The following is a 57,671-nucleotide window of genomic DNA, read 5'->3' as shown; positions in this document are numbered from 1 at the left end:
CAGATTTTAAGTTTATAGCGGGGTACTGTCAATCCTTTAAAGCAATAAAGACTGAAAATGATCTTTTTCCTTTTCCCAGTTCTCATTAAGCCAGTCCACGACCTGGAGCTTTCCGTCCTCTGTAAAAGGAAAGGTGGCAGAGCTTTTTAAGGAATCATCTGTGACTGCAAAGTTATAGGGACCCGGCCAGTAAGTGGCACGGAAAATGTCATGATCGGACTCTTCCTCATGGTCCTTCTGGATCAGGTAGCGCATGCCTTTGTAGCTGCCGGTAAATTTTTCTTTTTTATAGAAATTAAGGTTTAATATGTCCTCCGGTGTGATCATGGTGATGTCTCCTTTATAAATAAAAATGAATGGGATTACAAAGTATCTCTATTATAACAGCTGCAGACAGAGATGGAAAGCAGCATAACGGTGAAATGCATATAATATAGAAGAAACAGGAAAAGGTGAAATCTATAACGGAATATAAATATTCCCAATAATTAAAATAATGAAAAAAAATTCATACATTTAGGAAGGTTCTTGAATGATAATGCAAAAGAATGGAAATTAGTGGAAAAAGCGTTATATTTATACATGTCTGAAAATGAGAAAAAGTATTGACAAAAAACGGCTCGCATGTATAATAAAAAAAGTGTTGTTCGTCGGGAACAAACAGTTGTATATTTTTAAAGTGCAACGGGCAAAGAGGTCTGTTGGCACTTTTTTTGCTTATACAAAAATATTTTAGCGCGATAACGTGCTACAACGATAATGTTATAAAGACGCCGTGGCGTTTTTATATAGAACAATTTTCTATAAGGAGGAACTATTATGAAAAAGAAACTGATTTCTCTTTTTCTGATCGGTGCCATGACTACCGGAATGGTAGCAGGATGCGGTTCAGGAAACAGCAATGCTGATGCGGGAAACAACGCTTCTTCTGACAACGCTGCTGTAGAAGGTACAGAGGCAGCTGCAGACGGAACAGAGAGTACTTTTAACGGTACTTACAGCAACAAACAGGTAATCTTAGGCGAGAGTTCTGAGACAAGTGGAGATATTACTCCATTCTGGGCAAACGGTGCTTCTGATTACGATGCATTCAAATTAGTTACAGGTATGGCTCCGATCGACAAAGACCAGACAGGTAAATGGATCGAGAACCCGGCTGTTCTTGACAATCTGGAAGTAACAGATAACGAGGACGGAAGCAGAACTTACACTGTTAAGATCAAGGACGGCTTAAAGTTCAGTGATGGTTCTGATATCAATGCAGATGATTACTTATTAACATACATGTTAAGATGCAATGAGATGGTTACGGATCTCGAAGCAAGCAACTTAACAGACAGTACTGTTCAGTATGTAAAAGGATATGATGCATATTTAAATGGTGAGAGCGATACATTCGAAGGACTTCATCTGATCGATGACAAGACTTTTTCTGTAACGATCGATGCACAGTTTATGCCATATTACTATGGACAGGCTTTGATCTCCAACGAGCCGGAGTCTATGGACTTATGGTTACCGGAAGATGTTACTTTAGAGGATACAGAGAATGGTGTGAAATTCTCTGACAACTTTACTTCTGAGTACATCGGAGACAAAGTACAGGCTGCAAGATATGACTACAATATCTGCTCCGGTCCTTACATGTTCACATCTTATGATGAGAACTCTTATGCATACACACTGACAAAGAACCCGAATTTCCCGGGTAACTTCGAGGGACAGACAGCAAATATCGAGACTGTTATCGTAAAATATACACCACAGGATACTATGATGGATCAGTTAAAGACCGGTGCTGTTGATATCTTATATCAGGTAGCAGACGGCGATCAGATCGAACAGGGTCTTGACATGGTAGAAGAGGGTAACTTCAATTACTTAAGCTATGGCCGCGCAGGTTATGGAATGATTTCTCTCAAATGTAATCAGGGACCGACCCAGTTCAAAGAAGTACGTCATGCAATGGCTTACTTACTTGACCGTGTAACATTTGCACAGACATTCACAGGCGGACATGGTACTGTTGTAAGCGGACCTTATGGTACGCAGCAGTGGATGGCTGAGGAATATGCAGAAGAATTAGACGGATTAAACTCTTACACATACAGCCTTGACTCTGCAGTCAAAGAGTTAGAGGACGGCGGCTGGGTATACAACGAAGATGGTTCTGATTACTCAGGTTCCGGAATCCGTTATAAGAAATTAGACGATGGTACTTACATGCCGTTAGTCATCGAGTGGTTCTCTTCTGAGAATAACTCTGTATCTGACCTGCTTGTAACTTCCTTACAGCAGAACCCGGATGTAGAAGCAGCAGGTATGAAGATCAACCAGACTGTTGGTACTTTCACAGACTTACTGACCTATTACTATGATAACTCAACGGAGAACCCATATCAGATGTTCAACTTAGCAAGTGGTTTCGGTAACCCTTATGATGTTGCATTCCAGTATGAGCCGGGCTCTTCTAACAACACCAACGCATTAGAGGGCGAAGAAGGACAGAAACTGTATGATCTTGCACTTGCCATGAATCATACAGAAGAAGGTGATGATGAGGCATATGCAAAAGCATGGTTCGATTTCATCGCTGACTGGAATGATGAGCTTCCTGAGATTCCGCTGTACTCCAATGATTACCATGATTTCTTCACATCAAAGCTTCATGACTTTGAAGAAGATGGATACAACTGGGATGCAACAAACGCAATTCTGTATGCAAACATGGAGTAATTGATTCTGATTAGAATATTTCATTTCAATGTAATATTTTATTCCATGTGAAATTTTACCGGTATGTGGCGTGGGGCATAAGTCCCGCGCCCATGCGGTATATATTCCGGCAAATTCTTTGATCGTTTCTTTTGGAATGGGATCAAAGGGGCATGTCAGGATTTTGTTCCTAAGGAAACGAAGAAGAAAAATCAAATGAAGGTTGGTTAAATTATGTTAAAGTACGTTGGGAAAAGAATTTTATATATGATAGGGGTATTCTTTGTAGTATCCATTATCCTTTTTGTACTGTTTAATAACGTACCTGGTGACCGTGCTCTTAATCAGGTGCAGAACTTAAGAGGTAAAGTCTCCGATGAGACATTCCAGCTCCGCTATCAGGAAGCGAGAGAAAAATTAGGATTAGACGATCCGATTCCGGTCCGCTATGTAAAATGGATGGGAAACTTGTTAAAAGGTGATCTTGGATATTCTTCCTTCTACAAAAAAGATGTGAAAGACTGTCTCTCTACACCACTGTTAAACACGATACAGATCAATATCGTATCCACGATACTCGCATTGGCGATCACGATACCGCTCGGTATTCACTGTGCGGTCAGAAAATTTTCTAAATTTGACAATACGGTACAGGTACTGACGATTGTCGGCTACAGTATGCCTCAATATATAGTTGCACTGGTATTTATTTTTGTTTTTGCCGTAAAACTCGGCTGGTTCCCGATCAGTGGCATGAATACGCCGAACTTCCAGGGAACAGGAGTGGCATTCGTGCTTGACCGTCTCCACTATCTGGCACTTCCGGTCATCGTTATGACGGTTGCAGCGTTAGGAAGTATGACACGTTATGTCCGTGCGGCAATGATCGACGCACTTCGTATGGATTATATCCGTACTGCAAGAGCAAAAGGTTTGAAGGAAAAGGTTGTTATTTATTCCCACGCATGGAGAAATGCACTTCTTCCGGTCATCACACTGATCATCAGCTGGTTCATGAGTATTTTCATGGGTTCGATCGTTATTGAGCAGATTTTCCAGTTGAATGGTATCGGTAAAATGTATTATGTCGGACTGATGAATCAGGATTATGATATGGCATTGGCAGTCAACATGCTCTACTGTATCATCACACTGCTCAGCAACCTGATCACAGACTTAAGCTACGGTCTGGTAGATCCGCGTGTACGCATTGATAAGTAGGAGGAACGAAAAACATGAAGATGCTCAAACACCTTTTTGGAAAAAGGGATAAAGAACTCGATGTATTACAGGAAGAAGCGCTTCAGAGTCCGCTCCGTACGGTTGTGAGGAATTTTACCTCAAACAGACTTGCGTTTGGCGGCCTGATCGTATTTTTGGTTATTTTCCTGATCGTACTGATCGGACCGGTCTTTAACCCGATCGACTTAAGTGAAAAAGAAGAGACACAGATCAATGTCGCTCCGGGACTGAATATGATGAAAGTGCCGGATGGTTTAAAAGGAAATGTAAAAGAGATTTCCACGGGTGCAACATTCAGCGTGGGCGTTGACAATAACGGAAAAGTCTATGTCTGGGGTTACACCAAGATCAGTAACAAGATCGATATTGCAAAGAAGATGCCAAAGCAGAAAGAAATGGGAAAAGTGGTATCTGTATCTGCAGGATTTGACCATGTCATGGCACTCAATGAAGATGGGGAGCTTTTCATCTGGGGTAGTGACCGTATGGGACAGTGTCAGGTTCCGATGGAAGTAAAGCATGAGAAGATCAAACAGATCGCAGCCGGTTATCAGATTTCTTATGTTTTAACCGAAGGCGGCGAAGTCATCGCATGGGGAAATGAAAACTTAAATGATGTGCGCCTGACCAGAAGAAACGGTAACAGCCACATTGCAAAGATCTCTGTTGCCAATACAACTTTAATGGCACTCACAGATGATGGTGAGATCCGGCATTTAGGAAGTCAGAAATCCGATATTTCCAATATCCCGGAAGATCTTGGAAAAGCAAAAGATATTGTGACAACATCCGATGCCTGTGTTGCACTGATGGAGGATGGTTCTCTCCGTATCTGGGGAAAAGCCAACAAGAGTGAGAAAGAGATTCCGGAAATGGATGGAGAGATCGTTTCCATGTTTGCCGGAAGATATCATATTACAACACTGACAGATAAAGGAACTGTTTACTCCTGGGGAAGCAATGCAAAACACCAGACAGACGTTCCAAAGAAAGCAAAAGATGTTACTGCCATCTACGGCGGTACTTATCAGAACTATGCAGTGACAAAATCCGGGGATATTGTGACCTGGGGATTAAAAGGTTATCTGTTCGGAAGCGATGAACTTGGACGTGACGTATTCACGCGTATCTTAAACGGTGGACGTATGACCATGACGATCGGTGCGATCTCTGTTATCATTTCCACGATCATCGGTATCATCGTCGGTGGTGTGTCCGGTTTCTTCGGAGGCTGGGTAGATATCGTGTTACAGCGTATCACAGAGATCGTTGCATGTCTTCCGTTCCTGCCGATGGCGATGATCTTAACATCTATTATCGGAAACAGTATGACAGAGAGCGCAAGGATTGCCCTGATCATGGTGATCCTCGGTATATTAAGCTGGCCGAGCCTTGCAAGACTTGTCCGTGCACAGGTGCTTGCCGAGCGTGAGCAGGAGTTTGTAACCGCTGCAAATGCGATGGGTGTAAAACGTTCCGTGATCGTATTTAAGCATATTATCCCGAATGTTATTTCGGTTATCATTGTATCCGCAACGCTTGATTTTGCATATTGTATGCTGACAGAGTCTACGTTATCCTTCTTAGGATTCGGTGTGAAACTGCCGCGTCCTACCTGGGGAAATATGTTGAACGGCTGCGTAAGTTCCGTTGTTATCCAGAACTACTGGTGGAGATGGGTATTCCCTGCCATCATGTTAGGTATCTGCGTAATCTGTATCAATATGGTCGGCGACGGTCTGCGTGATGCCATCGACCCGAAATCAAATGAGCGTTAAAGGAGGAGACACAAAATGGCTTTATTAGAGATTCATGACCTGCATACCTTCTTTAAAACGAAAAAGGGTATTGTCAAGGCAGTAAACGGTGTTTCTTATTCGGTAGAACCGGGAAAGACACTTGGTGTTGTAGGTGAGAGCGGAAGCGGCAAGAGTGTTTCCGCCATGAGTATTTTAAAATTATTAGATGGCAACGGTTATATTGACAGCGGTGAGATTATTTTTGACGGTAAAAATCTTGCAGACGTATCTGTAAAAGATATGTGTAAGATCCGTGGAAATGAGATCTCTGTTATCTTCCAGGAGCCGATGACCAGCTTAAACCCGATTTTTACCGTGGAGCGTCAGCTCTCCGAGCCTTTTATCATTCATCAGGGAATGAATAAAAAAGAGGCAGCCGAGAAAGTGGTTGAGATGTTAAAGGATGTCCGTATCCCGAACCCGGAGGCAGTTGCAAAACAGTATCCGCATCAGCTTTCCGGTGGTATGCGTCAGCGTGTCATGATCGCCATGGCACTTGCCTGCCGACCGAAACTGTTGATCGCCGATGAGCCGACGACTGCACTTGATGTAACGATCCAGGCGCAGATCTTAAAATTAATGAATGATCTGAAAAAAGAGAAAGGAACATCCATTCTCTTTATCACACATGATCTTGGTGTTATCAACGAGATGGCAGACGATGTCGCTGTTATGTACTGTGGTCAGGTTGTGGAAAAAGCTCCGGTGCGCAGCATTTTTGGGGATAACTCCTACCTGCATCCGTATACGGAAGGACTGCTTTACTCTATCCCGCGTCTTGATACACCGACCGGAATCCGCTTAGAGGCGATTCCGGGTGCCGTACCGCATCCGCTGGACCTTCCGAAGGGATGTAAATTTGCACCGCGCTGTAAATATGCAACGGACAAGTGCCGTGAGATGGAACCGGAACTGAATGAGGTAGAACCGGGACATATGGTACGCTGCTTTTATCCGAAGAAAGGGGAAAGAAACTAATGAGTGACGAGAACAAGGTATTACTGCGCGTTTCGAATTTAAAACAGTATTTCCCGATCGGAAAAAAGAAGATGGGAAAACCACAGTCATTTGTAAAGGCAAATGATGGAATCAGTTTAAATATTTACGAAGGCGAGACATTTGGTCTGGTAGGTGAGAGTGGATGTGGAAAATCCACATTCGGACGTACGCTGTTACAGCTTTACCGTCAGACCGGCGGACGCACCGTATATTACGGACGTACCGTTGAAGATTTTGATTTAAAATATGTTGAGGAGATCTTTAAGAATCTTCCGGATAAAAAGAAAAAATGCGAGGAACTTTTAGGTAAAGTAAAAAAATTAGAGGCTGACTATGCAAAAATGCCGGAGGGCACTGAGGAAGAAAAGATCGCTAAGAAGGTAGCCGGACAGCACCTTGCCGAGATGGAGAGCGAGGCAGATAACGATCTTTTGGATATCACAGCTCTGATTGGTGGACTTTATACGTTAGATGAGACTGCACTTGCAGAGGCAGGCCGTCATTATCTCGCAGAGTATCTTGCCATGAAAGAGATCCGAAAGATCAATGCACAGGCAGATGAGTTTGAGAAGAACGGAAAATCTGCGAAAGCCGGGGAAGTAAAGAAAAAGATTCCGGAGCTTCAGAAAAAAGTACAGGCTGAGTTAGCAGAGATCGATAAGATCCGTGACAACTGCAAAAAGGATGAAGATTTTGAAAAATATGAGGTACAGAAGGACGACGGCATCAATCTTGCAAACTTAACCGATGCAGAGATGCGTTATTTACGCCGTGATCTTCAGCTTATTTTCCAGGATCCATATTCATCCTTAAACCCACGTATGACCGTAGGGCAGATCATCGGCGAGGGACTGATGGCGCACAATATCTTCAAAAAAGGTGATCCGAAGATGCAGGATTATATCATGGAGATCATGGAGAAGTGTGGACTTGCGTCCTATTTTATTCATCGTTATCCGCATCAGTTCTCCGGTGGACAGAGACAGCGAATCGGTATTGCGCGTTCTCTTGCAGTACATCCGAAGTTTGTTGTCTGTGATGAGGCGGTATCTGCACTGGATGTTTCCATTCAGTCACAGATCATTAACCTTCTGTTAGACTTAAAAGAGCAGAATAATTTAACCTATCTGTTCATTTCCCATGACCTTTCTGTTATCAAATACATCAGTGACAGAATCGGTGTAATGTATCTGGGAAATATGATGGAGCTTTCCGATACGGAGCATCTGTTTGCACATCCGTACCATCCATATACAGAGGCATTACTTTCTGCGATCCCTACAACGGATGTGGATGGCAGGAAAGAGACGATCATTCTTGAGGGAGATATCCCAAGCCCGATCAACCCGCCGAAGGGATGTAAGTTCCATACGAGATGTCGTTACTGCACAGAGATCTGCAAGAATGTGACTCCGCAGTTCGAAGAGGTAGAACCGGGACATTTCGTGGCATGTCATCATAAATTAGGTGTGCCGGAAGAAAAATAGTTATTGTCTGCACTATAGATGTGAACAGCAGCAAAAAATAAAAATAGATACAAATTGACAGATGATAAGAGCTGGCTTAAACTGGAAACGTAGTGTTTTTAGTGAGAGTGAGCTCTTATTTTATAAGTAAGAAATGGAGAGTTTTATGTTATTTCAGAGAAAAATAGATGGAGCAATGAAAAAACTGCATGAGGGCAGTGATGCTGCCGAGGAAGAACGCAGAAAAGAAGCGGGGGAGCCGTATGAGGAGATGGAACGTCCGGAACTGGAAAAGGGGGATATGCCTGCAATGATCATCGCAGCATTTATCACATTCATACCGGTTGCCATTTTAGTGCTTGGAATTATTCTTGTGGCAGGATATTTCCTGTTACACTGACTGGCAGGAGACCACCGGCGCAGACAAAGATTACTGTGTTAAAACCAGGCGGGAGTTTGAAGGGGGAGAGAAAATTGATATTTGGGGATAGTGAGCAGAAAAAGAAACAAAAGGAACAGCGCAGCAGGGAAAAGGAATGGAAGGGGAAACTGACTGGTGCCGGGATGGAAAAGGGAGCTGCCGGTGAACTGGCAAAAATAATAACTGAGGCACAGAGGTCAGGAGAAAGTCTTCAGGAAGGCTATAAAACATCAAGGGAACATTTAGAACGTGCACAGCGTAAGATAGAACTTTTACTGGATGAAATGACGGAGGAACCGGAACGGGATGTAAAAAAAAGCCTGGATTCTTTGATCGTGGATTTAGATCATGTTTATCACATATGTTCGATCCGGGAGGACGATCCGGATTACGGTTCAACGGTAAAGTGTTTAAAGACGGCATCATCGGAGCTTGGAATGCCGGATGCAAAGATCAGCACACTTATGCTGCGCAGCGAGCTGGAAAACATACAGGCAGTGTTAAAGGATGCTGCGGCATGGGAAGCACCGGATTTTTTTGCACTTGCATTTTATTTGATTCGTGAAGAGAAAGATACACTTGCTGATATGGAAAATGGACAGCGCAATCAGTTCCTTTCGGATTATCTGAAAGAAAATTTTACGGACCGCTATGCAGACAGCATCGAAGCAGCAGGGTTAAAAGAGGATATGGATGCTTTTATTCGTATGATTCATGCTATATATAACTAAAAGTTATGAAACATGTCACTTTGTATAATTATGATTAAAATCCATCAAGAATTTAGGTGAATCTGAATATTGTGCAAAGTGTATATTTTTGCTATTATTGCAACAACAAGTTTCAGAGCTTTCGCAAATGTATGAAATATCATGACAATATAAGGTGCGGAAGATGAATGGAGGAAAAAGTGTGAAAAATTACATTTTTCACACACAAGATTTGTGTTTGAACACAAACTTGTGATGCCCTGAAAAATGGGTAGGAATGGAGGCTATTATGAAAAAAGCGGTAAGTATGTTTTTAACAGCAGCACTGGCAGTAAGTTGTCTGGCAGGCTGTGGCAGTTCAGCAGGAAACACATCAACAGGCAATGCATCTGCAGGAGCAGACAGCAGCGCATCAGACGACAGTGCAGCAGACGGTTCTGTATTTAAGATCGGAAGCATCGGACCGACAACCGGTGATGCAGCAATTTACGGAAACGCAGTTATGAACGCAGCACAGATGGCAGTGGATGAGATCAATGCAGCTGGCGGTGCAAACGGATATCAGCTTGCATTCAAAGCAGAGGATGATCAGAACGATGCAGAGAAATCCGTCAATGCATATAACTCATTAAAAGACTGGGGTATGCAGATCTTAATGGGAACTGTTACAACAACACCTTGTGTAGCAGTTGCAGACAAGACAGCAGAAGATGGTATGTTTGAGATTACACCATCCGCATCATCCACAGATGTTATCACAAACGATAATGTATTCCAGGCATGCTTTACAGATCCGAACCAGGGTACAGCTTCTGCACAGTACATTGCAGACAACAATTTAGGAACAAAAGTTGCAGTCATCTATGACAGTTCGAGCGTATATTCTTCCGGTATCGAAGCTACTTTCGTGGAAGAGGCACAGAATAAAGGACTTGAGGTTGTAGCTGAGGAAGCGTTTACAGCAGATTCCAAGACAGATTTTTCCACACAGCTTCAGAAAGCGCAGTCTGCAGGCGCTGACTTAGTATTCTTACCGATTTACTATACAGAGGCATCTATCATTTTAACCCAGGCAAACGGTATGGGTTATGAGCCGGCTTTCTTCGGTGTTGATGGTATGGACGGAATCCTTGGCGTTGAGAACTTTGATACATCTTTAGCGGAAGGTGTTATGTTATTAACTCCATTCGCTGCAGATGCAGATGATGAGAAAACAAAAGCATTTGTTTCCACATACAAAGAGAAATATGGCGATGTTCCAAACCAGTTCGCAGCAGATGCTTACGATGCAATCTATGTTATCAAAGCAGCTATCGAGCAGGCAGGTGCAACACCGGATATGAGTGCTTCTGATCTGGGCACTGCATTAACCGGAGCAATGACATCTATCTCTGTAGATGGATTGACAGGTGAGGGAATGACATGGCAGGCAACCGGAGAGGTCAGCAAGGCTCCGAAGGCAGTAGTGATCAAAGATGGTGCTTACGCAGCAATGTAAATGAAATAAAAAATAAATAGTTATTTTATAAGGAAAGAAAGGGGTTGTTTGCAGACGAAGCTGTCGCAGTCAGCCCCTTTTATACTTATGACAGAATATTTTTAAACGTCACATTGTGGCGTTTTTTGAAACAAAAAGATTGTATACAAGTATTTCAAATGGTATAATAAAAAAATCAATGTATTAACGTTATAAAGTAAGAATGGAGGATTGTTATGAATTTCTTATCTTACCTGATCAATGGTATCAGTCTTGGAAGCGTCTATGCGATCATTGCACTGGGATATACCATGGTATACGGTATCGCAAAGATGTTAAACTTTGCACATGGAGATGTTATCATGATCGGCTGTTATGTGGTATTCCTTGCCATGAACGGTCAGGGATGGCCGCCACTTGTGGCAGTTGTTCTGTCTGTTATTGTTTGTACGGTTCTTGGTATCGTCATCGAAAAAATTGCTTACAAACCACTCAGACGTGCTACCCCGCTTGCCGTATTGATTACAGCGATCGGTGTCAGCTACTTTTTACAGAATGCCGCACTGTTATTATTCGGTGCAGACACAAAGTCCTTTACAAATGTTGTAACACTGCCGTCCTTAAAACTTGCAGGTGGAAGTCTTACAATCTCAGGAACCACGATCGTGACGGTTCTTGCCTGTGTCATCATCATGGCTGGTCTGATGATTTTTATCAAAAAAACAAAAGCCGGACAGGCTATGCTTGCTGTTTCTGAGGATAAAGATGCAGCACAGCTGATGGGTGTGAATGTCAATGCAACAATTTCACTGACCTTTGCAATTGGCTCCGGGCTTGCGGCAATCGCAGGTGTGCTGTTCTGCTCCGCATATCCTACACTGACTCCTTATACAGGTTCCATGCCTGGTATCAAAGCATTTACCGCAGCGGTATTCGGAGGAATCGGTTCCATTCCGGGAGCACTGATTGGTGGTATTCTGCTTGGTATCATTGAGATCTTAGGACGTGCTTATATTTCGTCCCAGTTGTCAGATGCAATCGTGTTTGCAGTACTGATCATTGTACTGCTTGTAAAACCGACCGGTATTCTTGGAAAACAGATCCACGAAAAAGTATAAGGTCAGATTGGAGTAATGATATGTCAAAATTAAATGTAAAATCAATGAAAAAAAGTACATTAGACCATCTGATTACCTTTGCGATGGTAATTGTGGCCTATCTCATCGTCCAGATACTGATTGCAGCCGGAGTGTTGTCCTCCCTGATGCAGGGACTTTTAGTGCCGATGTGCACTTATTCCATTGTTGCGATCGGATTAAATCTGTGCGTGGGTTATTTAGGGGAACTCAGTATCGGACATGCAGGATTTATGTGTGTCGGTGCTTTTTCAAGTGCATTTGCAACAAAACTTTTACAGAATGTGATCCCAAACCAGATTCTGCTGTTTATCATCGTTTTAATTATCGGAACCGCTGTAGCAGCATTTTTCGGATTCCTGATCGGTATCCCGGTACTGCGCTTAAGAGGTGACTATCTTGCAATCGTAACGCTTGCATTTGGTGAGATCATCAAAAACGTGATCAACGTACTTTATATCGCAAAAGATACCGATGGTTTTCATTTTGCGATTTCAAATGGAAATGCAATCAAACTTTCCGATGAGGGAGAGTGGCTGATCAATGGTGCAAAAGGAATTGCAAAGATTCCGCACTTATCCAGCTTTACCGCCGGCGTGATTATGATTCTGATCTGTCTTTTCATTGTATATCATCTGGTAAATTCCAGAAGCGGACGTGCCATCATGGCGATCCGTGATAACCGTATTGCAGCTGAATCGGTTGGTATTAACATTACAAAATTTAAATTGATGGCATTTACGATCTCTGCAGCGATCGCGGGAGCAGGCGGTGTTTTATATGCGCACAATCTGTCTACTGTTACAGCGACACCTGCAAACTTTGGTTACAATATGTCGATCATGATCCTTGTATTTGTTGTATTAGGTGGTATGGGAAGCTTCCGCGGTTCGATCATTGCGGCTGTGATCCTGACATTGCTGCCGGAGGTGCTGCGTGGACTCTCCGATTATCGTATGCTGATTTATTCCATCGTACTGATCGCAATGATGCTCTTTAACTGGGCACCGAAATGTATTGAGTTCAGACAGCGTGTAGCTGCAAAACTGAAAAAGAACACAAAGAAAGGAGTACAGTAACATGAGTTTATTGGAAGTAAAAAATCTTGGTATCTCCTTTGGCGGTCTGCGTGCAGTAGACGGATTTCATATTTCGATTGAAAAAGGACAGTTATACGGACTGATCGGGCCAAACGGTGCCGGAAAAACGACCGTATTTAATATGCTCACCGGTGTATATACACCGAATGACGGATCAATCACGTTAGATGGAGTGGATATCACAGGGAAAAAGACGATCGATATCAACAAAGCAGGGATTGCCCGTACATTCCAGAATATCCGTCTGTTTAAAGACCAGTCCGTACTTGATAATGTAAAAATCGGTCTGCACAATCAGATCACTTATTCCACACTGACCGGAATTTTGCGTCTGCCGAAGTACCATAAGGCAGAAAAAGAGATGAATGAGAAGGCAATGGAACTTTTAAAAGTCTTTGACCTTGAGAAGGAAGCAGATTTTCTTGCATCCAACCTTCCTTATGGTAAACAGAGAAAACTTGAGATCGCGAGAGCACTTGCGACAAATCCAAAGCTTCTGCTCTTAGATGAGCCGGCTGCCGGTATGAACCCGAACGAGACAAAAGAGCTGATGGAGACAATTCATTTTGTGAGAGATGAGTTTGACATGACAGTGCTTCTGATCGAGCATGATATGAAACTGGTATCCGGTATCTGTGAGAAACTTACCGTGTTAAACTTCGGGCAGGTTTTAGCAGAGGGTAAAACGACAGAAGTCCTGAATGATCCACAGGTTATCAAGGCATACTTAGGAGAATAGGAAAGGAGGTTTTAAGTTATGGCAATGCTTGAAGTAAAGAATCTGGAAGTATACTATGGCGTGATCCAGGCAATCAAGGGAATCTCCTTTGAGGTCAATGAGGGAGAAGTCATTGCGCTGATCGGTGCAAACGGCGCCGGAAAGACGACAACGCTGCAGACGATCACCGGTATGTTGAGTCCTGCGGCGGGCGAGATTATTTTTGAGGGATGTGATATCTCAAAGATCCCGGGACACAAGATCGTTTCCATGGGAATGGCGCATGTGCCGGAGGGACGTCGTGTATTTGCAGAGTTGTCCGTATATGAAAACTTAAAACTGGGTGCATATACCAGAAAAGATAAACAGGAGATCGCAGAGTCATTAGCAAAAGTATATGAGAGTTTCCCACGACTGGAAGAGCGTAAAAACCAGCTTGCAGGAACCTTAAGCGGTGGTGAGCAGCAGATGCTTGCCATGGGGCGTGCGCTGATGTCGAAGCCGAAGATCATTCTGATGGATGAGCCGTCTATGGGACTTTCTCCGATTCTCGTGGAAGAGATTTTCCACATTATCCGTGAAATCTCTGCGGGTGGAACAACCGTACTTTTAGTAGAGCAGAATGCGAAGAAAGCGTTATCCATCGCTGACCGTGCATATGTACTGGAGACCGGCAATATCGTTCTCTCCGGTGATGCAAAGGAAATGATGAATAACGAATCGATCAAGAAAGCATATCTTGGAGAATAGGGGGATGCAGCAATGAAAAAAACAGTGATTACAATCGCAAGAAGCTACGGCAGCGGTGGACGTACGCTGGGTAAGCTGCTCGCAGAAGAACTTGGAATTAATTGCTACGACAGAGAGATTTTAAGAATGGCATCCGATGACAGCGGCATCAATGAGGCGCTTTTCGGACAGACCGATGAAAAATTAAAGAAATCACCTTTGTTTCGTATTGCACGCAAAAATCCGTATAAGGGCGGTGTGATTCCGCCGGAGAGCGCAGATTTTGTATCGGATGACAACCTGTTTAATTATCAGGCAAAAGTGATCCGTGAACTGGCGGAGGAAGAGTCCTGTATCATTATCGGAAGATGTGCGGATTATGTGTTAAAGGATGATCCGAATGTGCTCCGTCTGTTTTTCTTTGCACCGAAGGAAGATTGTATCGTCCGTGTAATGGAGCATGACGGAATCACCGGGCGGGATGCGGAGAATAAGATCGAAAAGATCGATAAGCACCGTGCGGATTATTATAAATATTATACCGGGAAGGACTGGTATGATGCGAGAAACTATGATTTCTGTCTGGATACGACTTCCATGGGATATGAAAAGCTGGTGGAGGTTGTGAAGAACTTTATTGAGGTGTACCAGAGTTAAGGTGCGGGAATGAAAAAGCAGGGCATGGGTGGCTCTGCTTTTTTTGTGGGAGTGGGGTGGCTGGGTTTGCCGGCTGGTGCGGTGTGCCGACCGCCTGCGTACCTGCATGAAAAAGAATACTATACAGCTTTCCTTTGGGTTGCTATAATAAAAAGAAAGGTTTGCCAACGCGAAACTCTCAAGAACGTAGCGTCGTTGTGCGGCGTGCCTTCGTTAAACAGGTGCCCGCCACACAACGACCACCACAACCTAAAAAAGAGTTTCGCCCTAGGCTCTATTACTTTATTATAACAACCCAAAAGAAAGGGGCACACACAAATGAGCGAGTTAACCAAAGAAATGCCAAAGAAACTGGGATTCGGCTGCATGCGTCTCCCGGTAACCGACGGCAGCACAGAAAATATCAACGACGCAGCGTTCTGCGAGATGATCGATTCCTACATCGAACAGGGATTTAAGTACTTTGACACCGCATATCCATATCACAATGGCAGATCCGAGGAAGCAGTCGGACGCTGTCTGGTACAACGGTATGCGAGGGATCGTTTTTTCCTTGCGAGCAAGATGCCGGTATGGCTGGTCAAAGAGTACGCTGACTACGGAAAGTATTTCGAGGAACAGTTAAAAAAATGCCAGGTAGAGTATTTTGACTTTTATCTTTTACATGCCATGAATAAAGACCGGGTCAAAGAGGCAGAGAACTTAGGCGGATTTCAGTTTGTACAGAGCATGAAAGCGGAGGGAAAGATCCGGCATATCGGATTTTCTTTCCACGATAAGGCAGATGTGTTGGATGAGATTCTGACAAATCATCCGGAGATGGAGTTTGTGCAGCTTCAGATCAATTATTATGACTGGGAGTCTGAGAACGTGCAGTCACGCAAATGTTATGAGGTGGCAGAAAAGCATGGAGTACCTGTGATCGTGATGGAGCCTGTCAAGGGCGGTACGTTAGCAAATATGGTCGGAGAGCCGGCGAGGATCTTAAGTGCGCTGGATGAAAATGCTTCCTATGCATCTTATGCGGTCCGGTATGCTGCATCACTGCCCAATGTAATTTTGGTGTTAAGCGGAATGTCGGATCTAAAGCAGTTACAGGACAATACGGCTTATATGAAAGATTTTCAGCCGCTCACGGATAAAGAGCAGCAGGCAATTGGAAAGGTGGTGGAAGAACTCGAAAAACTTCCAACGATTCCTTGTACCAACTGCCGTTACTGTGTGGAGGGATGTCCGAAAAAGATCCGTATCCCGGATATTTTTGGAGTCTACAACATGGGCGTACAGTTTGGAGTGACGGATGTGACGCGGGGGTCTTACCGCTGTCAGATCGACGGAAGCGGTAAAGCCGGAGACTGCATCAAATGCGGAAAATGCGAGGCACAGTGCCCGCAGCATCTTGAAATCCGAAAACTGTTAGAAGAGGCAGCAGACATTTATGAAAAAGAAATGCACTTATAATTTCTTCAAAATCTTTTCCATGTCCCGCTTATGCCCGATGATCATCAGATGTTCTTCTCTACGGAACACATACTCTGCATTCGGCATCAGTTCCATGCCGTTTTCAGCTTTGATGCCGATGATATTTGCATTATATTTGACGCGGACATTGATCTCCCTGATCGAATGACCGATCCATTCCGGCAGAGGGGCAATTTCGTAAATGGAAAAATTATTTCCGAGTTCCACATAGTCAAAGACCTGATTTGCAGAAAAACGGACTGCAACTTTTTCTGCAATATCACGGTCTGGATAAATAACTTCGTCCGCGCCGTTGCGCAGCAGGAACTTTGCGTGGATATCACGGTTGGCCTTGCTGACAACATATTTTGCTCCAAGATCTTTTAACAGGCTTGTGATCTCAAGACTGCTCTGAAAATTTTCACCAATACAGACAAAACAGTAATCAAAGTTTCCGACACCAAGACTTTTTAATACTTTTTCGTTGGTGCAGTCGCCAATCTTGGCGCTGACCACAAGGGGAAGAAGGTCTTCTAAGCTTGCTTCGTCTTTGTCAACGATCATAATCTCATTGTCAAGTCTGGCAAGATCCTGACATAAATGGGTGCCGAAACGTCCGAGTCCGATAATTAAAATTGATTTCATAAGTAAATTCCTTTCTCAGCCGATGTTGATGTGTTCTACCGGCTGCATGATATGTGTCAGTTTTTTGTGATCGGTAAAGGAAAGTGCAAAGGAAAGGCTTCCCAAACGACCGATATACATCAGAAAAATAATGATAAGCCGCGAGATAAAATTAAGCTGTCCGGTCAGTCCGGTTGTCATTCCGGCAGTACAGATTGCGGATATGACTTCAAAAAGCGTATCTCCGAGCGGAAAACCCTGCATGCCGCAGATTGCGAGGGTTGCGGCAAGTCCGGCAAACAGGTAGGTACACAGCAGGGCTGTAGCTTTTGTGATCGTGTCGTCTTCGATCCTGCGGCCAAAAATATTTGTTCCGGTCGTTCTTAAGAGCGTGGAGCGCAGATGCAGGAGCAGAACGAAAATGGTTGCCATTTTGACGCCGCCCGCCGTGGAACCGGAACCGCCTCCGATGAACATCAGGATAATGGTAAGCAGTTTGCCACCCTCTGTGAGAGAGCCAATATCAAGTGTATTAAAACCGGCAGTTCTTGGTGTAATCACACTGAAAAAAGAACTGCAGATGATGCCTGTCGTGCTCATATCGGCGTAAAGATTATTTCGTTCCAGCAAATAAAACAGTAAAGCTCCGCCAAATACCAGAACTGCCGAAAAACTCAAGACCATTTTTGTCTGCAGGGCATATTTTTTAAAGTGCCATTTGTGGTCAATGATATCACTCCAGACGATAAATCCGATGCCGCCGATCAGAATTAATGCAGACAGCGTAAAGCTTACGATTGGATCGTCATAATAGGCAGTAAAAGAGGAATATGGTTTGTATTTTCCCATGATGTCGAAACCCGCATTGCAAAACGCAGATATGGAATGAAAGATGCTGTAATAAAGTCCGTTAAAAAAACCCATTTCAGGATAAAAGCGGGTAAATAACAGCAGTGCACCGATTCCTTCAAATAGTACGGTTCCCTTTAATACACGTTTGATCAGCCGTACTACGCCGCCGATATCTAATACATTGAAACTTTCCTTGATCCAGCCGCGTTCTTTGAGACCGATTTTCCTGCGCAGCACCAGGGAAACAGCAGTTCCGATGGTAATAAAGCCAAGACCGCCGATCTGGATTAAAAGTAATAATACAAGCTGTCCAAAGAAGGACCAGTGTGTATAGGTATCGACCAGAATAAGACCGGTGACGCAGGTGGCACTTGTTGCTGTAAAAAGTGCTGTGATAAAAGGGGTAAATTCGCCGGTGCGGGAAGAGCAGGGAAGCATCAAAAGACATGTTCCGCCTAAGATAAGCAGAAGAAAACCAAGTGCGATCAACTGCATGTCAGAGAGCCGCTTTAATTTTTTTGGTAACATATATCCTCCAAAGAGTAAAATTTTGTTGAGAAACGTATATTAAAATATTATAATACGAATAGTGAACTTTGTATATATAACATTTTTACAAAGTTAAAGAGGAGAGGAGCATGAAGAGTTATGGATGATTTGTTTGGTCTGATTGTGATAATTATTGGCATTGCAGCAGGGATTTACAGTGATAAAAAGAAAAAAGAAGGAAAACAAAAGAAAGCGGCTGTGCCGAATCAGCCCGGCGGAGGAAGAAAAAATGTACCACAGACACAGGTTTCTTATGGTGGTCATGCAGGAAGACCGGATGTTCTGGCGGATGCGGCAAATGCGATGCAGAGGGATTTATCAGTAAGACAGCAGGAATTAAAACAGAGGCTGCAGCAGAAGTATGGCACGGTTGCATCGAATACGGCAAAGCCCACGCAGGCAGCGCGCCCTGTTTCAAATCCCGGAAAAGGTGCTATTTTAAACCGTGCAGATTCGAACGTCAATGAAAACCAGACGGACGAACTGCGGGAACAGTTTTATGAAAAAACAGGGGAGCCGCCGAAAAAAGTACACGGGGAGTGTGAGGACGAATGTTCCCTGATGGATCAGGTCAATGATCTGATGATCATGGGATATCAGGCAAACCTGAGTTTTGAGCGCGATTTTGTGGCAGAGGGAGTGGAGATGTTAAACCGTTTTGAACTGCCGGACGAAATTGCGGGATTGACAGAAGTACATACGGCATAAGTTGAAAGAAAGGACAGCAACAGTATGGCAGAAAGAATACCGGTAAGTGGCGAGATCTACCGCCATTTTAAAAATAAATTATATCAGATCGTAGCAATTGCGACACATTCTGAAACAGGAGAAAAACTGGTGATCTACCAGGCGTTATATGGAGATTTTGGCGTGTATGCAAGACCACTTACCATGTTTACCAGTGAAGTGGATCACGAAAAATATCCGGAGGTGACGCAGAAATACCGGTTTGAGCTGGTGGAGCGGGAGAAGAAAGAGGATGTGCAGGCAGCACAGACTGGCAGTGAGCGGTCTGCAGACATGACACAAAGATATAGTGTTGGACATAGTACAGGGCGGACGATTCTACAGAATCAGAACGGAAGAAATGCAGATACCAGCGTACGGGAGAATGAGCGCGTGTCAGGAGATATCAGTGTACAGAGCAACAAAGCTGTGTCAGGAGATGTCGGAGCGCAGGAAAGTAAAGGTGCTTCATCTGATACAGAAGAGCAGGTAGAACCGAAACTTATGGAGTTTTTGGATGCGGTTTCCTTTGAGGAAAAGTATAATATCCTGACATCTATGCGCGATATCATTACAGATAAAATGATCAACAATATGGCAGTTGTTTTAGACGTTGTGATCCCGGAAGGAGATCTCGATGACCGTTATGAGCAGCTCAAACAGTGTATCCGTACCAGACAGCGTTTTGAGAGCACACGTCTCAGATAATCTGTGTGGAAAATAAGACTGTGAGTTTGTTTTTCACACGGCTATTTGTTGAAGATTAGTGTACAAAAATGGAGATTACATGGTTTCAGAAGAATTAAAATCAAAATTACAACAGATCACGCAGCAGGAGATTTACAAGGTGATCGTCAGCAAACCCTCTGACAAAGCTGCAAAATACCGCAAGATCGAGATTGAAAAAAAATCGTCCGGTTACCAGGCAGCCGCTTATACGCAGAAACAGGTTTTTCATGAAAAGATAGAACCGGATGGACTTTTAGATTATCTGTCAGGGCGTGTCGGCAGTGAATTTTTACAGTTAAATGCCTGGGATGGAACCAGTGAATATATGCTTTTGATCTCAAAAAAAGGAAAAGTGACTTACCGCTGCAAAAAGCAGGCAGAGGGTGCAGCAAAAGTGCAGGAATCCCATAACCGTAAAAAGAAATATCTGTTGGAAGAGGGAACCGTGATCCCACCGCTGGTTGATATGGGAGTTTTTACGGCAGACGGAAAAGTAGTCCGCACTATGTACGATAAGTTCCGGCAGATCAACCGTTTCCTTGAAATCATCGAGGACGGAGTGCGGGATTATCCGTATGATCACTTAAATATCATTGATTTCGGCTGCGGAAAGTCTTACCTGACTTTTATCCTGTATTATTATTTTGCGGAGATCAAAAAGATGAACGTGCAGATCGTAGGACTTGATCTGAAAGAGGACGTGATCAAAAACTGCAATCTTGCGGCGGAGAAATATGGCTATCACAATCTGCATTTTGAACTGGGGGACATCAACGGCTATCAGACACCGTTTCCGGTAGACATGGTAGTGACACTGCATGCCTGTGATACGGCGACGGATTATGCGCTTTATAATGCGGTTCAGTGGGATGCAAAGATGATTTTTTCCGTACCGTGCTGTCAGCATGAGTTGAACGGACAGATAAAGACGGAGCAGTTTTCATTACTGACGCGCTATGGCATTATAAAAGAGCGTTTTTCCGCGCTTGCGACAGATGCGATACGTGCGAATCTGCTGGAGGTGTGTGGATACAAAACTCAGCTTTTAGAGTTTGTTGATTTTGCGCATACGCCAAAGAATATCCTGATCCGTGCAGTACAGAAGAAGATCGTGCCGCGTGCGGTAAAACAAAATTACCTCACAGAGGTGGAACATATGATGGAGGAGTTTCATTTTACACCGACACTGTATGGACTGCTGAAAGACAGCGGGAAAATTTAAAAATCAAAATGGGTGTGGCTGTTTTGCCACACCCATTTTAGGTTACGGAAGTTTACTTAACTGACTGTTGTGGTATTTGCCGGAGAATGTGACATCCTCTCCGAACCATTCCGGCGGAGTGAAATTATTTGCCTCTTCCTCTGTTTCAAATTCCACTTCGGCAAGCTGCAGTGGTGCAAGATCTCCCTCAAACACATCTAATTCGATCGTATATTTAGGGGCAAGCGGGATCAGATAGCGGCGTTTCTGAATCAGCCTTCCGTCGATTTTTTCTTTCAGGTGAAGAAATGCTTCTTCATTTAAAGGGAGATTGTATTCCTCACGCACCATCATGCCTTTTCCCTTGCAGGTCAGAATGTAATCGTCATTGGAGCGGCGGATGCGCACGACCGGGTTAGTGTTTAAGTAGCCCTGTTCGATCACTTTACAGGCATATTGTTCTAAGTGGTCAGGTAAGGTTTTTACCAGATATTTACGTTCAATTTCCATGGTGTAGAAACTCCTTTTGGTTTAAAAAATTTTTAATTGGTGCGTGAAAACAGCACTACTGCATCTATTATAGCAGTTGCAGGGGCAGGAAAAAAGAAGTATTGGAAGACATGTAAGTCATTGACCACAAAAAATCAGTTTGCTATACTTTATCTGTACAAAAATGGAAAACAAAAGCTTTAGAAAGGCAGGAAATATTTATGAGTAAAATTGGAATTTTCATGGCAGATGGCTGTGAGGAAATTGAGGGACTTACCGTAGTTGATGTTGTGCGTCGTGCAAAAATGGAGATCGTTATGCTCTCAATTACCGGAAAAAAAGAAGTGACAAGCTCTCACGGGGTTACTTTTTTAGCAGATGCGCTTGCAGAAGAAACCGGATATGAAGACCTGGATGGAATCGTGCTTCCGGGCGGTATGCCGGGAACCATGCATTTACTGGAAAATGAGACCGTCAATGCCGTGATCCGCAAGTTTGCAGAGGAAGGAAAAATGGTTGCTGCGATCTGTGCAGCTCCGAGTGTGTTAGGCGCAGCAGGCCTGTTAGAAGGGAAACACGCAACCTGTCATCCGGGCTTCGAGGAAAAATTAACCGGTGCGACGACCAGCGAGGATGAGGTTGTAGTGGACGGCAATATCATCACAAGCCGCGGTATGGGAACAGCGATTCCGTTTGCGTTTGAGATCGTGCGTTACTTTACCGATGATGAGACAGTAGAGCATGTCCGTCAGGGACTTGTGTACCGTGCGAATGAAAAATAGTAAAGTGTATGTTGTATAAGAAAAACGGCTTCACATCACACCATGGATGTGGAGCCGTTTTTGGTCTTGCGGCAAGTTGTTTTTTACTTGCGGGAAGTTGTTTTTTACTTCCGGCAAGTTGTTTTTTTACTTGCCTGACATCTGCTCTTCCTGTTTCATGATCATTTTTTTGACCATCTCACCGCCGATGCTTCCTGCCTGTGCAGAAGTAAGGTCACCATTGTAACCCTCTTTTAACGGTACACCGATCTCGCTTGCTACTTCCTGTTTAAAACGGTTCATAGCCTCTTTTGCCTGTGGTACAGCCATTTTGCTGGTGTTAGAACCAGAATTGTTAGATCCACTCATGGATTTCACCTCCGTAAATTAATCTGTTGTTTGTTATTAGGATTTACAAGTAAGAATTACTGTATGTCCTAATCCTATTATTTACAGGGGGAGAAAAAATATGTTGGTAAATTCTGGAAATTGGAAACTTACAAAAAAATCCCGCTTCATTGACAGGCAATCCCGTGTGCTCTATAATAGAAACGTTATGATACGTTAAAGAGAAGGGAACGGAGAAATTTATGGATACAAGGAAACCGGATATTTTTGACCGGCTGATGCATCTGCCGGTTTTAAATATCTTTGAACCGTTTTATAAAAAACATAAGGAAATGCTTTTATATCTGTTTTTCGGTGGATTGACATTTGTGATAAGTGTTATCACATATGCCTTTTTTAATGTTTCACTGGGAATGAACGAGCTTGTCGCAAACATTTTTTCATGGATTTTAGCGGTTTTATTTGCTTTTTTTACAAACCGTATCTGGGTATTTGACGGGAAGACAAATGGTGCGAAAGAATTTTTTGTACAGATGATGAATTTTTTCGGTGGAAGAGTTGCAACGTTAGTTGTTGAGGAAGTGATTCTTTTCGTGTTTATCACAAAACTGGGATTTGGAAGCATGGTGGTAAAAATTGCAGCCCAGATCATTGTGATCGTATTGAATTATGTGATCAGTAAATTATGGGTTTTCCGGAAATAAAAAGTTGTATCGGGCAGGGGGTTGATAGAGCCTGAGGGCATAATTGAACAGAATTAAAGGGAGAAAGTAAATGAAGGCAGTCTTATATATGGTAATTCCGTGTTATAATGAGGAAGAAGTTTTACCGGTAACTTCCGGTCTGTTTTTAGAGGAATTACAGTTGCTGATCGAAAAAGAAAAGATAAGTGAAGAGAGCCGCATCCTTTTTGTCAATGACGGGAGTAAGGACCGAACATGGGAGATTATAGAAGGACTTGCCAGGGAGAATCCACACTTTATTGGAATCTGTCAGAGCCGCAACAGAGGACATCAGAATGCAGTCCTTGCAGGACTGATGGAGGCAAAAGATGTCAGTGACATTACGATATCGATCGATTGTGACGGGCAGGATGATATCGCAACGATGGAAGCGATGGTGGATGCTTACTATGACGGGGCGGAAGTGGTCTATGGTGTCAGAAGCAGCCGTGATACGGATACCTTCTTTAAGCGATTTACGGCACAGGCTTTTTATAAGGTCTTAATGCGGATGGGGGTGGAAACCGTTTATAATCATGCAGATTACCGGCTGATATCGGCGAGGGTATTAAAGGAATTTGCAGGTTTTAAAGAGGTAAATTTATTTCTGCGCGGGATGATCCCGCTGGTTGGATTCAAGAGTACGAGTGTTTTTTATGAGAGGCATGAGAGGATCGCAGGGGAATCGCATTATCCGCTCGCAAAGATGGTCAATCTGGCGATTGACGGGATCACGAGCTTAAGTGTAAAACCGCTCCGTCTTATTTCAGGTCTTGGAATTGGCGTGTCTGTGTTAAGTTTTGTTGGAGTTTTATGGGCCGTTATTACACAGATCTGCGGCAGAACGGTGACCGGATGGGCAAGTACCGTCTGTGTGATCTGTTTTATGGGAGGTGTACAGCTTGTCTGTCTTGGCGTGCTGGGCGAATATATTGGAAAAATTTACATGGAAGTCAAGGCAAGGCCGCGCTATATCATCAGCGAGCGTACCTGGACGAAACAAAATGAGGATGAAGAAAAAGGAGAATAGAGAAACAAATGAAGATTTCATTGATTGTTCCATGCTATAACGAGCAGGAAGCATTACCGATCTTTTATCGGGAAACCAAAAAAGTTATGGAGTCCATGGACTGTGATTATGAAATGATTTTTGTCAATGACGGGTCAAAGGATGGAACACTGGAGCTTTTGAAAGAGTTTGCAAAAGAAGATACACATGTGACCTATATCGGATTTTCCAGAAATTTTGGAAAGGAAGCGGCTATGTATGCCGGTTTTTGCAATGTGACCGGGGATTATGCGGCAGTCATGGATGCGGATATGCAGGATCCTCCGTCATTATTACCACAAATGCTTGATATATTAGAGAATCAGGGGTATGACAGCGTGGCAACGCGCCGTGCTACAAGAAAAGGAGAACCGGTGATAAGAAGCTGGTTTGCAAGAATGTTTTACCGTCTGATCAATAAGATTTCGGATGCGGATATTGTGGATGGTGCGAGAGATTTCCGACTGATGAAACGCAGCATGGTTGATGCGATCGTCGAGATGGGAGAGTACAACCGTTTTTCAAAAGGAATTTTTGGGTGGATCGGTTTTAAGACATACTGGCTTCCATATGAGAACGTTAACCGTGTGGCAGGGGAAACAAAGTGGAGTTTCTGGAAACTGTTTCGCTATGCGATTGATGGTGTGATTAACTTTTCACAGGCACCGCTTTCCGTGGCATCCTGGTTTGGAATGTTTATGACATTTGTTTCGTTTATCGCAGTTGTGTTTATCATTATCCGTAAACTGATCTTTGGTGATCCGGTCGATGGCTGGGCATCAACCGTATGTATTATTACGCTGATCGGCGGCATACAGTTATTCTGTATGGGAATTATGGGACAGTATATTGCAAAAACATATCTGGAAGTCAAAAAAAGACCACACTATATCGTTTCGGACACAAACCGTGAGGATATGGAAAAAGTGAAATAGTGTCAAAGATAAGCAGGAGGTTAGGTATGAAGAAAAAGGTATTGGCAGTGTTTATGGCAGTCTTTGTCACTGTGGGGACTGTGCTTGCACCGGCGGAGACCGGTTCTGTTTATGCGGCACAGATTACAGAAGAGCAGACGGAGGAGATTACGCCGGAAACGGAAACAGAACTTCAGAAAGAAGTGCAGAGTGAGGAAACTGAAACCGAAACTGGGACGGAGCAGGCTGACGCAGAGGACAAAGATACAGAAAATGCGAGTCAGACGGAGCAGAAAGCCGGTGTGACACAGAGTGAAGCAACGGAAATTGAAGTGTCAGAAACGGCGGAGACTGAGGAAGTGGAGACTAAGACGGCCGGGGAAACAGAAACACTGGAAACGCAGACGGTGGAGGAGACAGAAATACTGGAAACCGAAGAGGTCGAAGAAACTGAGGAGGCGGAAACCAGGGCGGCTGCACTTACAGGAATGCCGACAGGTCTTATGCCGTTTGAAGCAGTTGGTGAAATCACACTGGATGGCGAAACTGCGGAAGAGGAAGAAGCAGAAAATATTTTAAAATCATCTGCTTATTATAACAGTACCTGGGAAAAATATGGAAGTTATTATTTTTATAATCAGTTAAGCAGTAAGGAAAAGGCATACTGGGATGCTTTGAATAAAGTTTGTTTAAAGTATATGACAACACAGGCAGATGCAGCAAAATACAATATCAGTGGGACAACTTACTATTATATTGATATAGTAGGCAGCAGTTCGCTGTCATTATCGCAGATGGAGGAGGTATATCAGATCTTCCGTTATTCAAATCCACAGTACTATTTCTTAAAGAGTGCATACTTAAAAAATGGAACTTATGGTATTGCAGGCTGTGTTTATCCTGCATTTGCAAATGGTTCCGCACGTGCAGCTACAACAAAAAAAGTGCAGAGTCAGGTTTCATCCTGGCAGAAGAAGATCGATGCCTGCTCAACAGATGAGAAAAAGGTAAAAATGATCCATGATCTGATCATTGATAAAGTGGAATATAACCAGACCTTATATGATAATAATTTTAAAGATGAGGATACGGCATATTCCCAGTCTGCCTACAGTGTATTTTGCACAGATCTGACGGTATGTGCGGGATATTCACAGGCATTTGAGATGATGTGCAATGGCTCAGGAATCGATGCCGTAGCAGTAACAAGTTACTATCACGAGTGGAATAAAGTGCGTCTTAACGATTCCTGGTACAATGTAGACTGTACATGGGATGATGCGGACGGAACCATTTACTATGGTTATTTTGAAAGAAGCGATAATTATTATGATACAGTAAATTATAGTTCCTATGTTTTCCATGCGGAAGAAGATATCTGGGAGGGTTACCTGCCGGCATGTACGATCGATTCCGGGGCGACATCCACAGCACCGGGAACGATTGCCACAATCACTCAGACAGTAGCAAAGCCAGTTATTTCAGCGTCGGTAAGCGGTACCTCCTATAAAGTAAAAATAACATCGAAAACATCTGGAGCAGTTATTTATTATACCACAGACGGAAGTGAGCCAAATGCGGCATATTCAAAGGGCACACGTTATACGGGAGCATTTACAGTTTCCCCTGGTAAGACGGTGAAGGCAGTTGCAGTCTGCAATAAATATGCGGACAGCAGTGTTTCATCGAAGAAACTCGCAAAGCTGACAACTTATAAGATCACATTCAAGAGCAATGGCGGCAAGGGAAGCATGAGCAAGCAGAGTATGGCAAAGGGTGTTTCCACCGCGATCTCAAAAAATAAGTTTTCCAGGAAATATTATACGTTTACAGGCTGGAATACCAAGGCAAACGGAAAAGGTAAGTCTTATAAAAACAAAGCAAAGATCAAGCTCACGAAGAACATTACACTGTATGCACAGTGGAAACTTACGAAATATAAGATTACCTATAAATTAAATGGTGGAAAAAATGCCAAAAAGAATCCGACTGCATATACATACAAGACTTCGACGATCAAACTGAAAAATCCGACAAGAAAAGGATATGTATTTAAGGGATGGTATTTAGATAAGAAATTTAAAAAGAAAGTTACTGTCATCAATAAAGGAAGCAGCGGAAATAAGACACTGTATGCAAAGTGGAAAAAGAAGTAATTTATGAATTACAGCTTTTTACCTTAAGGTTTTCTTAAAACGTGAAAATAAGATAGTAAAAAAGTCTTAAAAAGTGGTATAATAACAGAAACGGTGCAAAAGAGCACAAAATAATTACGTTGAGAGGTATTTAGTTTGAAGAAAAGAGCGATTTTAATGCTGACTGCGCTTGCAATGGCGGCATCTATGGCAGCATGCGGCGACAAAAAAACAGACGAGACGGCGGCTGATTCGACAGAAGTTGCCATGACAGAGGCTGGAACAGAGTCAACAGAGGCTGAAACCGAGAGTGAGGAAGTACTTCCGGAGGGAATGTACCGCAGTGAGCTGACAAACGAGCTGATTGATGAGAGTCTTAAAAATCAGAGACCGATCGCAGTTATGGTGGACAATGAGTCTATTGCACTGCCACATTACGGTTTATCACAGGCAGACGTTGTCTATGAGATGATGAACAGCACATTAAACGGCAGAATCACCAGATTTATGGTACTTGTCAAAGACTGGGAAAACATCAAACAGTTAGGAAGCATCCGAAGTGTGCGTCCGACGAATATCCTGATTGCATCCGAGTGGAATGCAGTCATCTGTCATGATGGCGGTCCATTCTATATTGATGAATATATGGCAGATCCGAGTGTGGATAATTTTAGTGGTACATTCTCACGTGTGGATAACGGCAAATCAAGAGAATATACCGAATATATCTTACCGGGAGATTTAGACAAGAACTTCGAAAACAGTGGTGTTTCAAAAGAATATACTTCTTATTATGAGGGACCGCATTACCAGTTTGCAAGTGAGAGTAATCCGGTAGATCTTTCTTCTGCATCCGATGCAATCGATGCCAATACCGTGGATCTTCCGTTCCCACACAATGGTTCTTATTTAGAGTACAATGCGGATGACCAGCTTTACTACTACTCAGAGTATGGTAAAGCACATGTAGATCCGGGTAACGACAACAAACAGCTCTGCTTTAAGAATCTTCTGATCCAGAGCTGCGGATATACCCAGTATGATGAACACGGTTATCTGATTTTCGACTGTGTCAGCCAGGGCGGTGGATATTATGTGACCAATGGAAAAGCGATTCCGGTTACCTGGAAGAAAGAGAAGATGACTTCTCCGACACGCTACTATGATGCAGCAGGCAATGAGATCAAGATTAATACCGGCAAAACTTATGTAGGATTTGTCCCGGTGGATGACTGGCTTGATCTTGTAATTGAATAATAAAGTGATAACGTAAAAAGATCTGTGCTTCAGAAATGGAGTGCGGATCTTTTTTTGTATTGTTATTTAGGCTTTTAAAATCGCGCGTTTTGCGGTAAAATGAAAAATATATGTGGTCAAAAACAAACCTCACGAGTCAGCAGGAAAATAATAGAATGAAAAACGGAGAATATGCAGTGGAAGAAAAGAAAGTTGCAACAGACAGGGAATATACGGTATGGGAGATCCTGCAGGGAAATCTTAAGGTATGGTGGCTGATGCTTTTTGGTGCATTGGCGGGAGCACTGCTTTTGGGGGGCTACAAATATTACTCGAACCGTTCTTTTGTTTCCGAGAAAAATTATGAGGATGATTACCGCGTTATGGCCTCTCTGATGGTGGAAGAATACAGCGGGGAGAGTGCCGCAGAGCGTGTCGGTACGGTGATCACGGTGGCAGAAAGCCGCAGCACTTATGAGAAGATGAAGCAGCTAAGCGGTTATGATATGGAATATCTGGCATATCAGGATATGTTTGACTTAGAGCAGAATACTTCCTCGGATGTGATGACAGTGCATGTCAAATATCCGAGAACTTATGGGACATTCTCACTGGAAAATGAAGAAGATGCTTTGGAATTTGCAGGTTATCTGTTGGAGGCAGTCAAAGATACCGTACGGGACAGCATTGGTAAAAACGGAGTGCATGTGTTAGATGAGCCGTATGTGGCAGATGCCCAAAAAAGGTATCTCGCCTATGCCCCGACGATACAGGAGTTTAAGCGGGAGATTGCCAAGGCAGCTGTGGCGGGAGCATTTTTTGGTGTTATTGTAGAAGTAGCGGTTTATGCGGGCGTACAGGTGTCCGGCAAAAAAGAACGGAATTTTGAGGGATAACATATGAACACGGTACGAACATTTTTAAAAAATGCTGACGTTAAAAAAATCGGCGTTGTCTCTTTTTATGCATATTTTGCAATCAATATTCTGATGAAGGCATTTTCCTATGATCACGGGGACAATATCTATAAATGGTTTTTCTATACAGCGATCCTGTTCTGGGGGATTAAAATGGTTTTTACGACCTACACCATGTGGGAAGTATTCTGGATCACAGTTATGATGGGAATCGGAGTGATGCTTTCTGTGATCACAAGACAGAATATGTGGCTGCTGTCGATCATGACGGTAGTGGCGATGAAGAACTGCCGTTTTTCGGTGATTGCACAGATCGCAGTCTGGATCCGCTGTGTGGCGGCGGTGATACTGTCAGGTGGTTCCCTGATCGGAATTTTTGATATCGGTGAAAAGACAAAACTCGATTCCGGCTATGTGGAACAGCATGTATATGGGTTTGCCATGGGAGAGCCTAATACCGCATTTCTGACGGTATTTTTGGCGTTACTTTTAGTATTATACTATAATTATGAGAAATTAAATGTCCTGTGGTGCGGAGTGACATCATTGATCGCACTTGTTTTTTACAAGATGACATTTTGCAGGACGGGAGTGCTTGTATTCTTTTTCTGCTGGGTGCTGATCTTATTTGATAAAGTTGTAAAAAGTAAAAAAATAAAATCGGTTCTGGTGTGCTCTGTACCGGTCGGTGCAGCATTTTCACTGTTTACGACACTGTTTTATAATGGAAAACATGCGCTGCTTTATAAGATTAATCATCTGGTGTCGGGAAGAGTATACATCATGAATACCTATTATAAAGATCAGGGGCTATCGCTGTTTCCGCGGACACAGGAGATTTTCTATACAAGTTATCATGGACTGGTCGATAACAGTTACATGCATGTGACTTTTTATGCAGGCATCCTTGTAGCAGTGCTTTTCTTTGTAATTATCTTAAAAACCATGTTAAGATTGTACCGGATGGAGTGTTACAAAGAGCTTGTGATGATTGGTACTCTGGCGTTGTACGGTGTGTTAGAGCAGTTTGTATTAAACGGATTTATGAATATATTTTTACTTCTGTGCGGAATATTATTGTATCCGGGCATAGTGGAGGAAAAACATGAAAAATAATATTTATGTGTTAAATCAGAGGCAGGATGAAACATTTGATGCTGCGGGGAAAGCCATGCGTGACGTATTTTCCGTGCTTGCGGACAAAAAGGCGAAGATCATCTGGAGCGTACCAAAACATTGCAGTAAATATTTAAAACTGCTGGATCTGCCTTATCTGGTTTTGTTTTTGCTGTTTTGCGTGAAAAAAAGCGACAGCGTATTTTATTCGATCCCGGAGAATCATTTAAAAATCCGTCTGCTGAAAAGGTTGCAGCTCCTGAAAAAGTACCGGATCATCTGTTTTATCAATGATCTGAACGCATTCCGCTATGACGGACAGAACGATGGAGATCCCGGTGAGGTAAGGGCACTTGCCGCGGCAGATAAAATCCTTGCACCGAATGTCAATACTGTTTCCATGTTAAAGAAAAACGGTATTTCTTCAGACATGATACCGGTCGGAATCTGGGATTACCGGATGAATGAGACACAGATCGCTAAAATCCGTGAAATATCGCATGCACACAAAAAAGAAAATGAAGTAAAAATTGCATTTGCCGGCAATTTAAACAAATCAGAATTTTTATCTGTCATGGAGATACCTTCTGATGTCAGAATGGAATTATGGGGAAAACTTGATCAGGAGCGTGAAAAAACGCTGGCAGATGGGTGTTATTATCACGGAATATTGTCTTCCGATGAGATACCGTTCGCAGTTGCAGAGATGGATTATGGATTAGTCTGGGATGGCAGCGGAAAAGATGAGATCGAAGGCGGCCTGGGTGAATACCTTCGATATAATAACTCACACAAATGTGCATTATACCTTGCGTCCGGCATTCCGGTCATTGTATGGAGCCGGTCGGGAATGGCAAATTTTGTCAGGGAACATGCCTGCGGTATTACGATTGACCGCCTTGGCGATCTGGATCAGGCAATTCATACGGCAGATTATGAAAAACTCAAAGAAGCAGCCCTTGCGGTTGCACCGAAACTGTGGGAAGGCTATTATCTGAGCCAGGCGATAGATTCGGCCTGCGGATAAGTTTCGTATTCACACACAAAGGAGAAAAAAGTTATGAAAAAGAAATACTACCTCGAGGTCATCCGTATTCTCGCAATTTTGATGGTTATGTACAATCATTCTGCAGCATTTATGTCATTTTCCAATCAAAGTGGCGTAGAATATGCAATATCGTTTCTGTTTTCCATGGTATGCAAAGGTGCGGTGCCTTTGTTTTTCATGGTATCCGGAGCACTGTTGCTTGGAAAAAATGAAAGTGGGAAAGATCTGTTTCAAAAAAGAATTCTGCGCATGATTCTTGTAATTGTGATATTCTCGTTCCTGTATTATATGAAACTGGTTTTAAAAGGAGAACGTCCTTTTGCACCGTTTTCGTTTCTGCTGTCACTGCCGACGGATCTGGTATATCTGCCGTACTGGTTTTTATACAGTTATCTCGGTGTGCTTACGATTTTGCCGATCCTGCGCCCACTGGCACAGAATATGTCGAAAAATACCTTCTGGTATCTGATCATTTTACAGATATTGCTGGACTGCCTGAAACCGACAGCATGGGTATTATGGGGATACGGACTCTGCGGTTATTATAATTTTAGCGGACTGTTCCAGTATGTCATTTTTTATCCACTGATCGGATATGGACTGGATCAGTATTTCAGTGAAACGAAGTTTCTGACGCCGAAGAATATCGGCCGGAATCTTGCTGTGTTTGTGGCAGCGGTTCTTACACAGATGATGGTATATAAAGACTATCTTTCAGTGGGAAATTATCAGGAAGTATACCTTGGAACATGGCTGTCTGTCCCGGTCATAGTTATATTCTTAAATACGAAACTTCTCTTTCAGGAAGAACGGCTATCAGAGCGGACAAAAAAGATTCTCGTCAGTGTCGGAGGCTGCGTATTTGGCTGTTATCTTCTTGGTGGATTTATTGGAACCGGAGGAAGGCTGGATGTCATTGCTGGCACGTTAACCCCGGTAACCGGGATGCTGCCGGCATATATCATTGAGATTATAATTGCATTCTTAATTGAAGTAGCAGTTACGTTAGTTTTGAAGAAATTACCGGTATTCCGGAAATTGTTGTAGGGAAAATAGGGATTGGATGTTTGGAACAAAAGGTGTATCGGGGTTAGTGAAAGGCAAATTGCACAAAACAGCCCGGGGTTCCGCGAATCCGGCGCCGCCAAAGCACTCGGACACACCTTTTTTCGTCCCTCAGTCATCAACCGCAGCTATGCAAAAAAGCACGTTTTTCCACTAACCGGAAACCCGTGCTTTTCGTTACTTTTAATAAAAAATCAACCAATAAAATACGTGAGTAGTCTTCGGACAACACCTCTTACCGCATTCACACCCCACATCACCACGGCATTGACCACATTCACGAGCCAAGGCTCCAGTCGTCCAATCGTCGCTTTCCGCACCTCGTTCAACAGACACGCAATGATCATAATTGCAAGCGCATAACCGATCGCAAGGAATACTAAAAACCACGATCCGGCATACGGTTTAAAATCGATCCATTTTAACAGAAATGTCTGAACCGTTCCATCTAACACATAGACCGCGAGCACATTTCCGGCAGCACGGTTGATGAAACGGCTGTGAAAATTTAATTCACGAAACAGCAGTAAAACCATGACAGAACCAAATATAATGAAAATCGAACAGTCGCGGCAGAACGTTGTATAGAGCTTTCCACGGACAAAGGTCAGCGAACTGTCAGCGAGGAAAATAAAACCGATACTGAGGAAAAGTCCAAGGAACAGGCGTCCGGTGTTATGGCTGCGGTTATGATAAAGCGCAAGGTAGCGTCCGAGCAGATAGATCATAACCATGTGGACTAATCCTTTTCCACCGTCCTGCATAATTTCAAAGAATCCGAAGGTTGGGATTACGGAGAAAAGAAGCAGTAAGACGGCGAGCAGTTTTTCAAAGTTTTCCTTTGACAGCTTTTCCGGGATCTGGTTTAAAAATGGTGTTAAAAAGCAGAGGAAAAAGTAACAGCTGATAAACCAGTAATATCTTGAAATTACCGGAATACAGGATTTGATCAGTGCTTTTATACCCAGATTTCCAACTGCGATCGTACCAAATATTGTGAAAAAGATGATCATAAGGTCGAGCCGGATCAGTTTTTTGAAGTCAAAACGGATGCCGAAATAACCGGAGAGCAGGATAAAGCAGGTAACTCCCATATTAAAGACGGAGTTAACCAGTACATGGATCTCTGTGTTAAAAAATGATACGGAAGTGTCGATTCCGCCGAAAGTGTGCATCATCAGAATTCCGAAAATGCATAATAAACGTAATAATTCAAAATTAGAAGAACGATCTTTTGACATAACAAACCTCATTTCCCGTCAGATCAGACATTTTTACTGCGTTTGATCTTTAGTTTCTGCTGCCATTTTGTATTGCCATGTTTGATGTCTGCAAGTCTTCCGCGGCATTTCAACATGTATGTTACAAACTTCGCGTGTGCAGAATAGGACTGGTTTTCATAGACACCTTCCATAAAGATTTTTGTAATGTCGACAAAGTGAAGATTTAAAAACCAGGTTTTTTCATGACCGTCGATCGTATAGCAGTAAGGCCTGCCATCTTCCCAGTGCAGATTCTTTACGCTTAAGCGTTTGATATACTCATACTGGTGTTCTAAGTAACCGGAAGATTCACCCACGGAATTATCAAATACACCGTGGTCCGCATCGTCCTTTAACAGGTTTAAATATTCCCCTTCCGGAAGGGAAGAAACCCACAGATGTAATAGTGCCATCTCGCCGACACCGCCGTACATGCCGAATTTGCGGTGGACATCCCACTTTTTCATCAGGAAATCTTTGTGATTTGCATACATATCGATGCAGAAATCCGTAAATTCGCGAAGTCCCTGTGTGGTAAAATAGGAAAATCCTGCACAGGTTTTCCATTTCAGCCCGTTTCCTTTTTCAAGCATTGCAAAATCCTGTAAAAGGGGGGTTTCAGCAGCCACTTTGCAGTGACGGAACGGCTCATATTCACTGACATTTAAGTAAAGCAGAACGTCACTGTCGATAATGACACACTCCTCAAAGGAGTTGCGCTCTAAGTATTCCAGTATCAGGAAGAAGCGCTTAAAGATGCCCTCTGCCCATGCGGTCGGATATGTGGAAAGATTCTCAAAGACAGCATGAAATTTTGTCCATTTTTCGGTAATGAAGTCATTGGCATTGTGCCAGTCGTCACACCACGCTTTGTTATATTCATCGCCTAGCAAAACAACTTTTTCATTATATTTTTTTGCCTGTGCGATACAGTATTTTAAGTATTCCTGGTTCTTCTTCCCCGCAGCCTGAGCCTTTTCTCCGGTTTCGTGATGAACCATAACAGGAATGATCTTGCTCATAATAGTTTCCCCCTTAGCTATTCTTTTTTCCAGTAGGTGCCGCCTTCCACGTCACCACTTCCTTTTGGAACTTCGCTTGCCATCGGATAATGCCAGTAATCGTTATACATGGCGACGATATCCGGTTCTTCTTCATCCCAGCGTCTTCCTTTTAAACCAAACAATATCTGCAGACAACCACCGAGATGGATCGCCTGTTTGCCCATTTTTTTGATGTGGGCGGCCAGCGGATAGCCGTAGGCACCACAGCCAAGCAGGGCGATGTCAAAGTCAATTTTTTCACATTCTCCGCACATATAGTCAAGTGCGTCAAACCATGTGGAAAAACGCGGATCTACAGCGCTGCCAGCAGTCTGTACAGCTTTTAAGGTCTTTAATTCGAACTCCGGCAGGATATCCGTGCCTGGGAAGAGTTTGTCAAAATGTTTATACTGATCCTGGATCGACTCTTCAAACGGATGAATGACAAGTACCTTTTTCCCGGCAAGTGCAGCAGACCATGGGTTTTTGCTGCGCCATGGCTCTAAAGAGATCAGCCGGCAGGTTGCGCTTAGATCGTTACAGTATCTGCGGATGTAATAATCCTCACAGGCATTCTGCCATAAACCTAAAATATCGGTCTGCCGGCAGGCGTCCTTCATGATATCGTTAAAACGTGGCAGAAGGGATGTATCATTGGGGAAAAAACCGGCGCAGGTAAAAAGCTGTTCGCAGGCTTTCTCTTTTTTGTTTTCCATATGAAATTCGGCAACACGCATATTGAAAAGTTCAACGGCACCAAAGCGGCCCATCATAAATGGTCTGCCGGACTTGATGAGTTCTGCCGTGTATGTGTTTAAGGCATCCGTATCATAAAAAGGTTTACCGACATAATGACGGTAAAGAAAATCCGGGTCACCTGTTGCCTGCCGCAGTTTGTTACGCAGACAGTATTTTAACTGATAATAAGAGGCTCCGAGGATTGTACCCATCTTAAGAACACTCCTTTCTGGTCACAGTACATAGATATAAACATCATAAACAATGCTTCCTGTGGTGTCAAGGAAAATGGAATGGCGCCGGGAATCTACTGTTTGACACGTCCTATACATTTTTGATACAATAAAGATTATATGAAGTTAGGAAAATAATAAATAGAAAAAGGAGAAGATATGAATACGATCAGATGGAAAATGCCGGATCAGTATCTGACTGAGTGGTACCGGAATCTTTCGGGAGCGGTAAAGACAGCTTTTTATGCTGCTTTTGCAGCAGGGCTTGCAGCTCATTTGTATCAGTTCACCAATAAATTATACAATTATGATGAGCTTGCGAATACACCAGGAGGTATCGGATTAAGTACAGAACAGGGAAGATGGCTGTTAAACTGGATGGGGCGTTTTATGCGTTCTGTATTTGGAGGTTCTTATTCACTGCCTTTTTTTAATGGAATCTTTGCACTGCTGTTCCTTGCCTTATCAGCGGGAATGGTCGTATCTGTATTTCAGGTAAGAAACAAACTGACTGCGGGGCTGATCGGAGGACTTATGACAGTATTTCCGGCAGTTGTGTCCATGTACTTTTTTATGTTTCTGGCACTTTATTATGCAATAGGCATTTTTTTCAGTGTGTTTGCTGCGTGGCTCACTGTGAAATATCCGAAAAATATCATTGCAAATATAGCAGCAGTGGTAATGATTGCATGTTCCCTTGGTGTATATCAGGCATACTTCCCGGATACTGTGTGCATTCTTCTTATGGTGGTGATTTTAAAAGCAGCATTTGGCGGTGTGAAGGAGAAAAAGGAATGGAAAGAGTTTTTCCTTATGATTGCCAGATTCTTACTGGTGATGGCAGCTGGCGTTGCGGTTTATTTTCTGATCAATAAAGCGGTACTTGCAGTCACACATATACAGCTTACCAGTTATCAGGGTGGCGATACAATGGGAAAGATCACGATCGCACAGCTTATTAGTGCATTAAAATCTTGTTACACCTCATTTTTTGATCTGGGATTTTCCGATGTTATGGGAATCAGCTATAACCGTACCGTAAGACGTCTGATCAAAGTTGTATGGATCTTATTTGCAGCAGGTATTGGTGCTTATCTGGTTTTAAAGAAAAAAGAATATTTAAATAAGGTAATTGTTTTGTGTGGTATAGTGGTGTTTCCGGTAGCGATGTTTTTGATCTATGTGATGGCACCGAATTCCTACTGCTATACGCTGATGGCATATTCAGTTGTATTTTTCTTTGTATTTTTCCTGTTGTGGCTGGATGCATGTTTCCGGAATCTTAAACTGCATGCTCCGGTAAAGAGCATAACAAACTGGGTGTCTGCATTGCTTACGGCGGCATTGGTAATCGTGTTTGTCTGGTACGCAAATGGCAATTACATGGCACTTGAATATACGAAATATCATGATTTTTCCTATGTGCAGACGCTGGTCACCAAGATCCGGAGTGTGGAGGATTATTCGCAGGACAAGCCGGTGATCGTGGTGGGAACACAGATTAATGACAGTACGAATGGTATGGGAAGTCTGATCGGTGATACTTTTACCGTTGGAGGAAAAGCAGATACGAACCTTGGATATAACTCTTTGCTGTATCTGATGTCTGATTATCTTGGATTTTCGCCATATTATGGAACTTATGAGGAGATCCAGAACTGGATGCAGAGAGAGGTTGTCAGGGAAATGCCATCCTATCCGGCGGATGGATCTATTCAGGTGATTGACGATACGATTATTGTAAAACTGTCTGATTATGAAATAAATTAAGGAACGATTGGATGAAAAAGTATTTATATCTCATGAGAGTACATCATTATATCAAAAACATACTGATTTTTATGCCACTGATTTTCAGTGGAAATCTGACAGACCGGCGTAAGTTTACGGCAACACTGCTTGGAATGATCGCATTTTCACTGGTCACATCTGCGGTCTATATCATCAATGATATCAGGGATGCGGAAAAAGACAGGATGCATCCGACAAAGAAAAATCGCCCGATCGCATCCGGCGCAGTCACACCGTTTCACGCAGTAGTGCTGATGGTGTTCATTCTGATCGCAGCAGAGGTACTGCTTGTGGTGTCAGATGCGACAGCGGGCAGTTATGCGCTGGTAATTTTATATCTGTTTATCAATGTGGCATATAGTATGGGACTTAAGGATGTACCGCTTTTAGATGTGACAATTCTTGCTTCCGGATTTTTGCTGCGCGTGCTTTTCGGTGCGGTCCTGACAGGGACGGAAGTGTCTGAATGGCTGTATCTGACTGTACTTTCCGGTGCGTTTTATTTTAGTCTTGGAAAAAGACGCAACGAGCTGCAGAAGAAAAAGGACGGGGATACCCGCAAGGTGCTTAAATATTATACGAGAGATTTCCTGGACAAAAATATGTATATGTGCCTGGCACTGCTCAATACATTTTATGCATTATGGTGTAAGGATATTACCAATGCCGGCATGGAATATGCAATGTGGACGGTGCCGATCGTGATTTTGATCTGTATGAAGTACAGTCTGACGGTGGAGGGGAATTCGGAGGGAGATCCTGTGGAGGTCCTTTTACATGACAGGGTACTGATGGCACTCTGTGTGGTTTATGGTATTGTAATGATAGGTATGCTGTATCTTGGAGCATAGTGTGAAAATAATGCAGGAATGGAGATTTTATGAAACGGACATATAAATTTTTCTGGATCATTCTGATCGCACTGATTCCGCTGCTCCCGTCGTCGGGATGGAATTTTAGTATTGATGTCAGTGATGTCGGATTTAACATGAATCAGTACCGGTTTTGTTTTACAGATATGGACAGTACTTATCTGCCGCTGTTTTTGACAAACATTTTGGGCGGATGCCTGTTAAAAGTGTTTGGGATACTGCATATACCGGCTTACATTGGCATGGAGACTGCATGGGCGGCAGTCTGCTTCTACCTGTGTTTCTTATCTTACAGGCTCTATGTGAGATACCGGGAAGATGCGCTGATCCTTCCGGCACTTGCGTTTGCCATGGTGCTTGCAAAATGTAATTTTCATTTCTTTATTTATAATACGGCAGTGGCATTTATGGCACTGACGGGATTGTATTTCCTGATCCGGGCTGTCAATGACAAAAAGTCCGGGATGCTCTTTTTTGCATCGGCATTTTTCATGCTGGCGGCTTTCTGCAAAATATCTTCCATCCTGCAATTTGCTGTGTTTATCGTTCTTTTTTATGATTTTTACCGGAAAAAAGATGTGGCATATTTTGTACGCCAGGTGTTATGGTGCGTGGTGGGTGTTTTGAGTAGTTTTGCGTCAGGGCTTTTTCTCATGTATAAAACATGCGGGATCGGCACTTATTTTCAGATGGTTGCAGATATGTTCTTCTATGCAGGAAATTCAAATGACGGACATACAATCGGTAACATGGTTGTGATCAATTTCAAAGGAACCGTGCGTGGAATCTTATTGCTTGCCGTGCTGTATGTCATTTATCTTGTGGCAAAAAAAGTGAAAAGCCTTGCACCGCTTATCGGATATGGTATGATTGCAGTGGCTGTTCTTTTGTTGGCAGGTGCGGTTTTCGGGGCAGATCAGATCGCAGGATTATCGGTGCTGTATCGCGTGCTTGGAGATTACCTGAACGCAGTAGCTGTGATAAAGGCGATGCTCTATGTATGTATCGTTCTGATTTTAAAAGACAAAGAGGCTTCGGAAGAATTTAAAACCCTTGCATTTGCATCCGGGATGCTTGCAGTGCTGATGCCGATTGGATCGAATGTGGGTATCACACATCTGTGCAATGAAGCTTTTTTTGTACTGCCATATATTGCAATCTGTATCGGAGACAGAATGAAAAAGGCGAAGAGACAGACTGAAGAAACAGTGGAGACAGAGCACAAGCTGCCGGATGTAAGAAATACGGGAAGACTTCTTACCGTCATCTGTGCGATATGGTGTGTGGGTCTGACTGCATCACAGAGTTTTTATATGACAAAGGCGTATTTAAAAGATCAAGAGCCAAAACAGCAGTTCACACTCGATGAACTGCGCGGCATCAGGTATGATACGGATATTGTACAGCCGATGGAAGAAGTGGTAAACTTTATAAAGTCATATGGCAGCGAAAGTGATAAGATGGTTACCTGTGGTGCAATTCCAATCTTACATTATCTGACCGGAAGAGCTCCTTATATTACCGGATGCGGTGGCTGGATTGAGACGGACTACATTACAGCAGAAGAGATAGAGCAGCAGCTTGAGGAGTCTGTTTCGTCAGGCAGCGAACAGGAAGCAATGCCACTTGTGGTTTTTAATAAAACTGCATTGGATGAACAGTCTGAAAAAACAAATGTGGTCTTAATATTTGTAAAAGAAAATTTTTATCAACAGGTATTTGCAAACGGGGAATATGAAGTATATGCAAAAGATAAAAAAAGTAATTGAGCTGTTTGAATGGTTTTGTCAGAATATAATCTGGCTGGTGATGCTTTGCTGTGTCGGTTTTGTAGCAGTTTTGAATCTGCTGTATCGGTCGAAAGTGGCATATGTGTGGACGGAGGATGTGAGCATAGAGCGCACCAGTATCACAGCACTGGTGCTCGCAGTTCTGATTTTTGTGGTATTTTTGATCGCAGGATCTAAAATTCAAAAGATTGATGAAAAAATACTCTTTATTGTATTTACTGTAATTTATATAATTGCAGGGATATACTGGATTGCGAATGTTTCAACGGAATTGCGCATGGATGCGTACAGTGCACATAACGGTTCTGTGCTTATGAGACAGCATGATTTTTCATTTTTAAATCCGGGACAGGATATCTATCTGAATGAACATCAGTTAAGTTTTGTGACCTATGAATATCTGATTGGTTTTATCAGCACGGATGTGCGCTTTTTATATGCGGTCAATCTCCTGCAGATCATAGGGATCAATTTTGTGATCTGGAAGCTGACAGACCGGTGTTTTGGACAAAATCACAAGACAAATCTGTATGTGATACTTTTTTCATTTTTATTTTTGCCACAGTTTTTCTTCCTGGCATTTGCATATGGAATTATTCCGGGATTGTTTTTCATACTTCTGGCATTTTTGTTTCTGGATAAATCTTTGGAGAGCGGCAACTGGAAGCATATGATATTGTGTGTCATTTTTGTAATGCTTGCAGTTATTTTGAAAGGAAATAATATTATAGGATCGATAACGATCGCAATATTGTGTTTTCTTCGGATCTTAAAAGAAAAAAAATGGAGGCTGATCTTACTTGCAGTTCTGGTGATGGTTGTGTCAGTGCTTCCTGGAAAGGCATTCCATGCGTGGTATAACAAAGAAACAGGTGGCGTACTCTGTGGTGGAAAACCAAAGATTTTATGGATTGCAATGGGAACGGAGCCTTATTACAATAATGCAGCAGGCTGGTATAACGGCTGTTCGGACTGGCTCTTTTCGGAAGCAGGATATGACCCGGAGAAAGCAACAGAGCTTGGCAAAGCAAAGATCAGGGATAATATTTATATTTTCCGGCATAATCCGGATACTGCGTATGAGTTTTTCTCCGAAAAACTGGAATCCATGTGGTGTGATCCGATGTATGAATCACTCTGGAGCGGCCCGCTGCCGGATGCAGGGGCAGAAAATAAGACAGAGTTTTTTAATGAACTTTATTCGGGAAAAAGTATAGAACCGCAGATTGCCCTGGCGATGAAGGGATTTGTGATCATGCTGTTTGTTCTTGCAACAATTTTTGTTGCGGATCGAAGAAACAGGAAGTATGATTGTAACTATATTTTTTTATTTTTTACAGGCGGATTTCTTTTGCATATAATATGGGAAGCCAAAAGCCAGTATGTGTATCCGTATGTATTTATCCTGCTGCCCTGCTGTGCAAAGGAAATGGCATTGCTTTCAGAAAAAATCCATTTTCCAGGGAAACACCAGAGGACACAGGAAAAGTGAGAGGTAACAGAGGAATGATTGCAGTAAAAATTGGAGACGGCATGGGAAACCAGCTGTTTAATTATGCCTGCGGATATGCCCAGGCAAGGCGGGATGGCGATTCGCTGGTTCTTGATATTTCAGAATGTGACAATTCTACACTGCGGGATTTTGAACTGGACAAGTTTCATCTGAAATACGATAAAAAGGAATCATTTCCAAACCGTAATTTGGGACAGAAGATTTACAAGAACTTAAGACGTGCGTTAAAATATCATGTGATCAAAGAGCGCGAGGTGTACCATAACCGTGACCACCGGTATGATGTGAATGATATCGATCCGAGAGTTTATAAGAAAAAAGGACTTCGAAATAAATATTTATATGGTTACTGGCAGCACCTTGCCTATTTTGAAGATTATTTAGATGAGATCACTGCGATGATGACGCCGGCTTACGAGCAGAGTGAGACGGTAAAAAAATTACAGGAAGAGTTCAAAAAAACGCCGACCTGTGCCGTGCATGTCAGAGGCGGTGATATCATGGGACCTGCCGGAGCCTATTTTAAACATGCCATGGAACGCATGGAACAGGAAAAGCCGGGAGTACGCTATATTGTGTTTACCAATGATATGGAGCGTGCAGAAGAAGCGCTTGCCCCTGTGCTGGAAAGCCAGAAAAAAGACGCAGTGGGACAGGCAGAAAACAGGCTGGAATTTGTCTCAGAGATGGGAGAATTTTCGGATGTGGATGAATTTTTCCTGATGGCGGCATGCCAGAACCAGATATTGTCCAATAGTACGTTTTCGACATGGGCAGCTTATCTGAATCAGAACCCGGATAAGACGGTCATTATGCCGGATGATCTGTTAAGCGAACGGATGCGGCAGAAAAACTGGATTATTTTAAAGTAAGAAAGGTAAAAGAATGAAAGATTTGGTAAAAAGTGTACTAAAAGTTTTTGATGGAAAGCAGAAGCGCAAGCTTGTCGGAATGATGTTTCTGATACTGATCAATTCCGGTGTCAGCCTGCTTGGTGTTTCGGTGTTATCCCCGTTTATCACAGCGGTGATGAATCCGGAAGAGTTATTGAAAAATGACATCATACGTTCTGTTTATGATGGATTTCACATGCAGAATACCAATCAGCTGATCACGCTGCTCTCGGTGCTGATCATTATCGTGTATATTGCAAAAAATGCGTTTATCATTTTTATCAATAACATGCTGTACTGCTTCTCCTATTATGGAAAACGCGAGATGCAGGACCGCATGATGAAATATTATATCAGCAGAGATTACACATTTTTCTTAAACCACAACAGTGCCGAGCTGATGCGTGATATCAATACGGATCCGGAGATGTTTTATGCGGCGGTGTTAAATATGCTCCAGCTTGCATCAGAACTCTGCGTCAGCCTGATCTTAGTAGGATATCTTTTAGTAAAAGATGCGCTGCTCACCTTAGGCGTTGCGTTTGCGATGGTCGTTATGGTATTTATCTTTATGAAAAAACTGCGCCGAACCTTAGCGCGTTTCGGTGATGACAGAAGAAAATACAACGCCAATATCCTGCAGTGTATGCAGCAGGCGTTCGGCGGTATCAAAGAGATCAAGATCGCAAACCGCGAGGCATATTTTGAAGGGGAATTTGTAAAGCAGAATGGTCTTTACACCTATGTCATCAAACAGAACTCTTTCTTAAGTTCCATTCCGAAACCGATCATGGAAGCACTCTGTATCACGGGACTTATGGCGGCAATCATTGTCCGTATCAACGCGACATCCACAAGCCCGGAGCAGTTTGTCGGAACACTTGCAGTATTTGCGGCAGCAGCATTTGCCCTGCTTCCTTCTGCAAATAAGATGTCTGAATATTTAGGATCGATCATCCATAACGGTGTCGTGATCCACAAGATCGGTGAAGAGTATGCTGCGATCCGCGATATGGAGATCCAGACAGAAAAAGAAGAAAATTACAAAAAAGTAACATTAGACAAAGAAATCAAAGTCGAGGATATGACCTTCCATTACCCGGATACTGAGGATGCGGTATTAGCCCATGTCAATGTGACAATCCCGAAAAACAAGTCCGTTGCATTTATCGGACCGTCCGGTGCCGGAAAGACCACGATGGTCGACCTGATCCTGGGTGTTTTAAAACCGCAGGCCGGAAAGATCACGGTAGATGGTATGGATATCAAAGAATCTTACCGTGGATGGCATGATAAGATCGGTTATATCCCACAGACTATCTACATGTTGGACGATACAATCCGCAATAATATTGCGTTTGGTAAGGTAAAAAGTATTGATGATGCTGAAATATGGGCAGCCTTAAAACAGGCACAGCTGGATGAATTTGTAAAATCCCTTGATGAGGGCTTAGATACCATGATCGGAGAGGCCGGTGTACGCTTATCCGGTGGACAGCGTCAGCGTATCGGTATTGCACGTGCGCTATACCGCAGACCGGAAGTGTTAGTGCTGGATGAGGCAACTTCCGCACTGGATACGGAAACAGAAGCTGCTGTTATGGAAGCAATCGACAGCTTACAGGGTAAGATGACAATGCTGATTATTGCACACCGCCTGTCTACGATCAAAAATTGTGACATGGTATATCAGGTAGAGGGTGGCAGTGTGACAAGGAAAGAGAAGGAAAGCGTATGAGTGAACCGATGATAATCATAGAGCCGTGTGCAGGGCTTGGAAACAGACTGCTTGGTCTGGGTTCTGCTTATGCGGTGGCAGAAAAATTAAACCGCAGGCTGGTCGTGATGTGGAAACGTGAAGTCGGATGCAACATCAGTTTTTCAGAGCTGTTTGATCTGCCGTTTGAGGTGGTGGAGATCAGCGAAAATGGATTTAAGAATGAGCCGGTGGCACAGCTTCTTGGGAATCATGCAAAAAAGAAATGGAGAAAAATGGCAGATCGTTTCTTAGAGTGTGATGATGTGGAACAGATCAAAGAAACGGAAGGGTATGAAGGACTATTCCACCTGATCGAGCAGACACCGGTCATCTATTTAAAAGCATTTGGGCCGATCTGCGAGGTCGGGGCAGAGAGTTATTCCTTTTTAAAGCCAGGCAAAAACATTGAAGAAAAAGGTGACTATCTGTTTCGTGAACTGACTGGAAATTGTGTGGGGGTACATGTGAGAAGGACTGACCATACGGATGCGATCGCAAACAGTCCGCTGGCATTGTTTGCCGAGCGTATGAAAAAAGAACTGGAAGCGGATAAAGAAACATGTTTTTTTGTGGCAACAGATGACAAAGAGGTACGCAGGGAATTGAAAGAATTACTGCCGGATGCAAAGCTGATCTTCCCGCAGTCGGATGTGATCGACCGCGATTCGAAAGAGGGAATTGAGGAAGCATTTGTGGAGATGATCGCACTGTCAAAGTGCAGAAAAATTTTAGGAAGTTATAACAGTACATTCAGTTTACTTCCATCGTATATAGGGAATATACCGCTTGAGACGGTATGCCGGAAGGAATCATAAATATCTGCTAAGATGTTTACAGCATGAAAATGGCAGGAAGAAAAGAAGCAGGGAAAAAATATGGAACTGAAAACATGTAATATTTTAGGCCTTGATATCCTTGTGACGGATATGGAAAAGACCGTAAATCTGATCGAGCAGAATATAGAGCAGCTGCGGGGAAAATATATCTGTGTGGGAAATGTGCACACGACCGTGATGGCGCATGACGATCCGCAGTATCACACGGTACAGGCAGATGCCGCGTTTGTTCTGCCGGATGGCGGGCCGCTTTCCGGTTACAGCAGAAAACACGGATTCCCGGAGGCGGAGCGTGTGACAGGACCGGATCTGATGCTTGCATTATTTGCACGCGATAACGGACTGAAACATTATTTTTACGGGAGCAGTGAGGAGACGCTTGCTCTGTTAAAAGAAAAACTGGCAGAAAAATATCCACATCTTCAGATTGCAGGAATGGTGTCACCGCCGTTTCGCGAGTTGTCCGAAGCGGAAGATAAAGAGATGATCGACCAGATCAATGCATCCGGAGCAGATATCATCTGGGTGGGACTTGGAGCACCGAAGCAGGAAAAATGGATGTATGCTCATAAGGACCATGTAAACGGCGTGATGATCGGTGTCGGGGCAGGCTTTGACTACCATGCCGGAAACATTAAACGTGCGCCGGGCTGGATGCAGAAATTGAGCCTGGAATGGTTATATCGTCTGCTGCAGGATCCGAAGAGATTGTTTAAACGTTATCTGGTCACGAATACACGTTATCTGTGGCTGATTCATCGGAAATAATTATGAAATTTAAATTTAGTATATGAAAGTTGTGAACAATTTAATTCCCTAATAAGTTTCAAATTTTTTTGATTCATAAATATTTATATCAGAAACGAGGTTTAGTATGTGTGGAATTTACGGTGTAGTCAATAAAAAGGTAGACCGGGAACTGGCGATGAAATGCTTAAACACGATGATCCACCGTGGACCGGACGGTTACGGACTGTGGCAGGAGGACGGTGTGACATTAGGACACCGCAGATTATCCATTTTAGATCTTTCCAATGCCGGAAGCCAGCCGATGTCCTATGCAAATGAGCGTTACTGGATGACGTTTAACGGCGAGATCTATAACTTTATCGAGATCCGGGACGAGCTTAAGAAAAAGGGATATACGTTCCGCAGTGCCAGCGACTCCGAAGTCATCATGGCTGCATTTTGTGAGTGGGGTGAATCCTGTGTGGAACGCTTCAACGGTATGTGGACATTTGCCATCTGGGATAAACAGACAAAACAGCTTTTCATTTCCAGAGACCGTTTTGGAGTAAAACCGTTATTTTATGCCGAACTGCCGGATGGTGGTTTTGCGTTTGCATCGGAGATGAAAGTAATTCTGCCGCTTTTGCCTAAGGTAGAAGCAAACAAGCCGATGTTCGACCGCTACTTTGCAGACAATCATTATGAGTCACAGCCGGAGTGTCTGATCCGTGGAATCAAACGGTTCCCGGCAGGCCACAATGCATGGGTAAAAGACGGAAAGATTACACTGAAACGCTACTGGAATACCTTAGATCATCTGATCAGCGTACCGGATTCCTATGAGGAACAGGTAGAGCAGTTCCGCGAATTGTTTCTGGATGCCTGCAAGATCCGCATGAGAAGTGATGTGACACTTGGTACCGGACTTTCCGGAGGACTTGATTCTTCCGCTGTTATCTGCGCAATGTCCTATATTTCCAAAAACATGACAGATGAGCGCGCCAACAATGACTGGCAGCACGCTTATGTGGCATGTTTTCCGGGAACGGCGCAGGATGAAACAAAATATGCAAAACAGGTGACGGATTATCTTGGAATCAGCCATACCTTTATGAACATTGATTCCGCAGTTTCAGAGCGTGAGTTTTTGCGCCAGCTTTACTGTTTTGAAGAACTCTGGGGCAATCCACAGGTGCCGATGATGGAGCTCTACAAAAAAGAGAGAGAGATGGGAACCACTGTTTCCCTTGACGGACATGCGGCGGATGAGCTGTTTGCGGGATATGGATTTGATGTGTTAAAAGCATACCCGGATGCAAAGACAAAAGAAGAAATCGACATGATCACGACCGCATATTTAAACCAGGATGCGGAAGACGGAGTGAGTCAGCAGTCAGCTGCATTTAAAAAGCAGAGAAACAGACTCTACCGCGAATATATGTTAAAATACCATGCAAAAAAACTGCTTGGTAAAGAAACTGTAAAGAGTGCGTATTCTGACCATCCGAACTGGAACCGTCTGGATAATCTTAATAAGACATTATTTGTCTCCACACATGAGACGATCCTGCCGACACTGCTGCGCAACTATGACAGGGACAGCATGGCAGCGGGCGTTGAGATCCGTATGCCGTTTCTGGATTACAGGATCGTAGAGTTTGCATTTTCCATTGGATGGCGTTCAAAACTGCACGGAGGTTTTTCGAAATCGATCGTCCGTGATGCGGGCGCAGCTTTTATGCCAAAAGAGATTGCTTACCGCCGTACCAAGCTGGGATTTAATGCTCCGATTCTTGACTGGATGAGGGGACCGTACCGCCAGTTTTTTGAGGATACGGTGGCATCTGCAGACTTTGCAAACTGCAGCCTGATCGATGATCCCGCAAAAGTGCGCAGTGATCTTTCTGATTTTCTTGCAGGTAAAAATGCTTCGTTCCATCAGGCGGCGGACATCTGGAACCGGATTCAGCCGTATCTGTGGGAGCGTGCACTGATTAAACAGGATTGGATACAGGAGTAAAAATGAAACGATATCAATATCTGGATGTGGCAAGGGGATTCGGACTTTTGCTTGTCATTATCTCACACAGCTGCGGGCTGAGCCGCTTTCTGATCAATTATTACATTCCGCTGTTTTTTGTGGTTTCGGGATATATTTATAAAGAGGGAAGAAGTTACAAAGAAAATATTGAACACAAGGCAAAACGCCTTCTGATCCCGTATTTTGGATACAGTGCAGTGCTTTTGGCAGTCTATGTGCTGATGGGAAGAACACTTGCGGAGACAAAAGCGTCTGCATTTGGAATTCTTTATTCCAGATACTGCCTGTACGACACGACAGTCGTCAAGGATAACGTTTATTTGTTTACCGTGGCAAATGGTGCCATGTGGTATCTGACCGCATTTTTTGCAGCGAGTCTTGTCTATCATCTGGTCATTGACCGCTGCCTTTCTGACCGGAAATTTTTAATCGGTACACTGATCGTTTTGACTGCCATCACAATGGCACTTGCAGATATTCCGGTACTCCTTCCATGGAGCATCGATCTTGCCTGCGTGGGAACCATCTTCATGATTGCAGGAACCCTGCTTGGGAGAGCACAGTTCTTCGAAAAAAAATGGAATATTCCGTTAATCGCAGCGGTATTTGTCATCTACATCCTGACAAGCTGTCTTGATCCCGGCATCAATATGTCCATCCGCGAATACGGCATCTACGGAGCATTCAGCGTCCCATTTTTCATCATCGTCGGACTCACCGGATCACTGCTCTGCATCTGGTTTGGCAAACTGATCGAAAATACGGCACCGGGCAGATTCATCGCCTACGTCGGAAAAAATACGATCTTCCTGCTCGCCTTCCACATCTTTGCCTTAGAAGTTGTCGAACGTATTGCATCCAAATTTATCGCAATTCCTGTGCCGGGCGGCGCAGTTGTACCATTTGTTCTGTATCATGCACTGCGCATTACCGCCGCCGTCCTGGGATGCCTTGCGTTTTCAGAAATACTGAACCGGTTAAAGAAACGCCTGCGTCGAAAAACCAGGTAGAATCAGATCGTGTTGAAATACCTACGGGGAAAACCAGGTAGAGCCATGTCGTAATGAAACGCCTGCGACGAAAGCCAAAGTAGAGATAGGAAGCGGTGAAACGCCTATCGAAAACATAACGTAAAGCCAGGCGTTTCCCCGCGTCCGAGCCATTTACTGCAAATTCCACCCAGCCGTTTCTAGACGTCCGAGCCACCCACTTCTACCAGCGTTTCCGGTACTCCGACGCCGTACACCCCTCCATCTTCCGGAACACCTTATTAAAATAACTCGCATCATCGATCCCACACAGGTGCGCAATCTCCTCAATCGAAGAATTGCTGTACCGAAGCAGCTCCTTGGCATTATTGATCCTTTTTGCCAGCACATACTGTATGACCGTCGTTCCGAATTCCTTTTTAAATTCCCGTGAAAGATAATACTTACTGATAAAAAACTGTTCCGCAAGCTGGTCTAAGGAGATATTTTCGGTATAATGTTCGTCCAGATAGTGCAGAATTGTTTTAAGTTTATCTGAGAGCAGTTCATTTTTTTCATTAGACTCGGTACAGATGAGCGTTAAAATATGAATGATCTGCTGGGCAGTTAAAAGATCGGTGTCATCGGTCGGTTCTTCGTTGTAGCGGATGATACTCTCGATTGCATTGATCAGTTCTGTGAAATGAGCAGAGCGGAAATGCCAGTTATGGTGATCCCTGAAATAGGTATAATATGCCCTGGCCTCGGGACCGTTGAAATGGATCCAGAGAAGTTCCCATGGATCTTCATCCGTACTGATGTGGGTGTATTCCCCGGAACAGTCGAGAAAAAAACAGTCACCCGCATGCGCTGTTGAAGAGATCATTCCGCCTTCGGATAACGGTTCGCGGTAGGTGACCTCGCCACTGCCGGAGAGCACGACAAAAAACAGGTAGGAATTCAGCTCGCTCCGCCTGCTTAAATGTGATTTCAGGCTTTTTAAATAGCCAGCTTCCTGTATGTGGAAGAAATTTTTGCGGGTAAATGCGGAGGGGGTATTGATGACGCTTCGCGTATTTGTAACTTCGGAGGTTTTATATTTTTCAAAAAATAATTTTTGCATAGCAATATAATACTATTTTAGACCAATATATTCAATTGCAAAATCAAAAAAATTAGATTAATCTATACAACAGCTTAAAATTTTGATATTAGCAAAATAATCATAGAATTCATAAAAGGAGAGATGAAATGAGTAAAAAAGCATTGATCACAGGTGTCACAGGACAGGATGGAAGCTACCTTGCAGAGCTTCTTTTAGAAAAAGGATATGAAGTACACGGTATGGTACGCCGTTCTTCCGTAGAAAAGAGAGAGCGTATCGACCATTTAGAGGGCAATCCGAATTTTACCGTTCATTACGGAGATCTGTCTGATTCTTTAAGTCTGGTACGTCTGATCGGAAGCATTAAACCGGATGAGATCTACAACCTCGCTGCACAGAGCCATGTTGGTGTCAGCTTCGATGTGCCGGAATATACAGCAGATGTTGTCGCAACCGGAGTACTCCGAGTGCTTGAGGCAGTCCGTATCTGTGGATTAGAGAAGACCTGCCGTATTTATCAGGCTTCCACTTCCGAGTTATATGGAAAAGTAGAGGAAGTTCCACAGCGCGAGACAACACCGTTCCACCCATACAGCCCGTATGCAGTTGCAAAACAGTACGGTTTCTGGATCGTAAAAGAGTACCGTGAAGCATATAACATGTTCTGCTGTAATGGTATTTTATTTAACCATGAGTCAGAGCGCCGTGGTGAGACTTTCGTAACCAGAAAAATCTCCCTTGCAGCAGCAAGAATCGCCCAGGGCAAACAGGATGTGCTCTACCTTGGAAATTTATCATCCCTGCGTGACTGGGGTTATGCAAAAGACTATGTTGAATGTATGTGGCTGATCTTACAGAACGACAAACCGGAAGATTTCGTGATCGCAACCGGTGAGCAGCACTCTGTCCGCGAGTTCTGTGAGCACGCATTCCGCGAGGCTGGCATTGAGCTTGAGTTCAAGGGCGAGGGTATGGATGAAGTCGGTATCGACAAAGCAACCGGAAAGACTGTTATCAAAGTTTCACCGGAGTTCTATCGTCCGACCGACGTTGTAAATCTCTGGGGAGATCCTACAAAAGCAAAGACAGAGCTTGGCTGGAATCCGACGAAAACTACTTTTGAGGAGCTTGTAAAGATCATGGTAGCGCATGATATGGAGCTTGTAAAAAACGAAAAATAACATTTGGAGAAAAGTGTGAAAAATAAGATTTTTCACACACAAGTTTGTGCTTACGCTCAAACTTGTTATGTCTTGGGAAACAGACAGAAATGGAGAATAAGATCATGGAAAAGGATGCAAAAATATATGTTGCCGGACACAGAGGAATGGTAGGTTCCGCGATTGTCCGTCAGCTTGAAAAAGAAGGATATACAAATATCATCACAAGAACACACAAAGAGTTAGATCTCTGCCGTCAGGATGCAGTGGAGGAGTTTTTTGCAAAAGAAAAACCGGATTATGTGTTTCTTGCAGCCGCAAAAGTAGGCGGTATCATGGCAAACAGTGAAGCACTCGCTGATTTCATGTATGACAATATGGTTCTTGAGATGAACGTGATCCACGAGGCATGGAAAAACGGATGTAAGAAGTTAATGTTTTTAGGCTCTTCCTGTATTTATCCGCGTATGGCTCCACAGCCGATGAAAGAGAGCTGCCTTCTGACAAGTGAACTGGAGAAAACCAATGAGGCATATGCACTTGCAAAGATCAGCGGTTTAAAATACTGCGAGTTTTTAAACCGTCAGTACGGAACTGATTATATTTCTGTTATGCCGACCAACCTTTACGGACCAAACGATAATTATCATCCAGAGCACAGCCATGTGCTTCCGGCACTGATCCGTCGTTTCCATGAGGCAAAAGAGGCCGGATTAAAAGAGGTAACCTGTTGGGGAACCGGTACACCTCTCAGAGAGTTCCTCTATGTGGACGATCTTGCAGATGCCTGCGTATATCTGATGAACCATTACAGCGGAAACGAGACCGTGAACCTTGGAACCGGAAAAGAGCTGACCATCAAAGAGCTGACAGAACTGGTTGCCAAAGTAGTCGGATATGAGGGTGAGATCAAATGGGATTCCACAAAACCGGACGGAACACCGAGAAAACTTCTTGATGTAAGCAAATTAGAGGGACTCGGCTGGAAATATAAGACAGAGTTAGAGGAAGGAATCCGCCTGACTTATGATGATTTCCTGCACAATCCGATGCGTGCAGAGCGCTAAGAGCGTAGAATGGAGAAACAACATGTATATTGTTTTATTATCAGGCGGTTCCGGAAAGCGTCTCTGGCCGTTATCAAATGATCTGTGTTCCAAGCAGTATATTAAGTTAATGAACCCGGATGAAGCGGAACATTCGGAAAGCACCGAAAAATGTTCCATGTTACAGCGTGTCTTTGGACAGCTGAAAGCGGCATCTCTTTCCGAAAATACGATCGTTTGTGCAAGCGATTCCCAGGTGGAGCTCATCGAGAGCCAGTTGGACGGACAGGCAGAAGTTGCGGTTGAGCCTATGCGCCGCAACACATTCCCGGCTGTTATGTTATCCTGTGCCTATCTTTTGTCAAACAAGGGTGCAAAGCCGGATGATGTGGTTGCATTTCTGCCGGTAGATCCATACACTACAGTAGAGTTTTTTAATAAGATCAAATCTTTGGGTGAATATATTGAAAAACAGGACAGTGTGATCGGACTGCTCGGCGGCGTGCCGACCTATCCATCCACAAAATATGGATATATCGTTCCTGAAAAAAACGGATCCGAGCCGTTTGCAGTAAAAGGATTCCGTGAAAAACCGGATGAGGCGACCGCACAGGAACTTGTGGATATGGGTGCACTCTGGAATTGTGGTGTGTTCTGTTTCAAATTAAACATGGCTGCGCAGTGGCTGGATAAATACGGTGTTACGACAAACTATGATGAGATGGTTGCCGATTACGAAAAGCTGCCGAAACAGAGCTTTGACTATGAGGTGTTAGAGCACTGGAAAAACATTGTTGCTGTCCAGTATGACGGGATCTGGAAAGACCTTGGAACCTGGAATACCCTGACCGAGGAAATGAAAGAGCAGAGCATTGGTGATGTGACATGGGATAAGACCTGTGAGAACAGCCACGCAATCAATGTGCTTGGAGTTCCGATGGTAGTCATGGGAGCAAAAAATATGGTGATCGTTGCTTCGCACGATGGAATATTAGTAGCGGACAAACACCAGAGTTCCTATATCAAGGACTGCCTTGAAAATATTCCGGATGAGTCAAGATTTGAAGAGCGCCGCTGGGGAACGATCAAGACGATCGACAACAACGACGAGGACGGCACACACAGCGTGACAAAACGCATCAAGATCCTTGCAGGCAAGACAATGCCATATCACACACATGCCCAGCATACGGAGACGATCACCGTTATTTCCGGTATGGGAAAACTGATTCTTGAGGGAACGGAAGTAGATCTGCTTGCAGGTTCTACGGTAAGTATTGCATCCGGCAAGAAACATTCCATCAAAGCACTTGGATCGGATCTGCGGCTGATCGAGGTAAGCCTTGGTGTTACCTGTGATGATGAGCAGGTTCTAGGCTAAAAGTATGAATTTTGTCTGAATAAAAAAAGATAAATGTAGCATTCTGGCTGAAAATGTTTTATAATAAAACATGTATATGCGTTTTTCTTTGGAAAACAGGGGGATTGATAAAGAGAATCTCTGTTGTTGGGAAAAACATAAAAAAATAAAAAAATTATTGAAAACAACATAAAAAAATGGTATGTTGTTTACGGACGTAGTAATCACTGCGCGAGTGGAAAGGAGATTGGTTCATGGATACGAACGATATTTCAGCATGCGAAAGACTTGTCATGAAAGTTATCTGGGATTCAACAGAGGATCTGGCATTACAGGATATCATGAACAGAGTAAATCAGGAGAACGGAAAAAGCTGGAAGCCACAGACAGTTTCTACTTTTCTGGCAAGACTGGTTAAGAAATCATTTTTAACAGTTTACCGCAAGGGAAGATATTCATTCTATCAGCCTGCAGTAAGCAAGGAAGATTTCTGGAAAGCAACCGTACAGGAGAACGCAAGATTCTTTGATAAAGGAGATATGGCTGCGTTTGCCTGCCATCTTTGCGAGGATGCGCTTACCAAGGAAGAGGTTCAGGTACTCAAGAAAAAATTAGATGAACTTAATTAGTCAGATATTTTTGATTATCTTGATTGCCTGTTTTACAGGTACGGTCAGTCTGGGGTTCTGGAAGTTATTTCGGCCATTATTACTGAAACTGGACCCCAGATTGATATATGTGACGTTACGGTTTGTATGCATGATGTATATAGTTCCGTTTGGATATCTGATCGTCAGACTGACATGGCGGGGATATCTGCGTGCAGATGGCATATGGAAACCTAATTTTGAGATGGCAGGAGACATGGATCTCGTGTTTGGAATAGCCGGAATTATCTGGCTGGTCTTTCTGATCAAAAATGTCGCAGACAGCATGGTTGAATTTATTCGCTGGAAAAGACTTTGCAGATACAGAATACCTGTGGCAGATGAACAGGTCTGTGCAGAGTTTCTGAAAGTGAAAAATATGCTCCATATCCATCGGAAGATAGGAATTTATTATAGCAGTTCCATTCAGAGTCCGATGGTGACAGGAGTATTCCAATATAATATCTTATTACCGAAGGATCACTACAGTAGAGAAGAACTGACGGTGATCTTTTGTCATGAACTGGTACATTGTAAGTATAATGACCCTTTCTTTAAAATTTGCAGCATTTATATCGGTGCGATGCAGCATATGACCTCCGGGGCAAAACATATTCTGTCATGGATCAATGAGTGGAGTGAATGTGCCTGTGACGTGTCGGCAGTCTGCGCATTGCGTGATGTGATAACGCCCAGACGTTATTTTGAAGTGATCGTAGATCTGATGGAGCGCATGCCGGAGGATTCAAAGCCGGATTATATTTTTTCTACCCTATATGAGAGCCAGCAGAGTTTGGGAAGGAGAATAGAGTATATGAAAAAATATGTGAAAGCCAAAAGAGGGGCAAAAATATCAGCATTTGTACTGTCGTTTTTATTTGTGGTAACTTCAATGACCACAACCTATGCAGCAAGTTATGGAGCAGCGGGTGTGCATGACGAATTGTATCAGGAAGCAGAAGCTACGCAGGGAGAAAGTTTAGAAACACCGGAATTAGAAGAGGTGTTTGTTCCGGCATCTGAGAATAATGATTATTCCCGCATCAAATATGCAAAACCGGACTTCAGTCCGGTGGCACCATTATTGGATGCTGGAGAGCTGACAAATTTTAATTGGACAGTAGAGCCGGGAACACGTTTCTGCTCCGGTAAATTTAAGGTGTCAAGTGGACAAAAGATTTTAATTTCTGCATCAATAGCTCCAAGTACACAGACCTGTTGGATCGGTATCATGGATCCTCACAATAATGTGCGTTATGTAGAGGGAAAAGGTGCATTTGGACATTCGTTTGCTGTTTCTGAGACAGGAAAATACCGTGTATTTGTACAGAACCGTGGAACGAAAAATGTATCAGCGGGTGGATACTACTATTTTGAGTAGGTAAATTACTCATAATCTAAAAAGAAAGAGGCATAGAACCTCTTATCTTTTTGACTCAACACACTACAACTGAAATCGAAGTTCAACAACAACTTATGTAGAAAAATATAACCGGGCGAAATCCGGGAGATTTCATCAGTTATTTCAAAGTAACAGAATTAGGAGCGGTAGAAAAATCAAATACCGTTCCTTTTTTCTGCAAAGAACTTTTTAAGGTACTGGCAGGAAAATCCGGGTTGTCCGTGATGGAGGAAGGCGCATCGATAAAGGCATAGGAGGCGCCTGCAGCCTCGTAAAATTCATCGGAAAATGACCAGTTTCCGTGATGTCCGGCCTGAATATAATCGCAGGAGATATCGTTCCGGTAAGTACCAAGCAGATAGTCGTTCATATCATATTTGATATCAGAGCAGAATAACATACTGTTTTGTGCACCGCTGATCTTAAACAGCAAAGAGGCATTGTTCTGATAGTCTTTTTCATCCCCGACATTAGAAAGAACAGATTCATCCCATGCATTAAAAACAGAGAGTGTCAGATGACCGGCAAGTGTGATCACATCGCCGCGTTTTAAATGTGTGAGATTATCAGCATCTTTCGTCAGCGCGTGGAACGTTTCCATGACGGTGATATCATCGTAAGGTTCACCGGCAGCTTCGATGAAATCATAATCAAAACCGTTGTCATAAATATTTTTTATGGTGATATCTCCCGGATTGGCATAGATAACATTGAATGCACCGGCATGATCCTGGTGCGGATGGGAAATGATCCATGCGTCTACGGTGTTGTTGTGTTTCGCAATCACTTTCCGGACAGCATCGGCATTGCCTGCCCAGCCTCCGTCGATGATGATCAAAGTGTCATCGTTTGAAATCGTATAAAAAGTGCCCTGGACACCGGTCGCATCCGCATACTGCGTGATGAGATATTCCGTGGCAGGATCCGGTATGTGGCCGGTAGAGTCCATCCGGCTCTTCTGATAAGAAAACCATGCTGCACCGCTAAGCAGCAGGGCAGATAAAATTAAAAGAATGGTGGACAGTAAATTTTTCTTCTTCATAAAAATCCTCATTTCCTGGGTTGTTTACCATTTTCTCTTTATTCCAAATACTCCTCAATGCTTCTTTATACATTAGCAAAAAACAGGCGTGTTGTAAATTGCAGACATGGTTAAAATCTCAAACTTGCATGATACTACAGAAAATGGTAGTATAAAACAATATGGAGTATTTTTGACTTTTGAATGGAAAGGCAGGAGGAATACGATGAAAATTGCAATCGCAGGAATAGGATACGTTGGTTTGTCCAATGCAATTTTATTAGCGCAGCATCATGAGGTGACTGCAGTTGATATAATAGAAGAAAAAGTGGAGATGATCAATCAGCGCAGA

At 43.3% G+C, this 57,671-nt stretch carries 53 protein-coding genes (1 of these 53 only partly in view); 43 read left to right on the top strand and 10 right to left on the bottom strand.

Annotated features, from left to right (window positions below):
• Positions 1–36 precede the first annotated feature (36 nt).
• Positions 37–327: a hypothetical protein gene (locus RIL182_RS16560; RefSeq protein ID WP_006855943.1), complete on the bottom strand. Its 291-nt coding sequence runs from the start codon at positions 325–327 to the stop codon at positions 37–39.
• A 492-nt stretch (positions 328–819) separates the two neighbouring features.
• Between RIL182_RS16560 and RIL182_RS16555 the strand changes: the two genes are divergently transcribed.
• The 14 genes from RIL182_RS16555 to RIL182_RS16490 all read left to right on the top strand — a co-directional run bounded on the left by RIL182_RS16555 (position 820) and on the right by RIL182_RS16490 (position 16,630).
• Positions 820–2,736: an ABC transporter substrate-binding protein gene (locus RIL182_RS16555; RefSeq protein ID WP_006855941.1), complete on the top strand. Its 1,917-nt coding sequence runs from the start codon at positions 820–822 to the stop codon at positions 2,734–2,736.
• A 213-nt stretch (positions 2,737–2,949) separates the two neighbouring features.
• Entirely contained in the window at positions 2,950–3,936 is a 987-nt protein-coding gene (locus RIL182_RS16550) for an ABC transporter permease (RefSeq protein WP_006855939.1), read from the top strand.
• Between the two features lie 14 nt (positions 3,937–3,950).
• A complete protein-coding gene (locus RIL182_RS16545) occupies positions 3,951–5,735 on the top strand; it encodes an ABC transporter permease subunit (protein WP_006855938.1) in 1,785 nt (594 codons plus the stop codon).
• Positions 5,736–5,750: 15 nt separating this feature from the next.
• Entirely contained in the window at positions 5,751–6,734 is a 984-nt protein-coding gene (locus RIL182_RS16540) for an ABC transporter ATP-binding protein (RefSeq protein WP_006855937.1), read from the top strand.
• Entirely contained in the window at positions 6,734–8,242 is a 1,509-nt protein-coding gene (locus tag RIL182_RS16535) for an ABC transporter ATP-binding protein (RefSeq protein ID WP_006855936.1), read from the top strand. Before RIL182_RS16540 ends, RIL182_RS16535 begins: the two co-directional genes overlap by 1 nt.
• A 145-nt stretch (positions 8,243–8,387) precedes the next feature.
• Positions 8,388–8,621, top strand: a complete 234-nt coding sequence (locus tag RIL182_RS16530; RefSeq protein ID WP_242655476.1) for a hypothetical protein — start codon at positions 8,388–8,390, stop codon at positions 8,619–8,621.
• 74 nt (positions 8,622–8,695) lie between these two features.
• Complete coding sequence (locus RIL182_RS16525; RefSeq protein ID WP_022112358.1) at positions 8,696–9,373, top strand: hypothetical protein; 678 nt, start codon at positions 8,696–8,698, stop codon at positions 9,371–9,373.
• A gap of 268 nt (positions 9,374–9,641) precedes the next feature.
• On the top strand, positions 9,642–10,850 hold the full coding sequence (locus RIL182_RS16520; protein ID WP_015559755.1) for an ABC transporter substrate-binding protein: 1,209 nt from the start codon (positions 9,642–9,644) through the stop codon (positions 10,848–10,850).
• 215 nt (positions 10,851–11,065) lie between these two features.
• Positions 11,066–11,947 carry a branched-chain amino acid ABC transporter permease gene (locus tag RIL182_RS16515; RefSeq protein ID WP_006855931.1) on the top strand — a complete coding sequence of 294 codons (882 nt, stop codon included), beginning with the start codon at positions 11,066–11,068 and terminating at the stop codon, positions 11,945–11,947.
• Between the two features lie 20 nt (positions 11,948–11,967).
• On the top strand, positions 11,968–13,044 hold the full coding sequence (locus RIL182_RS16510) for a branched-chain amino acid ABC transporter permease (RefSeq protein WP_006855930.1): 1,077 nt from the start codon (positions 11,968–11,970) through the stop codon (positions 13,042–13,044).
• A 1-nt stretch (position 13,045) separates the two neighbouring features.
• On the top strand, positions 13,046–13,804 hold the full coding sequence (locus tag RIL182_RS16505; protein WP_015521135.1) for an ABC transporter ATP-binding protein: 759 nt from the start codon (positions 13,046–13,048) through the stop codon (positions 13,802–13,804).
• Positions 13,805–13,822: 18 nt separating this feature from the next.
• Complete coding sequence (locus RIL182_RS16500) at positions 13,823–14,533, top strand: ABC transporter ATP-binding protein (protein WP_006855928.1); 711 nt, start codon at positions 13,823–13,825, stop codon at positions 14,531–14,533.
• 12 nt (positions 14,534–14,545) lie between these two features.
• The gene (locus RIL182_RS16495) at positions 14,546–15,169 is read left to right on the top strand and encodes a cytidylate kinase-like family protein (RefSeq protein ID WP_006855927.1); all 624 of its coding nucleotides are present in this window, start codon (positions 14,546–14,548) and stop codon (positions 15,167–15,169) included.
• Positions 15,170–15,487: 318 nt separating this feature from the next.
• Positions 15,488–16,630, top strand: a complete 1,143-nt coding sequence (locus RIL182_RS16490) for an aldo/keto reductase (RefSeq protein WP_006855925.1) — start codon at positions 15,488–15,490, stop codon at positions 16,628–16,630.
• On the opposite strand, the gene RIL182_RS16485 is transcribed toward RIL182_RS16490, so the two are convergent.
• Positions 16,625–17,275, bottom strand: coding sequence for a potassium channel family protein (locus tag RIL182_RS16485; RefSeq protein ID WP_006855924.1), 651 nt, complete (start codon positions 17,273–17,275; stop codon positions 16,625–16,627). The two genes, RIL182_RS16490 and RIL182_RS16485, sit on opposite strands and share 6 nt — an antisense overlap.
• A gap of 15 nt (positions 17,276–17,290) precedes the next feature.
• On the bottom strand, positions 17,291–18,634 hold the full coding sequence (locus RIL182_RS16480) for a TrkH family potassium uptake protein (protein ID WP_006855923.1): 1,344 nt from the start codon (positions 18,632–18,634) through the stop codon (positions 17,291–17,293).
• A gap of 120 nt (positions 18,635–18,754) precedes the next feature.
• On the opposite strand from RIL182_RS16480, the gene RIL182_RS16475 reads away from it, so the two are divergent.
• The 3 genes from RIL182_RS16475 (at position 18,755) to RIL182_RS16465 (ending at position 21,332) form a co-directional block, all read left to right on the top strand.
• Positions 18,755–19,363, top strand: a complete 609-nt coding sequence (locus RIL182_RS16475) for a hypothetical protein (protein ID WP_006855922.1) — start codon at positions 18,755–18,757, stop codon at positions 19,361–19,363.
• Between the two features lie 24 nt (positions 19,364–19,387).
• Entirely contained in the window at positions 19,388–20,089 is a 702-nt protein-coding gene (locus RIL182_RS16470) for a DUF1653 domain-containing protein (RefSeq protein ID WP_006855921.1), read from the top strand.
• Between the two features lie 79 nt (positions 20,090–20,168).
• Positions 20,169–21,332 carry a class I SAM-dependent methyltransferase gene (locus RIL182_RS16465; RefSeq protein ID WP_006855920.1) on the top strand — a complete coding sequence of 388 codons (1,164 nt, stop codon included), beginning with the start codon at positions 20,169–20,171 and terminating at the stop codon, positions 21,330–21,332.
• 42 nt (positions 21,333–21,374) lie between these two features.
• On the opposite strand, the gene RIL182_RS16460 is transcribed toward RIL182_RS16465, so the two are convergent.
• The gene (locus RIL182_RS16460) at positions 21,375–21,821 is read right to left on the bottom strand and encodes a CYTH domain-containing protein (protein WP_006855919.1); all 447 of its coding nucleotides are present in this window, start codon (positions 21,819–21,821) and stop codon (positions 21,375–21,377) included.
• A 200-nt stretch (positions 21,822–22,021) separates the two neighbouring features.
• Between RIL182_RS16460 and RIL182_RS16455 the strand changes: the two genes are divergently transcribed.
• Positions 22,022–22,582, top strand: a complete 561-nt coding sequence (locus tag RIL182_RS16455) for a DJ-1 family glyoxalase III (RefSeq protein ID WP_006855917.1) — start codon at positions 22,022–22,024, stop codon at positions 22,580–22,582.
• 126 nt (positions 22,583–22,708) lie between these two features.
• Here the strand turns inward: RIL182_RS16455 and RIL182_RS16450 are convergent, their stop codons facing one another.
• On the bottom strand, positions 22,709–22,930 hold the full coding sequence (locus RIL182_RS16450) for an alpha/beta-type small acid-soluble spore protein (protein WP_015559764.1): 222 nt from the start codon (positions 22,928–22,930) through the stop codon (positions 22,709–22,711).
• 221 nt (positions 22,931–23,151) lie between these two features.
• On the opposite strand from RIL182_RS16450, the gene RIL182_RS16445 reads away from it, so the two are divergent.
• The 9 genes from RIL182_RS16445 (at position 23,152) to RIL182_RS16405 (ending at position 33,092) form a co-directional block, all read left to right on the top strand.
• Entirely contained in the window at positions 23,152–23,613 is a 462-nt protein-coding gene (locus RIL182_RS16445; protein ID WP_006855915.1) for a GtrA family protein, read from the top strand.
• A 70-nt stretch (positions 23,614–23,683) separates the two neighbouring features.
• Positions 23,684–24,661, top strand: a complete 978-nt coding sequence (locus tag RIL182_RS16440; protein ID WP_006855914.1) for a glycosyltransferase family 2 protein — start codon at positions 23,684–23,686, stop codon at positions 24,659–24,661.
• Between the two features lie 8 nt (positions 24,662–24,669).
• A complete protein-coding gene (locus RIL182_RS16435; RefSeq protein WP_006855913.1) occupies positions 24,670–25,614 on the top strand; it encodes a glycosyltransferase family 2 protein in 945 nt (314 codons plus the stop codon).
• 26 nt (positions 25,615–25,640) lie between these two features.
• Positions 25,641–27,749: an InlB B-repeat-containing protein gene (locus RIL182_RS16430; RefSeq protein ID WP_006855912.1), complete on the top strand. Its 2,109-nt coding sequence runs from the start codon at positions 25,641–25,643 to the stop codon at positions 27,747–27,749.
• 135 nt (positions 27,750–27,884) lie between these two features.
• A complete protein-coding gene (locus RIL182_RS16425; RefSeq protein ID WP_242655475.1) occupies positions 27,885–28,985 on the top strand; it encodes a DUF3048 domain-containing protein in 1,101 nt (366 codons plus the stop codon).
• A 155-nt stretch (positions 28,986–29,140) separates the two neighbouring features.
• The gene (locus tag RIL182_RS16420) at positions 29,141–29,860 is read left to right on the top strand and encodes a hypothetical protein (RefSeq protein ID WP_015521146.1); all 720 of its coding nucleotides are present in this window, start codon (positions 29,141–29,143) and stop codon (positions 29,858–29,860) included.
• A 3-nt stretch (positions 29,861–29,863) separates the two neighbouring features.
• Positions 29,864–30,997, top strand: a complete 1,134-nt coding sequence (locus RIL182_RS16415; RefSeq protein ID WP_006855909.1) for a hypothetical protein — start codon at positions 29,864–29,866, stop codon at positions 30,995–30,997.
• Positions 30,987–32,024: a hypothetical protein gene (locus RIL182_RS16410; protein WP_006855908.1), complete on the top strand. Its 1,038-nt coding sequence runs from the start codon at positions 30,987–30,989 to the stop codon at positions 32,022–32,024. The genes RIL182_RS16415 and RIL182_RS16410 overlap by 11 nt, the downstream gene beginning before the upstream one ends.
• Positions 32,025–32,057: 33 nt before the next feature.
• The gene (locus tag RIL182_RS16405; protein WP_006855907.1) at positions 32,058–33,092 is read left to right on the top strand and encodes an acyltransferase; all 1,035 of its coding nucleotides are present in this window, start codon (positions 32,058–32,060) and stop codon (positions 33,090–33,092) included.
• 212 nt (positions 33,093–33,304) lie between these two features.
• On the opposite strand, the gene RIL182_RS16400 is transcribed toward RIL182_RS16405, so the two are convergent.
• Genes RIL182_RS16400 through RIL182_RS16390 form a run of 3 tightly spaced genes read right to left on the bottom strand, consistent with a single transcriptional unit; the run spans position 33,305 to position 36,365 of the window.
• Positions 33,305–34,351: an acyltransferase family protein gene (locus RIL182_RS16400; RefSeq protein ID WP_015559770.1), complete on the bottom strand. Its 1,047-nt coding sequence runs from the start codon at positions 34,349–34,351 to the stop codon at positions 33,305–33,307.
• 23 nt (positions 34,352–34,374) lie between these two features.
• Positions 34,375–35,394, bottom strand: coding sequence for an alpha-mannosyltransferase (locus tag RIL182_RS16395; RefSeq protein ID WP_006855905.1), 1,020 nt, complete (start codon positions 35,392–35,394; stop codon positions 34,375–34,377).
• Positions 35,395–35,411: 17 nt separating this feature from the next.
• On the bottom strand, positions 35,412–36,365 hold the full coding sequence (locus RIL182_RS16390; protein ID WP_006855904.1) for a hypothetical protein: 954 nt from the start codon (positions 36,363–36,365) through the stop codon (positions 35,412–35,414).
• A gap of 180 nt (positions 36,366–36,545) precedes the next feature.
• Here RIL182_RS16390 and RIL182_RS16385 point away from each other — a divergent pair, with 180 nt between their 5' ends.
• From RIL182_RS16385 to RIL182_RS16345, 10 genes are all read left to right on the top strand, one after another.
• The gene (locus RIL182_RS16385; protein WP_006855903.1) at positions 36,546–38,156 is read left to right on the top strand and encodes a glucosyltransferase domain-containing protein; all 1,611 of its coding nucleotides are present in this window, start codon (positions 36,546–36,548) and stop codon (positions 38,154–38,156) included.
• Positions 38,157–38,167: 11 nt separating this feature from the next.
• Complete coding sequence (locus tag RIL182_RS16380) at positions 38,168–39,028, top strand: UbiA prenyltransferase family protein (protein WP_006855902.1); 861 nt, start codon at positions 38,168–38,170, stop codon at positions 39,026–39,028.
• 29 nt (positions 39,029–39,057) lie between these two features.
• Positions 39,058–40,818 (top strand): hypothetical protein, encoded by a 1,761-nt coding sequence (locus RIL182_RS16375; protein ID WP_006855901.1) that lies wholly within the window; start codon positions 39,058–39,060, stop codon positions 40,816–40,818.
• Entirely contained in the window at positions 40,793–42,331 is a 1,539-nt protein-coding gene (locus RIL182_RS21800; protein WP_015559774.1) for a hypothetical protein, read from the top strand. Before RIL182_RS16375 ends, RIL182_RS21800 begins: the two co-directional genes overlap by 26 nt.
• 14 nt (positions 42,332–42,345) lie before the next feature.
• Entirely contained in the window at positions 42,346–43,224 is an 879-nt protein-coding gene (locus RIL182_RS16370; RefSeq protein WP_015559775.1) for an alpha-1,2-fucosyltransferase, read from the top strand.
• Positions 43,225–43,237: 13 nt separating this feature from the next.
• Positions 43,238–44,983, top strand: coding sequence for an ABC transporter ATP-binding protein (locus RIL182_RS16365; RefSeq protein WP_006855898.1), 1,746 nt, complete (start codon positions 43,238–43,240; stop codon positions 44,981–44,983).
• The gene (locus RIL182_RS16360; RefSeq protein WP_134523414.1) at positions 44,980–45,819 is read left to right on the top strand and encodes an O-fucosyltransferase family protein; all 840 of its coding nucleotides are present in this window, start codon (positions 44,980–44,982) and stop codon (positions 45,817–45,819) included. Before RIL182_RS16365 ends, RIL182_RS16360 begins: the two co-directional genes overlap by 4 nt.
• Positions 45,820–45,879: 60 nt before the next feature.
• Positions 45,880–46,608, top strand: coding sequence for a WecB/TagA/CpsF family glycosyltransferase (locus RIL182_RS16355; protein ID WP_006855895.1), 729 nt, complete (start codon positions 45,880–45,882; stop codon positions 46,606–46,608).
• 106 nt (positions 46,609–46,714) lie between these two features.
• Positions 46,715–48,589 (top strand): asparagine synthase (glutamine-hydrolyzing), encoded by a 1,875-nt coding sequence (gene asnB, locus RIL182_RS16350; RefSeq protein WP_006855894.1) that lies wholly within the window; start codon positions 46,715–46,717, stop codon positions 48,587–48,589.
• Positions 48,590–48,591: 2 nt separating this feature from the next.
• Positions 48,592–49,620 carry an acyltransferase family protein gene (locus RIL182_RS16345; RefSeq protein WP_006855893.1) on the top strand — a complete coding sequence of 343 codons (1,029 nt, stop codon included), beginning with the start codon at positions 48,592–48,594 and terminating at the stop codon, positions 49,618–49,620.
• Between the two features lie 202 nt (positions 49,621–49,822).
• Here the strand turns inward: RIL182_RS16345 and RIL182_RS16340 are convergent, their stop codons facing one another.
• Positions 49,823–50,701: a helix-turn-helix transcriptional regulator gene (locus RIL182_RS16340; protein ID WP_006855892.1), complete on the bottom strand. Its 879-nt coding sequence runs from the start codon at positions 50,699–50,701 to the stop codon at positions 49,823–49,825.
• Positions 50,702–50,829: 128 nt separating this feature from the next.
• On the opposite strand from RIL182_RS16340, the gene gmd reads away from it, so the two are divergent.
• The 5 genes from gmd (at position 50,830) to RIL182_RS16315 (ending at position 56,277) form a co-directional block, all read left to right on the top strand.
• Positions 50,830–51,864 carry a GDP-mannose 4,6-dehydratase gene (gmd, locus tag RIL182_RS16335; RefSeq protein ID WP_006855891.1) on the top strand — a complete coding sequence of 345 codons (1,035 nt, stop codon included), beginning with the start codon at positions 50,830–50,832 and terminating at the stop codon, positions 51,862–51,864.
• 104 nt (positions 51,865–51,968) lie between these two features.
• Complete coding sequence (gene fcl / locus RIL182_RS16330; protein WP_015559782.1) at positions 51,969–52,910, top strand: GDP-L-fucose synthase; 942 nt, start codon at positions 51,969–51,971, stop codon at positions 52,908–52,910.
• A 22-nt stretch (positions 52,911–52,932) separates the two neighbouring features.
• Positions 52,933–54,270: a sugar phosphate nucleotidyltransferase gene (locus RIL182_RS16325; protein WP_015559783.1), complete on the top strand. Its 1,338-nt coding sequence runs from the start codon at positions 52,933–52,935 to the stop codon at positions 54,268–54,270.
• A gap of 233 nt (positions 54,271–54,503) precedes the next feature.
• On the top strand, positions 54,504–54,878 hold the full coding sequence (locus RIL182_RS16320; protein WP_006855887.1) for a BlaI/MecI/CopY family transcriptional regulator: 375 nt from the start codon (positions 54,504–54,506) through the stop codon (positions 54,876–54,878).
• A gap of 130 nt (positions 54,879–55,008) precedes the next feature.
• Positions 55,009–56,277: a M56 family metallopeptidase gene (locus RIL182_RS16315; protein WP_242655474.1), complete on the top strand. Its 1,269-nt coding sequence runs from the start codon at positions 55,009–55,011 to the stop codon at positions 56,275–56,277.
• A 139-nt stretch (positions 56,278–56,416) separates the two neighbouring features.
• On the opposite strand, the gene RIL182_RS16310 is transcribed toward RIL182_RS16315, so the two are convergent.
• Complete coding sequence (locus RIL182_RS16310; protein WP_015559785.1) at positions 56,417–57,340, bottom strand: ComEC/Rec2 family competence protein; 924 nt, start codon at positions 57,338–57,340, stop codon at positions 56,417–56,419.
• A gap of 205 nt (positions 57,341–57,545) precedes the next feature.
• Here RIL182_RS16310 and RIL182_RS16305 point away from each other — a divergent pair, with 205 nt between their 5' ends.
• On the top strand, positions 57,546–57,671 hold the 5' portion of the coding sequence (locus RIL182_RS16305) for a nucleotide sugar dehydrogenase (RefSeq protein WP_015521164.1). Its footprint extends 1,059 nt past the window's final position; the window shows 126 of its 1,185 coding nt (coding positions 1–126); it begins with the start codon at positions 57,546–57,548; the stop codon falls past the right edge of the window.

The sequence above is a fragment of the Roseburia intestinalis L1-82 genome (assembly GCF_900537995.1).
Classification (GTDB): Bacteria; Bacillota; Clostridia; order Lachnospirales; family Lachnospiraceae; genus Roseburia; species Roseburia intestinalis.
Note: the sequence above shows the minus strand (reverse complement) of the source record. Positions and strands in the feature narration are given on the sequence as shown.

Coding starts and splice junctions, on each gene's coding strand:
- RIL182_RS16545 (WP_006855938.1), top strand. CDS start 3,951: ATGAAGATGCTCAAACACCTTTTTGGAAAAAGGGATAAAGAACTCGAT.
- RIL182_RS16385 (WP_006855903.1), top strand. CDS start 36,546: ATGAATACGATCAGATGGAAAATGCCGGATCAGTATCTGACTGAGTGG.
- RIL182_RS16490 (WP_006855925.1), top strand. CDS start 15,488: ATGAGCGAGTTAACCAAAGAAATGCCAAAGAAACTGGGATTCGGCTGC.
- RIL182_RS16430 (WP_006855912.1), top strand. CDS start 25,641: ATGAAGAAAAAGGTATTGGCAGTGTTTATGGCAGTCTTTGTCACTGTG.
- RIL182_RS16495 (WP_006855927.1), top strand. CDS start 14,546: ATGAAAAAAACAGTGATTACAATCGCAAGAAGCTACGGCAGCGGTGGA.
- asnB (WP_006855894.1), top strand. CDS start 46,715: ATGTGTGGAATTTACGGTGTAGTCAATAAAAAGGTAGACCGGGAACTG.
- RIL182_RS16445 (WP_006855915.1), top strand. CDS start 23,152: ATGGATACAAGGAAACCGGATATTTTTGACCGGCTGATGCATCTGCCG.
- RIL182_RS16420 (WP_015521146.1), top strand. CDS start 29,141: ATGAAAAACGGAGAATATGCAGTGGAAGAAAAGAAAGTTGCAACAGAC.
- RIL182_RS16510 (WP_006855930.1), top strand. CDS start 11,968: ATGTCAAAATTAAATGTAAAATCAATGAAAAAAAGTACATTAGACCAT.
- RIL182_RS16400 (WP_015559770.1), bottom strand. CDS start 34,351: ATGTCAAAAGATCGTTCTTCTAATTTTGAATTATTACGTTTATTATGC.
- RIL182_RS16310 (WP_015559785.1), bottom strand. CDS start 57,340: ATGAAGAAGAAAAATTTACTGTCCACCATTCTTTTAATTTTATCTGCC.
- RIL182_RS16485 (WP_006855924.1), bottom strand. CDS start 17,275: ATGAAATCAATTTTAATTATCGGACTCGGACGTTTCGGCACCCATTTA.
- RIL182_RS16315 (WP_242655474.1), top strand. CDS start 55,009: ATGATGTATATAGTTCCGTTTGGATATCTGATCGTCAGACTGACATGG.
- RIL182_RS16435 (WP_006855913.1), top strand. CDS start 24,670: ATGAAGATTTCATTGATTGTTCCATGCTATAACGAGCAGGAAGCATTA.
- RIL182_RS16320 (WP_006855887.1), top strand. CDS start 54,504: ATGGATACGAACGATATTTCAGCATGCGAAAGACTTGTCATGAAAGTT.
- RIL182_RS16450 (WP_015559764.1), bottom strand. CDS start 22,930: ATGAGTGGATCTAACAATTCTGGTTCTAACACCAGCAAAATGGCTGTA.
- RIL182_RS16325 (WP_015559783.1), top strand. CDS start 52,933: ATGTATATTGTTTTATTATCAGGCGGTTCCGGAAAGCGTCTCTGGCCG.
- RIL182_RS16375 (WP_006855901.1), top strand. CDS start 39,058: ATGAAACGGACATATAAATTTTTCTGGATCATTCTGATCGCACTGATT.
- RIL182_RS16470 (WP_006855921.1), top strand. CDS start 19,388: ATGGCAGAAAGAATACCGGTAAGTGGCGAGATCTACCGCCATTTTAAA.
- RIL182_RS16390 (WP_006855904.1), bottom strand. CDS start 36,365: ATGGGTACAATCCTCGGAGCCTCTTATTATCAGTTAAAATACTGTCTG.
- RIL182_RS16520 (WP_015559755.1), top strand. CDS start 9,642: ATGAAAAAAGCGGTAAGTATGTTTTTAACAGCAGCACTGGCAGTAAGT.
- RIL182_RS16365 (WP_006855898.1), top strand. CDS start 43,238: ATGAAAGATTTGGTAAAAAGTGTACTAAAAGTTTTTGATGGAAAGCAG.
- RIL182_RS16345 (WP_006855893.1), top strand. CDS start 48,592: ATGAAACGATATCAATATCTGGATGTGGCAAGGGGATTCGGACTTTTG.
- RIL182_RS16440 (WP_006855914.1), top strand. CDS start 23,684: ATGAAGGCAGTCTTATATATGGTAATTCCGTGTTATAATGAGGAAGAA.
- RIL182_RS16505 (WP_015521135.1), top strand. CDS start 13,046: ATGAGTTTATTGGAAGTAAAAAATCTTGGTATCTCCTTTGGCGGTCTG.
- RIL182_RS16515 (WP_006855931.1), top strand. CDS start 11,066: ATGAATTTCTTATCTTACCTGATCAATGGTATCAGTCTTGGAAGCGTC.
- RIL182_RS16355 (WP_006855895.1), top strand. CDS start 45,880: ATGGAACTGAAAACATGTAATATTTTAGGCCTTGATATCCTTGTGACG.
- RIL182_RS16475 (WP_006855922.1), top strand. CDS start 18,755: ATGGATGATTTGTTTGGTCTGATTGTGATAATTATTGGCATTGCAGCA.
- RIL182_RS16550 (WP_006855939.1), top strand. CDS start 2,950: ATGTTAAAGTACGTTGGGAAAAGAATTTTATATATGATAGGGGTATTC.
- RIL182_RS16410 (WP_006855908.1), top strand. CDS start 30,987: ATGAAAAATAATATTTATGTGTTAAATCAGAGGCAGGATGAAACATTT.
- fcl (WP_015559782.1), top strand. CDS start 51,969: ATGGAAAAGGATGCAAAAATATATGTTGCCGGACACAGAGGAATGGTA.
- RIL182_RS16415 (WP_006855909.1), top strand. CDS start 29,864: ATGAACACGGTACGAACATTTTTAAAAAATGCTGACGTTAAAAAAATC.
- RIL182_RS16465 (WP_006855920.1), top strand. CDS start 20,169: ATGGTTTCAGAAGAATTAAAATCAAAATTACAACAGATCACGCAGCAG.
- RIL182_RS21800 (WP_015559774.1), top strand. CDS start 40,793: ATGCAAAAGATAAAAAAAGTAATTGAGCTGTTTGAATGGTTTTGTCAG.
- RIL182_RS16380 (WP_006855902.1), top strand. CDS start 38,168: ATGAAAAAGTATTTATATCTCATGAGAGTACATCATTATATCAAAAAC.
- RIL182_RS16530 (WP_242655476.1), top strand. CDS start 8,388: ATGTTATTTCAGAGAAAAATAGATGGAGCAATGAAAAAACTGCATGAG.
- RIL182_RS16500 (WP_006855928.1), top strand. CDS start 13,823: ATGGCAATGCTTGAAGTAAAGAATCTGGAAGTATACTATGGCGTGATC.
- RIL182_RS16455 (WP_006855917.1), top strand. CDS start 22,022: ATGAGTAAAATTGGAATTTTCATGGCAGATGGCTGTGAGGAAATTGAG.
- RIL182_RS16405 (WP_006855907.1), top strand. CDS start 32,058: ATGAAAAAGAAATACTACCTCGAGGTCATCCGTATTCTCGCAATTTTG.
- gmd (WP_006855891.1), top strand. CDS start 50,830: ATGAGTAAAAAAGCATTGATCACAGGTGTCACAGGACAGGATGGAAGC.
- RIL182_RS16460 (WP_006855919.1), bottom strand. CDS start 21,821: ATGGAAATTGAACGTAAATATCTGGTAAAAACCTTACCTGACCACTTA.
- RIL182_RS16560 (WP_006855943.1), bottom strand. CDS start 327: ATGATCACACCGGAGGACATATTAAACCTTAATTTCTATAAAAAAGAA.
- RIL182_RS16370 (WP_015559775.1), top strand. CDS start 42,346: ATGATTGCAGTAAAAATTGGAGACGGCATGGGAAACCAGCTGTTTAAT.
- RIL182_RS16535 (WP_006855936.1), top strand. CDS start 6,734: ATGAGTGACGAGAACAAGGTATTACTGCGCGTTTCGAATTTAAAACAG.
- RIL182_RS16360 (WP_134523414.1), top strand. CDS start 44,980: ATGAGTGAACCGATGATAATCATAGAGCCGTGTGCAGGGCTTGGAAAC.
- RIL182_RS16480 (WP_006855923.1), bottom strand. CDS start 18,634: ATGTTACCAAAAAAATTAAAGCGGCTCTCTGACATGCAGTTGATCGCA.
- RIL182_RS16340 (WP_006855892.1), bottom strand. CDS start 50,701: ATGCAAAAATTATTTTTTGAAAAATATAAAACCTCCGAAGTTACAAAT.
- RIL182_RS16540 (WP_006855937.1), top strand. CDS start 5,751: ATGGCTTTATTAGAGATTCATGACCTGCATACCTTCTTTAAAACGAAA.
- RIL182_RS16555 (WP_006855941.1), top strand. CDS start 820: ATGAAAAAGAAACTGATTTCTCTTTTTCTGATCGGTGCCATGACTACC.
- RIL182_RS16395 (WP_006855905.1), bottom strand. CDS start 35,394: ATGAGCAAGATCATTCCTGTTATGGTTCATCACGAAACCGGAGAAAAG.